Origin of the sequence: Nocardia sp. NPDC024068 (genome assembly GCF_040638875.1) — a bacterium.
Classification (GTDB): domain Bacteria; phylum Actinomycetota; class Actinomycetes; order Mycobacteriales; family Mycobacteriaceae; genus Nocardia.
In genome coordinates, this window is sequence record NZ_JBEZYU010000042.1 from 1 (window position 1) to 49567 (window position 49567).

A 49567-nucleotide genomic window follows, 5' to 3' on the forward strand; every position below is an offset into this window, starting at 1 on the left:
ATGTGAATGGAGTTGAGTAGTTTGCTATTCCGATCTGTCTCGAGGGCTGACAGCAGACGCCAAGAGGGCCGAACCCCGCGCGGCGAAGCCGCGCCAAAAAACACAGCGCCAAAAAACACAGCCCCCGTCAGGTTGCCTGGCTGACCGAGGACATATGGAAATCGGGCACCCGCAGCGGCGGCATCGCCGTCCGGGTGAACCAGTCCTTCCACTCCCGGGGCAGCGTCTGCTCCGTCGCCCCGGCTTCGGTGACCCTGCGCAGGAGATCCAGCGGACTCTCGTTGAACCGGAAGTTGTTCACCGCCCCGGTGACCTCACCGTTCTCCACCAGATACACCCCGTCGCGGGTGAGGCCGGTGAGCAGCAGGGTCGCCGGGTCCACCTCGCGGATGTACCAGAGGGTGGTGAGCAGCAGACCGCGTTCGGTACGCGCGATCATCTCGTCCAGGGTTGCCCCCGAACCGCCGGTGAGCAGCAGGTTCCCCACCGGGACGGTGGGGGAGGCGTCGTAGTCGGCGGCGGTGGCGCGCGGATACACCAGATCGGCGATCGCGCCGTCGCGCAACCAGTCCACCCGCCGCGCCGCCATCCCGTTGTCGAATACCGACAGCGCTTCCGAGGACGCCGGGGTCGCCACGAACGGCAGGCATTGCAGCCCCGGGGCATCCGGGTCCGACGACAGGGTCAGCGGGATATCGGTGAGCCGCTCGCCGATCCGGGTGCCGCCCGCCGTGGCGAAGGCACTGTGCCCCTCGTGCGCGCCCCGCCCCTCCATGGACCAGTACATGTAGATGAGCAGATCCGCGACCGTCGAGGGCGGCAGCAGGGTCTCGTACCGTCCCGCGGGCAGTTCCACCCGGCGCGCCGACCAATCCAGCCGCCGCGACAGTTCCGACAGCAGCGCCGGGATATCCACATCGGCGAAGTCGGTGGTGCCCGCCCCGACCCAGGCGCTGGCCAGCTCGGCGCCGGCACCGCGTTTGCCGTTGATCTCGACCGACCCGGTGGGCTGGGTGTAGCGGCGGCGCACGCCGGTGGAGGTGCCGAGCCAGGTGGTCTGTACCTGGTGGTGGGCGAATCCGTAGAGCCGGTCGGTGCCGTCGAATCCGGTCGCCAGCTCGGCCGCGAGACCGGAGAACACGTCGATACCGGTGGCGGCGGGTGCGTCCGCCCAATCCGGGGCCGGCGTCGCGGTATCCGCGTCCAGCAGCGGCATGGCGTCGCGAGCGGGTTCGGCGGCGGTCGCCGCCGCCTCGCTCGCACGGACCACACCCTCGATATCGGCGGGATCCACGCTGGTCGAGGCCACACTGCCGACCCGCGCCGCCCGCGGGCCCTCGCGGTACACCGAGATCACCGACCAACGCCGGGATACCGACTGCCCGTTCGTGGTCATGGAGTTACCGGCCCAGCGCAGGGACGCGTCGTAGTCGTCGGTGACGATCACGATCGCCTCGTCGGCCCGGGACAGCGCGAGCACCCGTTCGATCACTTCGCCCGCGGGCAGTACACCCGCATCGATCCGGGTCATCGTCCGGCCTCCATCCGGGTGTTGAGCACGTTCACGCCCCGTACCAGCACGGATGGGCAGCCGTGGCTGACCGCCGCGATCTGCCCGGGCTGAGCCTTGCCGCAGTTGAACGCGCCACCGAGCTGCCAGGTCGACGGCCCGCCGACGGCCTCCATCGAACCCCAGAAATCGGTGGTCGTGGCCTGGTAGGCGACATCGCGGAGCTGGCCGTCCAGTTCGCCGTCGCGGATGCGGAAGAACCGCTGGCCGGTGAACTGGAAGTTGTAGCGCTGCATATCGATCGACCAGCTCTTGTCACCCACGATGTAGATGCCGTTCCGGACTCGCGAGATCAGTTCCGCGGTACCGGTGTCGTTCTCGGGATCGGGTTGCAGGGAGACGTTTGCCATCCGCTGGATGGGAACGTGATGCGGGGAATCGGCATACGAGCAGCCGTTGGAGCGGTCCAGGCCCAGCCGCGGCGCGAACACCCGGTCGAGCTGGTAGCCCACGAGAACGCCGTCGCGCACCAGATCCCAGCGTTGCCCGGCCACCCCGTCGTCGTCGTAGCCGACGGTCGCCAGGCCGTGTTCCTGCACCCGGTCGGCGGTGACATGCATGATCGGGGTGCCGTAGCGCAGGGTGCCGAGCTTGTCGGGGGTCGCGAAAGAAGTACCGGCATAGGCCGATTCGTAACCGATGGCCCGGTCGTATTCGGTGGCGTGGCCGATGGATTCGTGGATGGTGAGCCACAGGTTGGTGGGGTCGATCACCAGATCGGTGGGCCCGGCGACCACACTCGGCGCCTTCACCTTCTCCGCCAGCCACTCCGGGATCCGGGCCAGTTCGGTATCCCAGTCCCAGGTCCCGTCCGTCCCGGTCACGTACTCCCAGCCGCGCCCGACCGGTGGGGCCAGGGTGCGCATGGTCTCGAACGCGCCCGAGGCGCTGTCCACGGTGATCGCCTCGAACTGCGGCTGCAGGCGTACCCGCTGCTGGATGATCGACGACCCGGCGGTATCGGCGTAGTAGGTCTGCTCCTTCACCTGCAGCAGTGACGCCGACACATGATCCACACCGTCGGCCGCGGACAACCGGCCCGAATAGTCCTGCAGCAGTGCCACCTTCTCGGCGGCGGGCACGGTGAACGGGTCGATCAGATACGACGACACCCAGCGGGCGTCGTCGTAGCGGGGTTCGGGGGCGAGTTCCACCCGCTCGCGGTTGAGTGCGCGCAGACCGGTCGCCACCGCGACCGCCGACCGCGCGACCTCGGCCGCGGTGCCCGGATCCAGCACGGCGTGCGAAGCGAAACCCCAGGTGCCGTCCACGATCACCCGGACCGCGAAACCGAGTTCCACCTCATCGGTGAGGGCCTCGACGCGGCCGTCGCGTAACCGGACGGACTGCGTGCACAACCGGTGTACCCGCAGGTCGGCGTGCTCGGCCCCGGCCGCGCGCGCCGCCGACAGTGCCGCGTCGGTCAGTGCCGCCAGCGGTAGGTCCGCGAATTCCGGATCGATATCGTGGCCGGGGGGTTGCCCGCCCCGCCCGGTGGAGGTCGCCGTAGTCACTCTGCCCAACCTAGTGCCACGCAACCTCTCCGGGCGCGGCACTCAGCCGAACTGCTGCCAGCCGAGGCGGATCACCATCGCCACCACGACCACCAGCAGCACCACCCGGACGAACTCCGCGCCGCGGGCCAGCGCCATCCGCGAACCGACCACCGAGCCCGCGATATTGGACAGCGCCATGGCCGCGCCCAGCGCCCACAGCACATGCCCGGTGGCGCCGAAGAAGATCAGTGCCCCGATATTGGATCCACAGTTGATGACCTTCGCCATGGCGGCGGCGCGGACGAACTCCGTTCCGAGCAGCGTCGCGAAGGTGATGATGAGGAATGTGCCGGTGCCCGGCCCCAGGAGTCCGTCGTAGGCGCCGATGAGCCCCGCGGCCAGGCCGATCACCAGGATCGTCTTACGCCGCGACGGCGGATGGGTGGCCAGGGTGATACCGATCGTCGGCCGGGCGGTCACGAAGATCGCCACCCCGATCAGCACCCCCAGCACGATAGGAATGAAAAGGTCGCGGTCGATGAGCGATACCGCCGCCGCCCCGGCCGCCGAGGTGGCCGCCGCCAGCGTCGCGGCGGGCACCAGCAGCCGCCACTGCATCGGAACCTTGCGGGCGAAGGTGGCGGCCGCGGTGGCGGTACCGGCGACCGCGGCCAATTTGTTGGTGCCCAGCGCGGTCTGCGGAGCCAGGCCGGGGGCCACGAGCAGCAGGGTCGGCAACACGATCAGTCCGCCGCCGCCCACCACCGCGTCCACCCATCCGGCCGCGGTGGCGGCCGAGAGCAGCAATATCCAATCGGTCACATCCACGGTGCTCAGCAAACCAGACGGTCCGCGCACGCCCACGCCCCGCGGTCCGGCCGGGTGGGCGGCCGCAGCACGCCTCCTAGGCTGGGCGGGTGCGCCGGTTCAGCCTGTGGCTTCGAGACAAACCCGTCGTGGCGGATTCCGTCCTGGCCGGATTGCTGCTGCTGCTCGACCTGGCGGTATCCCAGGACGCCACCAACACGGCCGCGTTCCTGGTCTTCTCGGTACTGATCCCGCTGCCCATCGCGTTGCGGCGGGTCTATCCGCGGGCGATGGCGGTCACCTTCATGGTGCTGTCGTTCTGCGCCGGCACCATCGGCTACATCGTCGGCGACCCCACCGTGCACGGCGCACTGCTCGGGCACGGGATCATGCTGTACACCCTGGTCGCCTACCTCGGCCGCCGCGAAGGTCTCTGGTACGGGCTCGCGCTGATCGCCGACACCGTGTACGGCATGGCCCTGGTGAGCGGGTTCAAAGGCGCGGATCTCGCGTTCGTGAGCGTGTTCTTCGCGCTCTGCTGGGCACTGGCCGAATTCTCCGGCGCCCGCCGCGCCTACGACGCGGAGGTCGCGGCCCGGCTCGCGGTCGCCGACTCCGACCGGGAACGCCGTGCCCACGACGCGGTCTCGGCCGAACGCACCCGCATCGCCCGGGAACTGCACGATGTGGTCGCGCACGCGGTGAGCGTGATGATCGTCCAGGCCGACGGCGCCCGCTACGCCCTGCGGGCCGATCCGGATACGACCGAACAGGCGCTGGTCACCATCGCCGGCACCGGGCGCGAGGCGTTGCGTGAACTACGCCGCACCGTCGCCCTCTTGCGTACCGAACACGCCCCCGACCAGGTGCCCCAGCACGGCACCGCGGGCCTGGCCCGGGTGACGCAGCTCATGCGGGACGCGGGTCTGGCGGTCGAATTGGAACTGGCCGGAGAACTGGACGAGGTGGCGCCCGAGGTGAGTCTGGGGTTGCACCGGATCGTGCAGGAGGCCCTGACCAATACGCTGCGGCACGCCGGCGCCCATCCGAAGGCCTGGGTCCGGGTGCGGCGGCGCACCGACCATATCGAGGTCGAGGTCACCGATTCCGGCGGGGTGCCGGTGCGGCCCGAAGACCGGATACAGGGCAGCGGACTGGGTTTGGCCGGAATGCGTGAACGGATGGCGGTGCTCGGCGGCAGCCTGGAGGCCGGCCGCACGGCCGACGGGGCGTGGCGGGTGCACGCCCGGATACCACTGGCGCCACCGGATCAGGAATAGCGCCTCGCCGCCACTACATTGGAGCGCGTGCCGATCACCGTGCTCGTAGTCGACGACCAGGAACTCATGCGTGTGGGGTTGAAGATGGTGCTCGGCGCGCATCCCGATATCGAGGTGGTCGGCGAGGCCGACAACGGTGCCACCGCCGTCGCCCGGGCCGCGGAACTCACTCCCGATGTGGTGCTCATGGACGTCCGGATGCCGGTGGTGGACGGGGTCACCGCCACCGGACGCATCCTCGAGGCCGACCACGGCACCCGGGTGCTGGTGATGACCACCTTCGACCTCGACGAACACGCGCTGGGCGCGCTGCGCGCCGGGGCGAGCGGGTTCCTGCTCAAGGACACCCCGCCCGAAGATCTGATCTCCGCCATCCGCAGTGTCGCGGCCGGTGACGCGGTGGTGTCCCCGAAGGTCACCAAACGCCTGCTCGACCGGCTGATCGCCGAGGAACCGGCGCCGTCGCGCGATCCGGCTGTGCTGGAAGTGCTCACCGTCCGGGAGCGTGAGGTGCTGGGGCAGATCGCCGCCGGCCGATCCAACGCGGAGATCGCGGCGGAGCTGTTCCTTTCCGAGGCGACGGTGAAAACGCATGTCGGGCGGGTGCTGACCAAGCTCGGGTTGCGTGACCGGGTGCAGGCGGTGGTGCTCGCCTACGAGACCGGGCTGGTCCGTCCGGGCGGTTGACGCCCGAATTGCGGCATTCCGGGAGCAAAACCGGCCGTTCGTTCGTTGCACGGGTAGTCCGACCCGAAAGGTTCGCCCATGCCCGTCCTCGGTTTCCTCGTCTACCTCGTCGTCGAGATCGCCGCGTTCGCCGCCGCCGTCGCCTGGCTCGGCGCGGTGCCGGCGATCCTGCTGCTCATCGCCAGTTCGGCCGCCGGCATGCTGTTGCTGGGCTCCCAGTGGCGGCGGGTTGCCGAACAGTTCCGCGGGGTGAGCCGTGGCGAGGTCACGCCGGGCTCCGCGGTGGCCGACGGCGCGCTGGTGGTGCTCGGTAGTGCCCTCATGTTCGTACCGGGCCTGGTCACCTCGGTGGTGGGTTTGCTGATGTTGCTCCCGCCCACCCGCGCGCTGATCCGCCCGGTGGTATCGGCGCTGGCGGCCCGGCGGGTGGCCACCCTCACCGCCGCCGCCCGGCATCGCGGGGTGACCGTGGTGGACGCCGATATCGTCGACGGGGTCGTGGTGGACGAGTGGTACACCGATGAACCCCGCAAGGCCCCGATGATCCTGGAGCCGGGACCGTACCCGGGTCCCGGCGCACGCGGCTGAGGTGGTTCAGCGGGCCGGATCGTCGGCCATCCCGTACTCGCCGCCCCGCAGGCGGGTGAGCACCCCCGCGGTCCAGCCGGTGAGGTTGTCGAAAACTCCACTCCACAGTTCGAGCAGATCGGTGGCGTGCGGGGGCTCGTAGCGTCCCGGATAGTCGCCGACCATGCCGAGCAGGTCGTCGCGGATCTGCCGGCTACGCGCGCGCTGCTCCTCCAGTTTCGCGATCACCTCCGCGCGTGGTAACGCGTCCATGAACGCTATCCCGGCGCCCAGCTCCTCCATATCCACACTGGTCAACGCCGTATCCATGCGCTCCCGGAATTCCACCTCACCCGCCGGGGTCAGTTCGAACAGGGTGCGGCCCGGCCCGCGGTTGCCGCCCTCCGAACCCAGCGTGCGCAGTTTTCCCTCCAGGGTGAGCTGTTTGATGGCGTGATAGATCGACCCCGGCTGCACGTTGGTCCAGGTATCGGCCCGCCACGACAGCAGTTCGCGGCGGACGGCGTAGCCGTGCGTCGGCTGCTGCCGTCGTGTCACCCCGAGTACCAGTAGCCGTACCGCCGACATCCGCGCTCCTTATCTCGCCTCCCGGAACAGTACGGTACTCAAGTTTGACTTCCGGAGCCGGCGCTCATTAAGGTCGGGTACTCAAACTTGATTATCGAAAGGCATCTCATGGGAGATACCGCGGTCCCGGTGCTGCCGGTGCGCGATCTGGCCGTCACGCTCGATTTCTACGAGGTGCTCGGCTATACGGTCACCTATCGGCAGACGAAGCCCTATATCTACGGTGCGGTGCGCGCGTACGACTGCGACCTCCACTTCACCGCTGCGCCCGACGGCGGTGTCGCGGAAGGGACGACGGGCTGCCTGGTCATGGTGGACGATGTGGCCGCCCGGCATCGGGCGTTCACCGCCGCGCTGCGGGAGCGGTACGGAACCATTCCCGCGCGCGGGAACGGGCGTGTCACCCGTTTCCGTCCGGGCCAGACCCGTTTCAGCCTGATCGACCCGGACGGGAACTGGATCATCTACATAGCGAAGGAGGAACCGGAGGCGCTCGAGTACGGCGGCTCCGCGGATCTCACCGGCCTGGCGCGGGTCCTCGACAACGCCCGGATCCTGCGTGATTTCAAAACCGACCACAAGGCCGCGGAACGGGCGATCGAGGCCGGGCTGCGCCGCCACGGCGCCGACGCGAGCCGGACGGATCTGGCCCGCGCCTACGCCGCGCTCGCCGAACTGGCGGTGGCACTGGAAAAACCGGACAAGGTGGCCGAGCGTCAGGCAGACCTGCGGGCACTCGAACTGAACGCGGAGGAACGTGCCGCACTCGCCGGGGAACTGTCCGCCGCCGACGACCTGACCGAATGGCTGGACAAGCCCCGGAACTGAGCTGTCCCGGGCGGAGGCCCGCTACTCGGGCGCGGGGGTGAGTTCGATACCGACCGTGCCGGACTTCCCCCGCCGCAGGGTGCTGCCCCAGACGATCAGCGGACCCGACAGCCGGTACTTGCGGCGGATCAGGCGGCGGACATGTTCGCTACCGGAATCGTCGAGGACGCGGCCGGTCCCGTGTACCACCTCGCCCCGGGGATTGCCGCGGAAATCACACGGCTGCATCGTCACCTCGGGATTGCGTCGCAGCCGCTTCACCTTCCAGCTGTCGGTGACCGTCCAGACGTACACCTTGCCTTCCTCGGCCACCACCCACAGCGGCGTGGCGACCGGAGTGCCGTCCTTGCGGAACGTGGTGAGCAGGACGTAGTCGGCGGTACCGACCGCACCGGGAGCATTGGTCATGCAGGCAGGGTAATTCGCCACCGGGCCAGAGGCGATCCGGCGATCGGCGGCGGGACGGGCCCCACCCGCCGCACGGTCACCGCGGCGGTGCGGCAGACTGGATCCCCGTGAGTACGCAGCTGCTGGTCGGAGGTCGGATCTACAGTGCGGCGGCCCCCGACGCCACCGCCATGGCGGTCACCGACGGCGTGGTGGTCTGGCTCGGCGCCGATCATGTGGGGCGGGCGTTGCACCCCGACGCCGAGGTCCGTGATCTCGACGGCGCGTTCGTCACCCCGGCGTTCGTGGAACCGCATCTGCACACCACCGCCTACGGCCTGCAGCGGATGGGCCTTGACCTCTCCGCGGCCCGCTCGCTGCCGCACTGCCTGGAGTTGCTCGCACAGTTCGCGGCGCGCCACCCCGACGGCGCGATCCTGGCCGACGGCTGGGATGAGACCCGCTGGCCGGAGCGCCGGCCGCCGACGGCCGAGGACATCGATACCGCGGCCGGTGCCGGGCGAGTGGTGTATCTGGCCCGGGTGGACGCGCATTCGGCGGTGGCCTCCACCGCGTTGCTCGACGCGGTGCCGGAGTTGCGGGCCGCTGACGGATACCGGGCGGGTGAACCGGTTCGCGCGCAGGCGCACCATCTGGTGCGGGCCGCGGCCCGTGGCCACCTCACCCGCGCACAGCGCGACGCGGCCCGCCGTACGGCCCTGGATACCGCGGCCGCCCACGGTGTGGCGGTCGTCCACGAATGCGCGGGACCGGAGATCGAGGGGGAGACCGACCTGCGGGAACTGCTCGTGTTCGAACACGGCGTGCAGGTCCGCGCCTACTGGGGGCAGGCGGTCCGCAGCGCCGGGGAAGCCGGAGACCTGGTGGCCGAACTCGGGGCGCACGCGCTCGGCGGAGATCTGTTCGTCGACGGGTCCCTCGGCTCCCACACCGCCTGGTTGCGGGAGCCCTACGCCGACCATTCCGGCACCGGGGTGTCCTATCTCGACACCGACGCGATCGCCGCCCATGTCCGGGCCTGCACCGAGGCCGGAATCCAGGCCGGATTCCACGCGATCGGCGACGCGGCGCTGGATGCGGTGGTCGCCGGCTTCGGCCGGGTCGCCACCGAACTCGGCGGCCCGGCGATCGCGGCGCGCGGGCACCGGGTGGAACACGCGGAGCTGCTCGACTCCGGTCAGATCGAGGCCCTGGCGACCTGGGGCGTGATCGCCAGCGTGCAACCCGCCTTCGACCGAGCATGGGGCGGAACGGACGGTATGTACGCCGAGCGCCTCGGCGTGGACCGCGCACGCGCCTCGAATCCGTTCGCGGCGATGGCCTCGGCCGGGGTATCGCTGGCGATCGGCTCGGACGCACCGGTCACCGCGCTGGATCCCTGGGCGGCCGTCCGGGCGGCGGTGCACCACCGCACCGCCGGGCACGGGCTCTCCCCGCGCGCGGCCTTCGCCGCCGCCACCCGTGGCGCGTGGCGGGCCGGGGGCGTGCGCGACGGTGTCGCCGGGACCCTCGCGCCCGGCGCGCCCGCCTCCTACGCGGTATGGGACGCCGCCGAACTGGTGGTCGGCGCGCCCGCCGATTCGGTCCAGCGCTGGTCGACCGACCCGCGCTCGCGGGTCCCCGGACTGCCGCCGCTGACCCCGGGCGCCGAACTGCCGCGCTGTCTGCACACTGTGCACCGGGGCGTCACCCTGTACAGCGCGTGAACCCGGCCCCCGCACAGTCCCGACCAGGATGCGACGACAGGATCTCCCAGTGAATCAGGCCGATACGCCGACCCGGCCGGATACCTCCCGGCCCGGCTGGACCGAGCGGTTCGGCCGCCATCCCGCCGTGCGCCTGCTCGGCCGCCATCCGGCGGTCATCCGCTCGGTGGCCGCGCTGGTGTCCGGACTGCTGCTGTTCGGGAGTTTCCCGCCCCGGCCGTGGTGGTTCCTCGCCCCGGCCGGGATCGCGCTGCTCACCCTGGTGCTGCGGGACTGTGCCCGGTGGCGGTCCGGTTTCGGGTACGGCTTCCTCGCCGGCCTCGGGTTCTTCCTTCCGCTGCTGCCGTGGACCGGTATCTATGTGGGCCCGGTGCCGTGGATCGCTCTCTCTACGGCGTGCGCCCTATATATAGGGCTGTTCGGCATTCTGGTCCGGATCGTGGGGCGTCTGCCGGGCTGGCCGCTGTGGGTCGCGCTGGCCTGGTCCGCCGCCGAATGGGGCCGATCCAGTTTTCCGTTCGGGGGGTTTCCGTGGGGCCGGCTGGCGTTCGGTCAGGCGGACGGGTGGTTTCTGCCGCTGGCGTCGGTGGGCGGGGCGCCGCTGGTGAGTTTCGCGGTGGCGCTGAGCGGTACCTGCGGGGCGGCGGTCGTGCTCGGCCTGGTCGAGTTCGCCCGGCGTCCCGGCGGAACCGCCCCGAAACCCGCCGCCCCGGAATCCCCGGTAGCGGTGCGCCGCCATCCGGTGGTCCCGGTCGCCGTCGCCGCGCTCGTCTGTGTGCTGTTGCCCCTGGCGGGTTTCGCGGTACGTGCCACTCTCCCCGGTCCGCTGGACGGCGACAGCACCATCACGGTGGCGGCCATCCAGGGCAGCGTGCCGCGATTGGGGCTGGATTTCAATGCCCAGCGCCGGGCCGTACTCGACAATCACGTACGCCGGACCGAACAGTTGGCCGACGAGGTGGCCTCCGGTCGGTTTCCCGCGCCGGATGTCGTCGTCTGGCCCGAGAACTCCTCCGATATCGACCCGTTGCGCAATCCGGACGCCGCCGCGCTCATCACCCGCGCGGCGCAGCGGATCTCGGCACCGATTCTGGTGGGCGCGGTGCTGGTCAACGGCGATCGCACCACCACTAATTCGGTAATGGTCTGGACCGGTGCAGAAGGTCCCGGTGACCGCCATGACAAAAAAATAGTACAACCTTTCGGTGAATATCTCCCGATGCGGGGATTCTTTCGCCTCTTTTCCGACTATGCGGACAGAGCGGGCTACTTCGTTCCGGGTCACGGTGATGGAACAATTCGGGCCTCGGGTACGGAAATCGGGGTGGCAACCTGTTACGAAGTAGCTTTCGATCGCGCTTTCCGGGATTCTCTTCGTTCCGGGGCGCAATTACTCACGGTGCCCACGAACAATGCGACTTTCGGTGACAGTGAAATGACCTATCAGCAGCTCGCGATGTCGCGAGTGCGGGCGGTGGAGCACGGGAGATCGCTGGTCGTGGCAGCGACGTCCGGGGTCAGCGCGATCATCGCGGCGGACGGGACGGTGCGGCAGCAGAGCGAGCTGTTCGTGCCGGAAGCGCTCGTGGCGCAGGTCCCGCTGCGGACCTCCACGACGGTTGCCACGGCGGCCGGGCCCTGGCCCGAGCTGGCTGCGGTGCTGGTGACGGCCGGTGCGGTGGTGTTCGCGCTGTTCCGCCGGCGTAACGCCCGCCGCTCCGACGGCGATGTCGAGGTATCCGTCCAGCACTGATCGCCGGACGGTGTGGCGCTCGCGCCGGGGCTCTCCGGGCCGGTGCCGAGTACCGTCGCGGGCCGATGTTCCGCACCGCGAACCGGCCGGTTTATTTTTTGGTCGCGGAGGGTAAACACTTACGCTCTTTGTGCGTAGGATCTAGTCAGCGCCCGGGCTGCCGGGCATGAAGTGAAGCGTTATTCCGCTACATGGCAGGACACCGCGCCGGAATTCGGACACTGTGGTCCGGAAGCTGCACCGGCTCCAGGTAACCATTCGGTTTCGACTGCAATCCATTCAAGGTGACGCTCCGAATAACCAGTCGTGAATCACACCCACGACCGGTATCGGCCGCTCGTGGGCTGTTCGGGGAGTGTCTAGCTGTAGAACGGAGTGATTGATGAGATCGTCGGCCACCGGGGTCGATAACAGTTCGTCCGCAGAGATTTCGGCCGATCCCTTTCCACTCACACCGGCACAGACAGCGATGTGGTACGCCCAGCGGATCCAGCCGGACATTCCGCTGGTCATTGCGGAATACGTTGAGTTCCACGGTGAACTGGATCCCGGTTTGCTGCTCTACGCGATCGAACGCTTCGGGGTGGAAACCCAGGTGGGGTTGCAGCGGATCGTGCAGGTCGGCGGGGTGCCGCATCAGGTGATCGACCCGGCGGCCCGGCCCGGTTGGGCACGGCTGGATCTGCGGTCCGAACCCGACCCGCACGCCGCGGCGCTGCGCTGGATGAAGGACGACGTCCGGACCCCGACCGATTTCGACCACGACCCTCTCGTCTTCAACGCCGTTCTGCGCACCGGCGACCGCGACTACATCTGGTACTCGCGGGCGCACCATATCGTCATCGACGGCTACGCCGCGATGAACGCGCTGGAACGCACGGCGGAGATCTACACCGCCTACAGCGAATCCCGGGAGCCGTCCGTCTCGCGCGCGACTCCGCTGGCCGAGCTCTACAGCGGCGAGATCGAATACCGGAACTCGCAGCGTTTCGCCACCGACGGGCAGTACTGGCGCGAACTGCTCGAGGGCGCCGGTGACGTGGTGAGCCTGTCCACGGTCGCCAACCCGGCTGCCCCCGATTCCGATCCCGGGCGCCGGCTGGTGACCGATAGGCTCGCCCCCGCCACCGAAACCGCGGTGGCGGCCGCCGCGACCGCGCGCGACGCCTCGAACCCGGTGCTGTTCGCCGCCGCCATGGCCTGCTACGTGCGGGCGATGACCGGTGAGAACGATGTGGTGCTGAGCCTGCCGGTTTCCGCGCGGACCACGGTATCGCTGCGCCGGTCCGCGGGCGTGGTATCGAATGTGGTGCCCCTGCGGATCCGGTTCGATTCCGCCACAACGGTTTCCGATGTGGTACGCGCGGTGGAGCGGCAGGTCACCGGCGCCTTGCGGCATCAGCGCTACCGGCACGACGATATCCGCCGGGACTGTGGCTACAACCGCGATACCCGCGGATTCTTCGGCCCCATGATCAACATCATGCTGTTCAGCCGGCCGCTGCGGTTCGCCGATCTCGGCGTCACCGCCCACGTCCTGGCCACCGGGCCGGTCGAGGATCTGTCGGTCAACCTCTACAACGCCGACGGTGGCCCGATGCACCTCGATTTCGAGGCCAATCCGCTGCTGTACAGCGAAGACGAGGTCGCCGCGCACCACCGGCGGTACATCGGTTTCCTGGATCGCTTCCTGAATGCGGCCTCCGACACCCTGATCGGCGCGATCCCGGTGCTCACCGACGGTGAACGCCGCCAGGTTCTCGAGGCCTGGAACGACACGGCGGCCGAGGTGGAACCCGGCACGCTGGCAAGTATTTTCGCCGATCGGGCACAGCGCTGCCCGGATGCGGTGGCGGTGGAGTTCGAGGACGAGGCACTGACCTATCGGGAACTCGACGAACGGGCCAACCGGCTGGCGCGGCTGCTCATCACCGAGGGCGCCGGGCCGGAACAGGTGGTGGCGCTGTGCCTGCGCCGCAGCCTCGACCTGGTGACCGCCATGTACGCGGTGGTGAAAACCGGCGCCGCGTATCTGCCGCTGGATCCGGAGCATCCGGTGCGGCGGCTGGAGGGGATCGTGGACCGCGCCCGGCCGGTCGCCCTGCTGGTGGCCGACCGTGATCGTCTCGAACCGCCGGCGAATATCGATTGTCTGGCGGTGGATACCGCCGATCTCGCCCACCTCGATCCGGCTCCGGTCACCGATGCCGACCGGATCACCCCACTGCGCCCCGACCATCTGGCGTATCTGCTGTTCACCTCCGGGTCCACCGGCACGCCGAAGGGAGTCGGCGTCACGCACCGGGCGATCGTGAACCGGTTGCGCTGGATGCAACACGAGTACCGGCTCGATTCCACCGATACCGTGCTGCAGAAGACGCCTGCCACCTTCGACGTCTCGGTCTGGGAGTTCTTCTGGCCGTTGCAGACCGGCGCCCGGCTGGTGGTGGCGCGGCCGGACGGTCACCGTGACCCCGCCTACCTCGCTGCTCTGATCCGCGAAAAGGAGGTAACCACAGCGCATTTCGTTCCCTCGATGCTCTCGGTGTTCGTCACCGAGACCGAGGTGGGCGGATGCGTATCACTTCGCCGGGTCTTCTGCAGTGGTGAGGCGCTGCCGCCCGCGACGGTGCGCGAATTCCATACCGCGCTGCCGGGCCCGCGCCTGCACAACCTCTACGGGCCGACCGAGGCCGCCGTCGACGTCACCTATTGGCCCTGCCCGGCCGATCCGGACAGCGTGCCGATCGGCTCGCCGGTGTGGAACACCCGGACCTATGTGCTCGACTCCGAATTGCGCCCCGTACCTCCGGGCGCGGTCGGCGAACTGTATCTGGCCGGGGTGCAGCTGGCCCGCGGCTATCTCGGGCAGGCCACTCTCACCGCGGACCGGTTCGTGGCCGACCCGTTCAGTCCGGGGGAGCGGATGTACCGGACCGGCGATCTGGCCCGCTGGCGGCTCGCCGCCCCGGATGCCCCGCAGGGTGTTCTGGATTACCTGGGCCGTACCGATTTCCAGGTGAAGATCCGCGGGCTGCGGATCGAACTCGGCGAGATCGAATCGGCGCTGCTGGCCGATCCGCGGATCGCCCGCGCGGTATGCGTCGCCCACCACACCCCGGCCGGCGACCGGCTCGCCGCGTACGTGGTGCCCCGGGGCGACGGGGAGCCGGACACCGATTCGCTGCGGTCCGACCTGGCCGGATCACTGCCCGCGTACATGATCCCGGATACGGTGACCGCCCTCGCGGAGCTGCCGCTCAACAGCAACGGCAAAATCGACCGCGCGGCGCTCCCGGTGCCCGTCGTATCCGGCACCCGGACCCGCACCGCGCCCCGCACCGAAGTCGAAGAGGCGCTGGTGGCGATCTTCGCCGATCTCCTCGGCGTCGAGGAGGTCGGTATCGAGGACGGCTTCTTCGAACTCGGCGGCAATTCGCTGGTCGCGGCGCGGGCGGTGGCCCGGATCAATACCGCGCTCGGCACCGCGCTGACCATCCGCGACCTGTTCGAGGCCGGCACCATCGCCGAACTGACCGAACGGTTCACCGTGAGTGAGCCGGACCTGGCGTCCCCGCAGCTGGTCCCGGCGACCCGGCCGGACCGTATTCCGCTGTCCCCGGCCCAGCAGCGGCTGTGGATCCTGAACCGATTCGCCGAACACGCCGCGGCCTACAACATGCCGGTGGCCGTGCAACTCGACGGCAATCTCGATATCGACGCGCTGCGCGCGGGCCTGCGTGATGTGCTGGGGCGCCACGAGAGCCTGCGCACCACCTTCCCGGATCTCGGTGCGGGCCCGCAGCAGCTGATACATCCGCTGCCGGAGGTGCCGGTGGACCTGGAGGCCGTTCAGGTCGGCGCTGCCGATATCACCCGGCGAACGGCCGAATTCGTTTCGCAACCGTTCGACCTGCGCACCGAACTCCCGTTCCGGGTCGCGCTCTACGCCACCGATACCGACTGCCATGTGCTGGTGCTGGTTCTGCACCATATCTGCGGCGACGGCTGGTCGGTCGCGCCACTGGCCCGCGACCTCACCGATGCGGTCGCCGCGCGGGCCGCGGGCCGGGCGCCGGAATGGACCCCGCTGCCCGTGCAGTACGCCGACTTCACGCTCTGGCAGCGTGAACTGCTCGGAGAGGAATCCGATCCGGCCAGCGCGCTGAGCCGTCAGGTCACCCATTGGCGGGCCGAACTGGCCGGCCTGCCCGATCAGCTCGACCTCCCCCTGGACCGCCCGCGTCCCGCACGCCGCTCCACCGAGGGCGGGCGGGTCGCGTTCACCATCCCGGCCGGAACCCGGAGAGCCGCGGCGGAACTGGCCGCCTCCCGCGGGGCGAGCATGTTCATGGTGGTGCACGCGGCCCTGGCCACACTGCTGTCCCGGATCTGCGGCAGCACAGATATCGTGATCGGCACCCCCATCGCGGGCCGCACCGATCCCGCGCTGGACGAACTCGTCGGGATGTTCGTCAATACCCTGGTCCTGCGGACCGAGGTCGATCCCGCGGCCGATTTCGACCGGATGCTCGATATCGTCCGGGAAACCGATCTCAACGCGTTCGCCAACGCCGATGTGCCGTTCGAGCGGCTGGTGGACGTCGTGAACCCGGAACGTTCCGGTGCCCGGCATCCGCTGTTCCAGGTGATGCTGTCCTACGACAACGCCGGGGAACTCGACCTGGACCTGCCCGGCGTGCGCACCGAGATCCTGCCCCTGGACGCCGATATCGCCAAGTTCGATCTGCAGCTCGAAGTGCACGACGACAACTCCGGTGGCGAACTGCACGTCGAAATGGGTTATGCCACCGATGTTTTCGATGAACGCACGATTGCGGCAATTGCCCGCCGGTTCGTCAGCGTACTCGGCGCGGCGGTCGCCGCGCCCGGCCGGCCGATCGGCGATATCGACGTACTGGACCGGCGCGAATACGGGAATCTCGTCCCGCTGGCCGGTGGTCCCGCCGAGCCGCCGGTATCGCTGTCGGAACTGCTGCACCGGTCCGCGGTCCGCGACCCCGACGGTGTCGCGGTGCGCTGGCGCGGCCGCGATACCAGCTACCGGGAACTCGACGAACGGGCCAACCGCCTGGCCCGGTTGCTGATCGCGCGGGGCGCCGGACCCGAGACGGTGGTCGCGGTGGCGCTGCCGCGTGGGCTCGACGCCATCACCGCGATCTGGGCGGTCGCCCGAACCGGCGCCGCGTACGTGCCGGTCGACCCGGGCTATCCGCGTGACCGGATTGCGCATATGCTCATCGATTCCGGTGCGCGCCTGGGGATCACCGGGCCGGATCAGCTGGCGGCGCTGCCCGAACAGGCCGTCGAGACCTGGCTGGTGCCCGGCTCGCTGGAGTTCGAATCGGCGTGCGCCGCCGAATCCGCCGCCACGGTCACCGACGCCGATCGTGTCCGGCCGCTGCGCACCACGCACCCGGCCTACCTGATCTACACCTCCGGGTCCACCGGAACGCCGAAAGCCGTGGTCGTGACCCATGCCGGGCTGGCATCGTTCGCCGCCGAACAGTGCTACCTGTTCGGCGTCACCCCGGCCTCGCGGACCCTGCACTTCTCCTCACCGAGCTTCGACGCCTCGGTGCTCGAGCTGCTGCTCGGATTCGCCTGCGGGGCGACCGTGGTGATCGCGCCCCCCGATATCTACGGCGGCACCGAACTCGCCCAGCTGCTGCGGGTCGAGCGCGTGACCCACGCGTTCGTCACCCCGGCCGCGCTCGCCACCGTCGATCCGGCCGGCCTGGACCGGTTGCAGACGGTCATGGTCGGCGGCGAGGCCTGCGGGCCCGAACTCGTGGCCACCTGGGCGGACCGGTACCGCATGCACAATATGTACGGGCCGTCCGAGGCTACGGTGGCGGCCACCATGTCCGGGCCGATGCGTGCCGGACGTCCGGTACCGCTCGGCCATCCGGTCCGGGGGATGCGGCTGTTCGTCCTCGACTCCCGGCTGCGCCCGGTACCGCCCGGCACCCCCGGCGAGCTCTACCTCTCGGGACCGGGCCTGGCGCGCGGTTACCACGGCCGGCACGGCCTCACCGCCGCCCGCTTCGCGGCCAACCCCTACGGCCGCCGCGGTGAACGGATGTACCGGACCGGCGATCTGGTGGTGGCCGATCGGTCCGGACGCCTCCGGTTCCTCGGACGCGCCGATGATCAGGTGAAACTGCGCGGATTCCGGATCGAGCTGTCCGAGATCGACCACGTCCTGTGCACCCACCCCGGAGTGCGTTCGGCGCTGACCGTGGTGCACACCGACGCCCAGGGGCATCAGCGCCTGGCCGCGTACCTCGTCGCGGATACCGAACTCGACCCCGCCGCCGTCCGGGCGACCGTCCGCGGACGGCTGCCGGGCTATATGGTCCCCGACGCCGTCACCCGGCTGCCGGAATTCCCGACGGCCCCGTCGGGCAAACTCGACCGTAAAGCATTGCCCGAGCCGGATTTTCTCGCCACGACCGTCGCATCACGCCCGCCCGCGACCGACGCCGAACGCCGGGTCGCCGAGATCTTCGGCCAGGTATTGGGGCGTGAGGTTCCCGGCGCCGAAGACGGGTTCTTCGATCTGGGCGGTAATTCGCTGCTGGCGACCCGGCTCGTCGGCGAACTGTACGAACAGTTCGGTGTCGATCTGCCGGTACGCACCGTTTTCGAGGCGCCGACCGTCGCCACGCTCACCGAACACCTCGTCCGGACACCGGTGACCGTCCGGGTGCCGCTGACCGCCTACGATCCGCGACCGGCCCGGCTGCCGCTGTCGCTGCCGCAGCAGCGGTTGTGGTTCCTGAACCGGTTCGCTCCCGAATCCAGTGCCTACAACATCGCGTTCGCTCTCGATATCGAGGGCGCGCTGGACGTACCCGCCCTCCGGGCGGCGCTGGGCGACCTCGTCGAACGGCACGAAGTGCTGCGGACCGTCTACCCCGACGACGGGTCCGGCGCGCAGCAGCGGATTCTGCCCGCGCCCTGGGCGCTGCCCGCGCTGGAACCGCGCGACGCCACGCCCGATGCGGCGGAGGCACTGCTGAACGAATGCGCCACCACCGGTTTCGATCTCACCTCCGGCGGCCCGTTGCGCGCCATACTGCTGCGGACCGGGGAGAACCGGTACCGGCTCGGCGTGGTGGTGCACCATATCGCCGCCGACGGCTGGTCACTGGCACCACTCACCCGGGACCTCGCGGTCGCCTACCAGGCGCGATCCGCCGGGGCCGAGCCGGAATGGGCTCCGCTCGAGGTCCAGTACGCCGATTTCGGGCTGTGGCAGCGGGAACATCTCGGCGCCGATACCGACCCCGACAGCCTCGCGGCGCGCCAGCTGGGCTACTGGCGGGACCGGCTGGCCGGGCTGCCCGACGAACTGCCGCTGCCCTACGACCGGCCGCGTCCCGCCGAACCCCGGCAGACCGCCGCCACCGTGCGCCGCACCATCCCGGAACCTGTGCGGCAGGCGTTGACGGCGCTGGCCCACACCCACGGGGTGAGCGCCTTCATGCTGATGCGGTCCGCGCTGGCGGTATTGCTGCGCGCGGTGACCGGCGGCCGCGATATCGCCATCGGCACCCCGGTGGCCGGGCGCACCGACCGCCGCCTCGCGGATCTGGTGGGGATGTTCGTCAACACCCTGGTACTGCGCTCCGATATCGATCCCGCCCGGCCGTTCGCCGAGCTACTGCTGGCCGACCGCGATTCCGAACTGGGTGCGCTGGCCAACGCCGATATCCCCTTCGAACAGGTCGTGGGCGCGCTCGGCAACGACCCCCGTGCCACCGGTCGTCACCCACTGTTCCAGGTGGCGCTCACCGTGGCCGATACCGCGGTCCCGCCGCTCGAACTGCCGGGGCTGACCGTCGCGGCGGCACCGCTCGATATCGCCCGCGCGAAGTTCGATCTGGAACTGCGGGCCGGTGAACTGGACGGCGGCGAACTCGAATTCGTCTACGCCGATGAATTGTTCGACGCCGCCACCGTCGCGACCCTGGCCGACCGGTTCCTGCGGGTGCTCACCACGATCGCTGCCGACCCCGCGGTCCCGGTGGGCGATATCGACACCCGGACCGATACCGAGCGGGCGACGCTCAGCCCGGCACGCGGACCCGCTCCCGGTATTCCGCGCACCCTCGCCGCGCTCTTCGGCTCGACCGTGCTCGCCCACGGGCACCGGCCCGCGCTCTACACCGACGACACCGTCCTCACCTACGCCGAACTGGACCGCCGGGCCAACCGTCTGGCACGCGCCCTGATCCGGCGCGGGCTGGGTACGGGGGACAAGGTCGCGCTGGGACTCACCAGATCCGCCGATTCGGTGGCCACCATGCTCGGAATCGCCAAAGCCGGTGCGGCGTTCGTGCCGGTGGATCCGAACTACCCGCCGGAGCGGGTGAAACATATGCTCGCCGACTCCGGTTGCGCCTTCGGTATCACCCGGACCGGTCATGCCGACAATCTGCGTGCCGCCGGCGGCGAAGACATCGAGTGGCTCTTGCTCGACGCGCCGGCCGGGCACCGCGAGATCGCCGGATCGGCACCGGACCCGGTCACCGACCGCGAACGGGTGCGCCCGCTGCGGATCGGCAATCCCGCCTATCTGATCTACACCTCCGGCTCCACCGGCACCCCCAAGGGCGTCACCGCCACCCAGGGCGCGCTCGCCGATCTCGCCGACGAGTTCCGCGATCGGCTCGCGGTGCACCCCGCCGCGCGGACCCTGCACTTCTCCTCGCCGAGTTTCGACGCGGCGATCCTGGACCTGCTGCTGGCGATCGGCGCGGGCGCCGCGATGGTGATCGTCCCGCCCGAGGTGTACGGCGGCGACGAACTGGCCGAACTCATGACCCGGGCCGAGGTCACCCACACCTTCATCACCCCGGCGGCGCTGGCCACCATCGACGGCTCCCGGTGGCCGCTGCCGCGGTTGAAGGGGTTGATGGTCGGCGGGGAGCATCTCGGCCCGGAACTGGTCGCCCGCTGGGCACCCGGCCGGCGAATGTTCAACGCCTACGGGCCCACCGAAACCACCGTGGTGGTCTCGGTGACACCGGTCGCGGTCGACCGCCCCGCCGGATTGGGGGGTCTGATCCGCGGCACCCGCGCCCTGGTCCTCGACGAACGACTGCGGCCGGTGCCGACCGGTGTGCCCGGTGAGCTCTACCTGGGCGGGCCCGGCCTGGCCAGGGGCTACCACGAGAGGTTCGGGCTCACCGCGTCCCGGTTCGTCGCCGACCCCTACGGGCCCACCGGCGCCCGCATGTACCGCACCGGTGACGTCGTCCGCTGGACCGCCGACGGCGATCTGCGCTATCTCGGCCGCAGCGACAGCCAGGTGAAGGTCCGCGGATTCCGGATCGAACTCGGTGAGATCACCGCCGCGCTCGCCGCGCATCCGGCGATCCACTTCGCCCACACCGAGGTGCGCGGTGTCGGCGGTACCGACCGGCTCGTGGCCTATGTCCGGCCGGCCGACCCCGGTAACCGGCCCGAGCCGGAGGAGCTGCGCGACCATCTGGCGCAGCGGCTGCCCCGGCATATGGTCCCGTCGGCGTTCACGTTGCTCGACGAGATTCCGCTCACCCCGGTCGGCAAACTCGATATCGCCGCGCTGCCCGAACCCCGGGCGCTACCGGCGGCCCGGGCCGGACGCGCACCGGAAACCGCCACCGAGCGCCTGGTCGCCGCGGTGATGGGGGAACTGGCCGGCAGCGCGGTCGCCGATGTGAACGAGAGTTTCTTCGATATCGGCGGAAACTCGCTGCTGGCCACCCAGCTGGTGGGCCGGCTGGCCGCGGCCACCGGTGCCCGGATCGCCGTACGCACGGTGTTCGCCGCGCCGACGGTCGCGGAACTCGCGGCACTACTGGACGACGAAGCCGATGGCACCGCCGGTCCCGCGCTGGTGCGGCGGGAACGGCCGGAGCGGATTCCGCTTTCCCCGGCCCAGCAGCGACTGTGGTTCCTGGAACGCTTCGGTGGTTCGGGAGACCCGGACGCCGCGCAGGGTGCGTACAACGTCCCCATGGTGCTGCGGTTGCGGGGCCCGCTCGACCATGCCGCGCTCACCACCGCGCTGCACCGTGTGCAGGAACGGCACGAAACCCTGCGCACGGTGTTCCCGGAGGTCGACGGTGAACCGGTCCAGCGGGTGATCCCGGCGGCCGAGGCCGCGATCACCCTGCACAGTCCGGCGGCCGCCGCCGACGACCTCCACGGCGCCATCGCGCGTTTCGTCGCCCCCGGCTTCGATCTGGCCACCGGGGTACCGCTGCGCGCGGCACTGTTCGCCGTCGCACCCGATGAATATGTTCTCGTGCTGGTCGTCCACCACATCGCGATGGACGGCTGGTCGCTGGCACCGCTGGCCGCCGAGGTGGCCGGCGCCTATCGCGCGGTCCGGCTCGGTGCGGAACCGCCGGCCGACGATGACGGGCTGCAGTACATCGACTACACCCTGTGGCAGCGCGAAATGCTCGGCGACGAGGACGATCCCGCGTCGTCGATCCGCGGCCAGCTCGACTACTGGCGCGACACCCTCGGCGGGTTGCCCGAGTTGCTCGCGGTACCCGCCGACCGGCCCCGCCCGCCGGTACCGTCCTATCGCGGGGGCACAGTGCAGGAACGGCTCGACGCCGATCTGCACCGTGATCTGAAGGATCTCGCCGGCCGGCACAATGTCAGTCTCTTCATGGTGTTGCACGCCGCCCTGGCCGTGCTGCTGCACCGGGTCACCGGATCCGGTGATATCGCGGTCGGTACCGCGGTCGCGGGTCGCGGCAGGCCGGAACTGGACCGGATGATCGGGATGTTCGTCAACACCCTGGTGCTGCGGACCCCGGTCGGGTCCGGCGATCGGTTCACCGATCTGCTCGATACCGTGCGCAGTACCGATCTCGACGCGTTCGGGCATGCCGAGCTGCCGTTCGAGCGGTTGGTGGAGGTACTGAACCCGGCGCGTTCCCGGGCCCACCACCCGCTGTTCCAGATCATGCTCTCGGTGCACGATGAACCGGTGCGGGCGCTGGATCTGCCGGGCCTGAGCATCGAGGCGCTGGATATCGACCCGGGTATCGCGAAATTCGATCTGCAGTTCACGCTCACCGAATGCCATACCGGCGATCGGAAGCCGGGCGGTATCACCCTGTCGGTGAACTACGCCGCCGATCTGTTCGACGAACCGAGCGCGGCGCGGCTGGGACGCCGGCTGATCCGGCTGCTGGGCGCGATCGTCGCCGATCCTTCGGTACCGGTCGGGGATCTGGAGCTGCTCGAACCGTCCGAATGGTCGGCGCTGGCCCCGTTGCGTCGTTCCGACCCCGATAATCCGGTGACCCTTCCGGAGGTCTTCGGCGCCGCGGCGGCCGTGGACCGGCAGGCGGTCGCACTGGCCGCGGCCGGTGTCGAGGTCACCTATGACGCGCTCGACCGCTGGAGCAATCGGCTGGCCCGGGTCCTGATGGCGCACGGGGTCGGCCCGGAAACCCTGGTGGCACTGGGTATTCCGCGGACGATCGAATCGGTGGCGACGGTGCTGGCGGTGACCAAGACCGGCGCGGCCTTCGTACCGGTGGATCCCGGCTACCCGGCGGCGCGGATCACCCATATGCTCGCCGATTCCGGTGCGGCCCTGGGACTCACTCTCGCCGAATACCGCGATCGGCTCCCGGACGACTGCCGCTGGCTGGCACTCGACGATCCGGACGTCCGCGAACAGGTCCTGTGCGCGTCGAGCGCCCGGGTCGCCGATACGGAACGGACCGCGCCGCTGCGGATGGACAACCCCGCCTATGTGGTCTACACCTCCGGGTCCACCGGAACCCCGAAGGGCGTCGTGGTCACCCACCGGGGTCTGTCCAATTTCGCCGCGGAGACCGCGCATCGGTTCGATGTCCGGCCGGGCAGCCGGATCCTGCACTTCGCGACACCGAGTTTCGATGCCGCGATGCTGGATCTGCTGTTCGCGCTGGGCGGTGCGGGCACGCTGGTCCTGACCCCGCCCGGAGTCGTCGGCGGAGCCGAGCTGGCGCGGGTGCTGACCGCCGAGCGGATCACCCACGCGTTCATCACCACGGCGGCCCTGGCCACGGTGGATCCGGAGGGCATCACCGATTTCCAGCATGTGCTGGTGGGTGGTGAAGCACTGCCGGCGGAGGTGGTGGCCCGCTGGGCACCGGGGCGTGACCTGCACAATGTCTACGGCCCCACCGAGACCACCATCGTCACGGTCATGTCCTCGCCGCTGTCCCCGGGCGGCCCGATCCCGATCGGCGAACCGATCCGGGGTGTCGCCGCCATGGTGCTCGATTCCCGGCTGCGGCCCGCGCCGCTCGGGGTCACCGGCGAGTTGTTCCTCGCCGGTGGCGCGCTGGCCCGCGGATATCACGACCGGCCGGGGCTCACGGCGCAGCGGTTCGTCGCCAATCCGTTCGGCAAGCCGGGTGAGCGGATGTACCGGACCGGTGACCTGGTGCGGATCGGCGCCGGTCCCGGCGGCGGGCCGGGCGATATCGAATACGTCGGCCGCACCGATCACCAGGTGAAGATTCGTGGTTTCCGGATCGAGCTGGGTGAGATCGATGCCGCGCTCGGCCGTTATCCGGCGGTGGAGTTCTCGCTCACCGTCGGACACCGGACCGCCGCGGGCGCCACCGCGCTGGTGTCCTATGTGAAGGCCGGACCCGGGACCACGGCGGCCGAGTTGACCGAACACCTGTCCGGACTGGTGCCCAATTACATGGTCCCGCAGTCGATCATGCTCATCGACCGGCTGCCGCTGACTCCCGTCGGCAAACTCGATCGCTCCGCGCTGCCCGCGCCGGTCTTCGGCGGGACACAGGGGTACCGGGCGCCGGTTGGTCCGGTGGAGACCGCGTTGTGCGAGATCTTCGCGGACGTACTCGAGGTGGAGCGGGTCGGCGCCGGTGACGGATTCTTCGAGCTGGGCGGTAATTCACTGCTCGCGACGAAGGTCGTCGCACGAGCCCGCGAAGCGGGGCTCGAGCTGCCGATGCAGTTGCTGTTCGGTGAATCCACACCCGCGGCGCTCGCCGCGCGGCTGGGCGACGGAACCGCCGCCGATGCGATGGATCTCGCGTTGGCCCCGCTGCTGCCGCTGCGCCCGGCCACCGGTTCGGACCGGCCACCGCTGTTCTGCGTACATCCGGCGATCGGGTTGTCCTGGTGCTATGCGGGACTACTCGCCGAACTACCCGCCGACCGGCCGGTCTACGGGCTGCAGGCGCCGCAGGCGACCGGAGATCCCGGATACGGGTCGATCGCCGAGGCCGCCGAACACTATGTGGCCCGGATCCGCGACGTGCAGCCGCACGGGCCCTACCATCTGCTCGGCTGGTCGCTCGGCGGTCTGATCGCGCACGAGATCGCCGTCCGGTTGCAGGCCGCCGGTGAACAGGTCGCGCTGCTGAGCATGCTGGACAGCTACCGGCTCTCCGATGATCTCGCCGCCGACGCCGTCCCGGGTATCGGTGCGATCCTCGGCGAATTCGGCGGCCAACTCGCCGTCGACGGTCCGGAACCGACCCTGGCCGAGGCCGCCGATCTGCTGCGCTCCCGTCCCGGTCCGTTCCAGGCGCTGACCCTGGAACATCTGGAACGCCTGTACGCCGGCTACGCCGACGGTACGGTCCAGGCGAACGGGTTCCGGCCAGGGGTGTTCGACGGCGATCTGCTGTTCTTCGCGGCCGGAACCGATCCGGTCAATCTGGCCGAACCGGATCGCCGGCCCGGCGCCTGGCAGGAGTTCGTCACCGGCGAGGTGCGCGCCCACGAACTGGCGTGCACGCACGCGGAGATGACGACCGCCGAATCGCTGGCCCTGATCGGCCCGGTACTCACCGAACACCTGCGCGCCGCGGACAACTCCGCGAAGACGCGGTCACAGCCCGGTATCGAAACGAAGGAGAACGCTCAGTGAACCCCGCGGTGCAGATCACCGGTCTGGTGAAGATCTACGGCCGGACCCGGGTACTGGACGAGGTCGATCTCGAAGTGCCCGCCGGTACCGTGATGGGCCTGCTCGGCCCCAACGGCGCGGGTAAGACGACCGCTGTTCGTATCGTCACCACGCTGCTGAAGCCGAACGCCGGGTCGGTGCAGGTCGCCGGTGTCGACGTCCTGCACGATCCGGCCGGCGCGCGCCGCCTCATCGGAGTTTCCGGCCAATACGCCGCGGTGGACGCGAACCTCACCGGTTACGAGAATCTGCGGATGGTTTCGCGGCTCTACGGGATGTCGCGGGAGACTTCGGCGGCGCGGGCCCGGGAGCTCCTGCGCGATTTCGGGCTCGTCGAGGCGGCCGACCGCCGGGCCGGAACCTATTCCGGCGGTATGACCCGCCGCCTCGACCTGGCCGGGGCATTGGTGGCGCGCCCGCCGGTGGTGGTGCTCGACGAACCGACCACCGGCCTGGATCCGCGGGCCCGCAAGGACATGTGGCGGGTGATCGCCGAACTCGTCCGGGACGGCACCACGGTATTGCTCACCACCCAGTACCTGGAGGAGGCGGACCGGCTGGCCGACAAGATCGCGGTGCTCGACAAGGGCCGGGTCATCGCCCGCGGCACCACCGACGAGCTGAAATCCTCGATCGGCGGCGACCGCCTCACCGTCGTTCTGACGCCGGGCCATGATCCGGCGGTCGCGTTGCGGGTGCTCGGCGAGATCGGTATCGGTGAGCCCGCGCACGAGGCGAGTGCCGACGAGGTGTCGGTGGTGGTCGGCGACGGCTCCCGCACCATGGTCGAGGCGCTGCGCAGGCTCGACGACGCCGATGTGCAGGTTGTCGACGCGCGAGTGCACCGCCCCAGCCTCGACGACGTCTTCCTGTCCATCACCGGAGCTCCGGCGCAGCCGGACACCGAGCCGGAAATCCACGAGGCACCCGAGGAGATCATGTCGTGAGCACCGCAGAAGCCGCGGTCGAACAAGTGGACGCCACAGCCGGAACCGGGGGCGCGACGGAATTGCACACCACACCTGCAACGCATCGACTCCGGAAATCGAGCGGGCCCCGGATGCGGGTCTTCCGGGACAGCGCGATCGTGGCGCACCGCAACCTGCTCACCATCATGCGGGTGCCGACCCTGCTGGTGACCGCCACGGTGCAGCCGCTGATGTTCGTGTTCCTGTTCGCCTACGTTTTCGGCGCATCGCTCGGCGGCGGTGAATACCGGGAATTCCTGATCGCCGGAATCATGGCGCAGACCGTCGCCTTCAGCGCGGCGTTCACGACTGTCGGCCTGGCGGGCGATCTGGAGAAGGGCATCATCGACCGGATGCGCGCGCTGCCCATGTCGCGGCTGGCGGTGCTGATGGGCCGAACCCTGTCCGATCTCGTGGTGAGCATGGTGAGTCTGACGGTCATGACTGCCTGCGGTTATGTCGTCGGCTGGAGTATCGAGGGCAGTTTCCTCGACGCCGTACTGGCCTACGGGGTGCTGCTGCTGTTCGCGTTCGCGATGTCGTGGGTCGGGGCGCTCACCGGTCTGCTCGCACCGAATGTCGAGGTCGCCCAGAGCGCCGGACTGATCTGGCTGTTCCCGCTGTCGTTCATCTCCTCGGCGTTCATCTCCGCCGAAACTCTGCCGGGCCCGCTGGCCACCATCGCCGAATGGAATCCCATCACCGCGGTCGCGGCGACCGGCCGGAAACTGTTCGACAACAGCGCCCCGCCGACGTTCATTCCGGCCAGCGGCTGGCCGGCCGACCACTGTGTCGAATACGCGATCGGCTGTTCACTGGCGATCCTGGCGATCGCCATCCCGCTGGCGCTGCTCCAGTACCGACGGGTCGCCAGCCGCTGACCCGGCACGGAAAAGACCGTGCCCGCCGGACGATCCCGGCGGGCACGGTCTTTTCACGGGTTCCGACCCGGAATGGGCCGAACCTACTGCGCTGTGATCGGAAACCGCTGTGATCGGAAACCGATCGGAAACTCAGCCCCGGCGACGGGTCTTGAGCAGTTCCAGGCGTTCTTTGAGCAGTTCCTCGAGTTCTTCTTTGCTACGCCGCTCGAGCAGCATGTCCCAGTGCGTGCGCGGCGGCTTCACCTTCTTCGCCTCCTGCGTGGTGCCCTCGAGCAGCACACCCTCCTGGCCGTTGCGGCACAGCCAGGTCGGCGGGATCTCGGCCTCGTCGGCGAACGGGACGTCGAACTCTTCACCATTGTCGGTCCGGTACCGGGCGATCCGGCGGGGTGCCAGATCATGGTCGCGGTCGGTTTCGTAGCTCACCGCTCCGAGCCGGCTGCCCCGGAGTACGCGATCTGCCATCTGTACAGGTCCTCTCTGTGTTGTGGCGCGTTGCCGCGCGCGGGTTCGCGGTCCTGGATCGTTCGGTCGCGCTGCCGCCGGAGCGGAAAAACACCTGGCGGGTGTATCCGCTGCGGGGGCACCGGAACCCGATCCGGGCCCGAACCGGTGGGTTGACCCCTGTGGTTCTCCGACGCGGACCTCGTGAGTCCGCGCTTCGCCGGCCGTTGCGTTCCGCCGACCGTTCGGGTCACGTGTGCCGACCGTTACCTGTGGTACGAATCGTCGATTCGTGCCGGTCCCGGCCGTGCGCCCTGTTCATGTCAACGTTCGTGAGGGTCGATCCGTTCCCTTGTTCGGGAGAGCCTGTTAATTGTACGGGGTTCGGCGGAGTAGGCCGCGCGGTGTGCGGTGTGTGCCGATGGGACAGTGCCTATTAGGGTGTCGGGTCATGTCGCGCCGGTTGCAGTCGTGTCTGTGGTGTGGTCGGGAAATTGTGGATACGGAAGCGGGTCGGCGGCGCCGGTATTGTCGGCAGTCCTGCCGGCAGCGCGCCTACGAACACCGCAACAATGTGAAGGGCACTGGGATCCCGGCTGATTCGGTGGTGCTCAGTGCCGCCGAGGCCACCGCCCTGGCCGACCGCTGGTTCGCCGCCCGATGCGCGGCCGAGGATGTCGCCATCGCGATCGAGGAAGGCGCCGATACCGTGGAATTGGCACGCCTCAGCGCGGCCCTGGTGGAACTGGCGCGAGACGCGGAACGTCTGCGCTGACCGGATCGGTACCGGGCCGGTGTTCCGGCACGGTACGGATGCTCGCCGCCGCCAGGCCCGCGACCACCACGGCCAGGACGGACACCGCCAGCAGAGTGGCCCAATCGGGACGTACCAGCGGCTGACCACGCATCGCCTGCCAGAAGGTGATCGCCAGGAGTCCGGCCCAGCCGAGGGTGACCACACCGACCAGCCTGCTCCGGGTACGGACCGGGCGCAGTCGCGAAAACCTCGCCGCACCCCAGGCGAGCGCGACCGCGGCGAGGAGCAGCACCTGGATCCCGTGCAGGCCGACGAAATGGGCGATTCGCAGGTCACCGCCGATCGTGCTCCAGTGGGTGATCGGCATCCCGGCCGCCGCGTCCGGTGCGCCGAGTGCCTGCCGGGTTTCGGCGTCGACCACGGTGTGACCGGCGGCCAACTCCACGAGGCGACCGTCCGCGGTCCGGGTGAGCTGGGTTCCGGTGAACCCCATGAGGTATCCGAGTGCCATCGCGGCCACCGCGAGCGCCAGCCCGCCCCGGATCGCCCAGACGGTCGGCCGATCCGCTCCGGGCCGGATCGAAACGATCACCGCGATCACCAGATTCGCGACGAACAGACCGGGCACGCCGGAGGCGAACACCAGCTGGCCGATTTCGTTCACCGCGTCGGTCTCGGTATTGAAATGGCTGAACGTACCCCGGGCGGCCTGCACCACCACGAAACCCACATCCACCACCCCCGTCACCGCGAAGACGAGTCCGAACCACCAGGTGATCCGGCTGCCCCGATGCGGTAGTGACAGCAGCCAGGCCAGGGTGAGCGCGTACAGGAAGAACGCCAGCCCGAATTTCACGGGTTTGAGCCATACCGACTCGCCGAGCAGTTGGCGGTCGTCGAAAACCATCGCGACGAGACCGGAAAACACCAGACCGGCCATTGCCGCGGAACAGAGCAGCAAAGGCCGGTGCAGGCGTCCGATCACCCGACGCGGATCGGAGAACAGGGGGCGGCCGGTGGAGTCCGGCACGCCGGGCGGGGAGAGTGCGGGCATGGACCGACGGTAGGAACGGGAGACCGGGGGAGACGCCCCGCTACGGGACGGATACCACCCGCTACCCCGGTATCGCCGGGGCCGCCGGTATGGGTCGTGGGTAGGGTCAGCCGGGGAAGTTGTTCACATCGAGACCGCGCGCGGCGAGCCACGGCTGCGGGTCGACGGGGCCGATACCCGGCTGGTGGACCTCGTAGTGCAGGTGCGGGCCGGTGGACTGGCCGCGGCTGCCGACAGTGGCGATCACGTCACCGGCACGGACCTGCTGGCCGACCTGGGTCAGAATGTCCTGCATATGGCCGTACACGCCGACGGAGCCGTCGTCCTGCTGGACCCGGACCCACAGGCCGAAGCCGGTGGCGGGCCCGGCCTCGATGACCGTACCGTCGGTGACGGAGTGGATCGGGGCGCCCATATCGCCGGCGAAGTCGATGCCGTTGTGGGCGGTACCCCAGCGGGCACCGTAACCCGAGGTCAGCACGCCGTTGACCGGGCGAACGGTGGTCTGGCGGGGCGGTTCGGGGAACGGCCAGGCGACGGGCTGGGCGGCCTGGTGCGGATCCCAGGCGGCCGGGTCGTGGGAGGTGGCGGGCTGCTCGGACGGCGCGGGCGCGCCACCCTGCTCCGCCGATACCGAGGCGGCAACCGGAGTGATCTGTTCGTTATCGGAGTCGGCACCGGCGGCGAAGAGGCCGAAACCGGCGGCGACAGCGGTCGTGGTGGCGACAACCTGCGTCGTTACGCGACGACGGCCGATCGACGGCACCGTGAACTTGCGGGAAAGTAACGGAAGGGTCACGGGCATGAGATACAAGCTAGGGGACCGACACGCCCGGTCAGCAATCGTGTGGCAACCGTCACTCGTGCGCATAACCCCTGGTCGCTTATAACCGTCCGGTAACGGAATGTCCGATATCGCCCGTCGAGCTGCGCAAATGAGACATCGAAACGATGTTTGACCCGAGTGTGCCGGAAAGTGACACTTGTTGAGTGGTCGCTAACAGAGCTGCGCCGCTGATCGCCCTGGCAGACCCCACCAGGCGGGCGATTTTCGAAGCGTTGCCCTCGGGGCCGCGCTCGGTGGGGGAGCTGGCCCACCAGGTGGGGATAAGCAGTTCGGCGGTCTCCCAGCATCTGCGGGTACTACGAGAAGCACGGTTGGTGATGGTGCGACCGGTCGGCAACCGCCGCCTCTATTCGCTGGACCCCCGCGGGCTCGGTGATGCCCGCGATTATCTGGAGCAGTTCTGGCCCAGCGCCCTCGCCGCCTACAACGCGGCACTGAGTCAGGCCCGCGGAACGGAGCTGCGGCCGGAGCCCCGGAGGCCGGGGGTCAGCCCACCCGGCGATACGAGACGCCGGTAACGCTGGTGGCCTCGCCGCGCCGCTTGTGCAGCTGGCGGTCCAGGGCCGCGATGACCTCGGTCCCACCGATCTGCAGCAGGCCGGAATCGGGGGTGGTCGCTTCCCGGTCGCCGGTACGACCGGCCCACAGGACCTCGTGGCGGTTGCGCAGATGTCCCGGCGGGCCGCTCTCCTCCGGCGGGGTGGGCCCGAACAGCTGCACCGTGCGGGTCCCGAACGCGGTGGCCAGATGAGCGACCCCGGTATCACCGCACAGCACCACCGAGGCCTCGGCGACCGTGGCCGACAGTTCGATGAGGTTCTGTTGACCGGCCAGCACCCGGTGCCTCGACAGGCCCGCGCGGGCGGCGATGCCCAGCGCCTCGTCGCGATCGCATTCGTCGCCGGTGAGCACCACCTCGTGCCCGAGCACCAGTAGATGGCGGATCACGGCCGCGAACCGGTCGGCGGGCCAGCGCCGTGCGGCCGCGCCGGCGCCGATATGCACCACCACGCAGTCGCGATGGCTGGTGGTGGCCACCGGGGGGACCAGGCCGAGATTACGGCGGTCGGCGCCGATCCCGTCGAATTCGAGCAGATGACACCAGCGGTCGATCGGATGGCGATCGGCGAGCCAGTCGGGTCCGGGGATCTCCGGGAACGCCGGGTTCCGATAGGTGAGGATCCGCTCGGCGCCGGTTTTGGTGAGCTCGACGATGGCGGTGGCCTCCGCGCCGTGCAGATTGACGGCGAGCTTCGGCGGGGGACCGTCCCAGCGCAAGCCCTGCGGGTCGGCGATCGGCAGGATCTCGTCCACCGAGGCGATCACATCGACGATAGGGCGCAACCGGTGCGGAGTGGCGAGGACGAGATGGTCGTTGCGGCGCGCCCGTCGCAGCGCGCGCAGTGCCGGGACCGCAGTGAGCAGATCACCGAGACCGCGTGCCTGAAGCACGAGAACTACCGACACCCGACTCTCCTAGCCACCTGTTGCTCGTCGACCGCCCCCTCCCGAGCGGCCCCCGGGGGCCGGCCACGACGAGAGCACTCCCGCTTGAATAACTACCCCCGGTGATCAGGGGCAAACGTGGGCCGGTCGCGGTCTGGGTCACATGCCGGGGGTTCGCTTCATCGCCGGGATCGAGCGATGTCTTTCGCCGGGGATCTCCGGTCGCACCGCGCCGGCCGGGCTGTTTCCGGTGGTGGTGCCGTGTCGCCGGGAGGCCGTTCGATTGGATTGCCGCCCTATCGGATCGGGCTGCATGGTCTACCGGAAAGTCCTTCGGTAATGTCTGCGATGTCCGCGGGGAAGACCGGTGCGAAACCGGCGCTGTCCCGCAACTGTGAGGCCCGTACGCGGGCCGGAGCCAGATACCCGCGGATGAAGTATTGGAACGGTCATGATCACGTGGGTATTGGTCGATGCGCCGAACGCGCCGCTGTGCGGTGTGTTTCGCATGTCTGTCGCGTGCACGGCCCGACGCGACAGGAGTCCGATATGCCGACCCCACTGCTGTTGAGCCGGAGATCTTTCCTGGCCGGTAGCGCGGTCGCCGCCGCGGCGCTGGCCGCCGGATGCGGGAACGAGGCGAGCGCTCGCACCGATGTGTTCACCGCGGCGTTCCAGGGTTCCGGCGCCGGAGAAGGGATCGACCCCGGGGTGAACACCCTGTTCATCGACGAGGCGCGGATGAAGTCGGTCTACGACGGCCTCTTCGAATGCGACGAGACGATGGCCCCGATCCCGCGGCTGGCGGAATCGGGGGAGCCGAACGCGGACGGAACCCGGTGGCGGATCGCACTCCGTGACGCGCGATGGCACGACGGCAGGAAATTCACCTCCCGCGATGTGCTGTACACCCTGGGCCGGGTGCTCGGGCCCGCGCAGAAGCGTCCGTTCATCGCCGCGTCCTCGCTCGCCCAGGTCGATCTTCCGGGCTGCCGGGCCATCGACGACCGGACTGTCGAGATCGTGCTGAAAGAGCCGTCGTTCGAGTTCCTCATCGCGCTGTCGGTGTACGGAACCAAGATCGTGCAGGACGGCGCGGCCGATTTCACTCGTCCGGTGGGTACCGGCCCGTTCGTCTTCCGTTCCTTCGAGCCCGGCCGGCGGTTCGTCGCGACCGCCAACGAGCACTACTGGGACGGGAAGCCCGGGATCGGGGAACTGCGGATCGTGAGCGCCGAAGCCGATGCCCGGGTGAACGCGGTGCGCAGCGGGGAGATCGACTATGCCGACAACCTCACCCCGTCCGCTCATCGGACCCTGGCGGGCGGTAGCGATCTGGACCTGGTGTCGACGCCGAACAGCGGTATCTACTTCTTCGCCATGAAAACCGATCGGCCGCCGTTCGACAAGCCGGACGTGCGCCGGGCGGTGATGCGGATGTTCGACCGCCGGGAGCTGGTGAAGGTGGCCCTCGAGGGTCAGGGCGAGGTGTCCAACGATGTGTTCGGAAAGGGGAATCAGTACTACGCCGATCTCCCGCAGCACGAATACGACCCCGACGAGGCCGGCCGGCTGTTGCGCAGGGCGGGCGTCCGGGACCTGACCTTCGACCTGTTCACCGCGCCGGTGGTCTACGGATTCGTCGAGGCGGCCCGGCTGTTCGCCGACCAGGCGGCCGCCTGCGGGGCGCGGGTGAACGTGGTGCTCGGTTCCAAGGACAGCTACTACACCGATGCGCTGAAGACCGGGCATCTGACGATGGGCCAGTCCGGTCCATTGCCGATTCCCAACCATTTCGCGTCGCGATTGCTGACCACCTCGCCGCAGAACCGGACCAAGTGGTCCGACCCGGAGTTCGACCGGCTGTACACGGCCGCCCAGGCGACACCGGAAGTGGAGGACCGGGCGGCCATCTATCGCACGATGCACGAAATACTCTACGACCGAGGAGGTTTCGTGTTCTTCGGCACCACACCGTGGAACAGTGCGGCCCGCTCCGGCTACCAGGGGCTTCCCGCCGGGGTCCCGAATTCGCATGGCTGGGCACGGTTCGACAGGGTCACCGCGCGATGACGCCGCCCGTCCCGGACGCGCGCGACGCGGGTTTCGCCGAGGCCGGTGTGGTGTGGCAGTACGGCGACGACAGGGTCGTCGTCGGGATCCGGTAACCGGTCGGTGCCGCGGAACCCGCGTTCGCTTCGCCGGCTGGTGGCGCGGCGCCTCGTCATCGGTGTAGGCCAGCTGTTCGTACTGCTGGTCCTGGTCTTCGTGCTCTCGTTACTGCTCCCCGGGGACGCCGCCGATATCCAGAACAACACCCTTCTCGGCGAGGAGCAGCGCGCCACCGCGCGCGAACTGATCGGCCTCGACGTCTCGCCGGTGACCCGCTTCCTCGACTGGATCGGCGGGGCGGTGACCGGCGATTTCGGTACCTCCTACGCCAGTGGTGCGAGCGTCGGCTCGGTGATCGCGGGTCCGTTCCTCACCACCGGGCTGCTGACCCTGCTGACCCTCGTGTTGCTGGTGCCGGTGGCGGTGGGCGCCGGTTTCGCCGCGGGCCTGCGCCCGGGCTCGGGGCGCGACCGGTGGATCACGACGATCAGCATCGGCTTCGACTCGATTCCCGATTTCGTGCTCGCCGTCCTGCTGGTGGCCTTCCTGTCGGTGCGGCTGGACCTGCTGCCCGCGACCTTCCTCGGCGCCGATCTGTCCACGCTGCTCGAACGGCCCGAATATCTGGTGCTCCCGCTGACCGTCACGGTGGCGCGGATCGCCGCACCACTGGTGCGCCTGATCCGGGCAGGAGTGATCGATGTGATGGAGCAGCCGTATATCGTGCAGGCACGGCGGCTCGAGGTCGGGCGTATCTCACTGCTGACCCGGCATATCGCGCCCAATGCGCTGGCGCCCGCGACGCAGGAACTCGGGCGCACCACCGGCGGTCTGCTCTCCGGTGTGCTGATCGTCGAGGCCGTCTTCGCGATGCCCGGTATCGCTTCCGAACTCATCGGCGCCATCGGAAACCGCGACGATCCGGTGATCCTCGCGATCGTCTCCCTCACCGCCCTGTTCGCCCTCCTCATCAATATCGCGATCGATATCGCGGGCTACCGGATGAATCCGCGGTCGGCGAGAGGGCTCGGCGGATGAGACGCCGGCGGATGATCTACCTGCCGTTGATCGCGATCCCGCTGATATTCGCGGCCGCCGGCCCGCTACTGGCCCGTTCCGCCCCGGCCGAGCGGCTGGTCCCGTTCGGCCCGTCACCGTGGTCGCCGTTCGGCGCGGACCGGCTCGGGCGGGATGTGCTGGCCGCGGCGCTCACCGGGGGGCAATCCTTTCTGCTGGTGAGTCTGCTGACCGTGCTGGGCGCGTACCTGGCCGGTTTCGCGATCGGGGTCGCTGCCGCCGCGGCGCCGCGGGTCTGGCTCGACGATCTGCTGATGCGCCCGGTGGATGTCCTGCTGTGCATTCCGTCGCTGCTGATCATCATGGTCGCGGCCCTGCGCACCGAGGGGTCCGGTCTCGCCATCGCGGGCGCGATCGGTCTCGCGCTGGTGGCGCCGATCGCGCGATTCGTCCGGATGGCGGCGTCCGGTGTCGTGCACGGACCGGTCATGGATGCCCTGCGGATGCAGGGGGAGACCCGCGCCTACCGCTACGGCCGTTATGCCGTCCGGGAGTTGGCGCGACCTCTCGCGGCGGATTTCGGAATCCGTTTCACCGCCGCCGTGTACTTCCTGGCGTCGGCGAACTTCCTCGGCCTCGGGTTCGATACCACCGCACCCGACTGGGCGGTATCGGTCGCCGCGAACAAGGACGCGTTGCTCATCGCCCCGTGGTCGGTGGCACTGCCCGCGATGCTGATCGTGCTGCTCGTGGTCGGTACCAATCTGCTGGCCGATGATCTGCTCTCCGATCCGCGCACGGTCGCGGCAGACCACACGCGAGGAGGATCCACCCGTGACTGATGGCCCGCTGATCTCGGTGCGGAAGCTGAGCGCCCGGGCCGGTGATTCGGTGATCCTGCGCGATATCGACCTCGATATCGCGGCCGGGGAGGTCGTGGCCCTGTTCGGGCCGTCGGGCGCCGGTAAGACGACCATCGCGGCCGCACTGGCCGCGATGGAGCGGCCGGGGATCGAACTATCCGGCGAGATCCGGCGCGCCGACGGGGTGCGGATCGGCTACCTGCCGCAGTATGCGGCGTCGACGTTGAATCCGGCGCGCCGGATCGGCACGGCGCTCGGGGAACTGGTCGCGCTGCGACACCGGCGCGACGGAGGTGCGCGATTGCGACGGGCGGAGCGTCGCGCCCGCATCGCCCAGGTGCTCACGGCGGCCGCTTTCGATATCGACGACCGTGACCTCGACCGGACACTGCGCCGGTATCCGTTCGAATTCTCCGGCGGCGAGCGCGCCCGCCTCGCCCTGGCCCAGGTTCTGGCGTGGCGACCCGATGTCCTGGTGGTCGACGAACCGACCGTCGGATTGGACGGTCCGGCCCGGACCGCCCTGCTGGCCGGGCTGAACGGGGTGCGACGCGCGGGTGGCGCCGTCGTCCTGGTCACCCACGATGCGTTCGCGGTGCGGGAGTCGGCCGATCGCACCCTGTTCGTGCGGGGCGGCCGGCTGGACGATGTGGTCCGGCTCGACCCCGGCCCCGACCTGGCGCCACGCCCGGCGACCACGCCCGCCGCCGCCCCGATCCTGCGCGTCCGGGAGTTGACGGTCCGGCAGGGGGGTATGGCGATCCTGCGGGATATCGATCTGGATCTGCACGCCGGGGAATGGCTGGGCCTGATGGGGGTCTCGGGTGCGGGCAAAACGACCCTGGCCCGCTGCCTCGCCGGACTCGTCCGGCCCGCCGCCGGCCGGATCACCGCCGACGGTGAATCCCTCCCGGTACTGCGGCGGCGCTCCCGGAGCGGGATCGCCGCGATCCAATACGTCTGGCAGGAGTCCGCGGGGTCGTTCGACCCCCGGCGTGCGGTGCTCGACCAGGTGGCCGCCACCGGGGTCCGGCTTCGCGGTATGGACCGGGCCGCGGCACCGGCGGCCGCGCTCGCCGTGCTGGCCGATCTGGATATCGACGCCGACCAGGCCCGCCGGCTGCCCACCGGATTGTCCGGCGGACAGCTACAGCGGGCGGCTCTGGCGCGGGCGCTGCTGGCGCGCCCCCGGGTGCTGCTGTGTGATGAGGTGACCACCGCCCTCGACCGGCCCACCGCCCAGCGGATCCTGGACCATCTCGACCACTACCGCGATACGCATCGGGCGGCGGTGGTGTACATCGGTCACGACCCGGGCGAGCAGTTCGCCCGCGCCGATCGGATCGCGGTTCTCGACGAAGGCCGGCTGATCCGCGTCGGGTCACCGGCCGAGTTGTCCGACTCCCCCGGCACGGGAATCCTGGCCCGTCTCCTCATGGCCGGCACTGCCGGGACCCGCGGATGAAGACCGGCGTCTCCGTCGCTCCCATGCCGTGGCGATCAGGACCGTGAGACCCACGTACACCCAGCCCAGCAGCACATCGATGACATAGTGCTCGCCGCCGTAGACCAGGGTGAAAGCCATCGCGACCGGAAAGAGGGCCAGCGGCACCCGCCAATACCGGTGCCGGGCCACCGGCCACAGCGCGAGCGTGACCAGCAGCGCGAAACCGGCATGCAGCGAGGGCATGGCGGCGACAGGGTTGCTCTGCGCGGCCAGCCAGTCGCCACTCACGTCGTAGGGGACCAGGCCCACGCCGAATCCGGTGACGCGCCGGATATCGGCATGGATGACATCGACCCGGGCGGCGTACCACGGGGGAGCGGAGGGCAGCAGCACATAGGTCAGCAGGCCCAGATAGGACAGCACCAGCACCCGCCGCATGTACTTGGACCAGCGGTCCCGCGATTGGACGTAGAAGATCGCCGCGATCAGCCACGGCACGATGAAATGGCTCATGTAGACGAGTCCGGTGAGCACGCTCCACCACGGTTTGCCGCCGTCGTGGAGCAGATGGTCCTGCAACCAGACGGTCGGTACGGTCCCGCCGAACAACCAGCTCTCCACCGATACCAGTTCCTCCACCCGTACCGGCATGCCGAGCGTATTGGCGATACCGCGGGTGTGGTCGTAGATCACCAGCGCGGCGATGAGCGGCACCCAGTCGACGAGGATGCGCACCTGCTCGCGCCAGGGCCGGTCCGGCTGGTAGGCCGCGATCCCGGCCACGATCCACACCGCCTGGTAGATACGGTCGGTGGGGGGTCCGAAAAGCACGGTGACCACCACGAGCGCCAGCAGATAGGCCGACCACACACCACTGCGCAGCAGCCGGCGGGACCGTGTGCGGGTAGGCGCCGTGGTCGTGGGGGCTCCCATATATCCAGTTTTCCATCAGTCGACCACCGGATGAACGAAAAGCGACGCCACGCCGACTATTGGGCGATGTCGGAGGGCTCCGCCGGGGTTAGCGGCGAGCCGATATGCCGCGCAGGGTGTAGACGGTGGCCCCGGCCGCCACCACGGCGAGTCCGCCGACAACCGAAGCCCGCGGCAGGGTGGCGGCCAGCAGGAGACAACCCGCGAGACCTGCCGCCGGCAGGAACCGGGGCGGCCGGTCCTCGGCCACGGTGAGGGTGTAGGCGGACGCGTTCGCGATCGCGTAGTACAGCAGCACACCGAACGACGAGAAGCCGATCGCGGCGCGGATATCCGCGGTCACCACCAGCGCGGCCACGAGCAGGCCGATGAGCAGTTCCGCTCGATGCGGCACCCCGAACCGGGGATGCACCGCGGCCAGCGCGTGCGGTAGCCGCCGGTCGCGGGCCATCGCCAGGGTGGTGCGCGAAACGCCCAGCATCAGGGCCAGCAGCGATCCGAGCGCTGCCAGCGCGGCACCGGCGCGCACCACCGGCTCCCACTGCGGCGCGCCCGCGGCCCGCACCACCTCCGACAGCGGAGCCGCTGTCGCGGCCGTGCCCTCGGGCCCGAGTACGGCGAGGGTGGCGAGCGTGACAACGGTGTAGACGACCAGCGTAATCCCCAGCGCCAGCGGAACCGCGCGCCGGATCGTCCGGGCCGGATCCCGTACTTCTTCGCCCAGGGTCGCGATGCGCGCGTACCCGGCGAACGCGAAGAACAGCAGTCCGGCGGCCTGCAGAACACCGCCGGGGGTGATATCCGGACCCGGCTCCGGAGGAGCGGTCACGTGCCGGCCCGAGGTCACGGATACGGCGACGACAACGGCCAGGACGGCGAGCACGATCACGACGATGACCCGGGTGGCCCCCAGCGATTTCCGTACCCCGAGATAGTTCACACCGACCACCGCGGCCACGGCGGCGACACCGAAGGCGCGGGCGTACTCCGGCCATACGTAGAGGCCGGCGGTCAGCGCCATCGCCGCGCACGACGCGGTCTTGCCGACCACGAAAGACCAGCCGGCCAGGAACCCCCAGAAATCACCGAGGCGTTCGCGGCCGTAGACATAGGTGCCCCCCGATTCCGGATAGCGGGCCGCCAGCCGCGCCGAGGAGATCGCGTTGCAGTACGCGACGGCCGCGGCCGTTGCCAGCGCGATCATCACGCCGGAGCCGGCCGCGCGTGCCGCCGGGGCGAGCGCGGCGAAGATCCCGGCGCCGAGCATCGCGCCCAGGCCGATCACCACGGCGTCGGTGGTGCCCAGTCGCCGGGGCAACCGGTCGTGTGTGTGGTCGGCCGCAGTCACCGTCTGCCTTGATCGAGGTGGGTGTTGGTGTCCAGAACAGCAGCATCGCGCATTTCGCCGCGCCCCGCGACACGGGCCCGGTCGTGGGGCGCGGCCCGGTAGCCGCGGCCCCTGATTACGCTCGGTCACCATGAGCCTGGGTGAGGTGGCCGCCGACCTGTATGGTCTGGCGCCCGGCGAATTCGTCGCCGCGCGCACCGAACGGGCGCGTGCCGCCACCGCGGCCGGGGACCGTGAACTGGCGTCCGCGATCGGTGCGCTGCGGAAACCCACCGTGGCGGCGTGGACGGTGAACGCCCTGGTGCGCGCCGCGCCCGGCGAAGTGGAGGCACTGCTGGGGCTCGGCGAGAAATTGCGGACCGCGCAGCGAGAACTGTCCGGAGAGCAGTTGCGCCTGCTCACCCGGCAACGCCGCCAGGTCGTCGACGCCCTGACCGCACGCGCGCAGGAGGTGGCCGCCGAATCCGGGTATCCCGCCTCCGCCGCGGTGCTGCGCCAGGTGGGCGAGACGCTGACCGCCGCTCTCGCCGATCCGGCCGTCGCGGAGCGGGTACGGACCGCGACACTGGCGACGGCGGCCGCCTACTCGGGTTTCGGTCCGGTGGAACCGGATCTCGCCCTGGTGCGCGAGGAACCCGAATCGATTGCGGCGGCACCGCGACGGAAGTCGCGCGCGAAGCGCGCGCAGGAACCGGGAGAAGAAGATCCGGTTGCGGCCCGGGAGGCCGAGGAGCGCCGGCAGGACGAGCGGCTGCGGGCCGCCGAGAAACAGGCGCGCGCGGACCTCGACGCCGCCGAACAGGACGCTCGCCGGGCCGCCGACGAACTGCGCGGAACCGAATCCCGGGTCGGTGAACTCCGGGACGAACTGGCCGCCGCCGAGGACCGGCATCGCTTCGCCCGGCAGGCCGACAAGGCCGCGCGTGAGGCCGTCCGCGCGGCCACGACCGATTGGGAGCGGGCTCGGCGCCGACTGCACTGATTGCCGTTCGGCGTTTCTTGTCGGTGACGAAACCTGTTATGGGAGAAGATCTTCGCCGGTCTATAAGGGGTTCAATGCGTCGACGGTGATCTCATTCTTTCGATTCCGGGCCGGCTCCACGGTCGGCCGATACACGGCGGTCCCGCGCGATCACGGAGGCGGTCGCTACTGCGCCCGGGCAACGAAGCCGAGACCTGGTGGCTGCAGCAACCCGCCCGAGCGGATCGTTGCACGCGGGCATCATCGCGGGCCGCGGCGCCGGGCGGCCTCCGACAGTGGCAGGCCCATGACGACCGCGTCCCAGAGTTCGCCGTTGCGACGAGGGTAGTGCGCGCGTAATACGCCCTCGACCTCGAATCCGGCGCGGGCGTAGAGCGCGAGTGCCCGCGCATTGTGCGGCCACACCTGCAAGGCGATCTTGTGCGCGCCGTGTTCGCGGGACCAGTCGATCACCCGGGTCAGCAGGTCGCCACCCAGACCTCGGCCGCGTTGATCCGAGGTGAGCATCATGCCGAACTCGGTGACTCCGCGTCCGGTGAAGCGCACGGTGGCGGAGCCGCACACCATGCCGTCGATCTCGGCGACGAACACGCCGAATTTCTCGTCCGCGAGCGCGTCACGGAGCCGGGCGGCGGCCTCGGCTGTGTCCAGTGGGCCCTCCGCGCCGATCCAGCGGCCCTCCGCGGCCACCTTCGCGCGGATCTCGACGATCCGCGCGATATCGCCCGGACCGGCGGGGCGGACCGGGGAGCGGGGGCCGGAATCGGCGGTTGAGCGGTGTCGTGCGGTCACCGGGTCATCATCGCCGAGAACTCGCGGGGCGGACGAATGATTTCCACGTGGCGGGGTATGCCCGAGAGCCCGGAACCTACCGGGGAACGGTCCGCCGGGCTCGCGATTCATGCTACTTTTCGTTACACATATCCCGCCGGCAGTGTGGAGGTTCCGTGCCCGAGGGTACGTACGAAATGGTCGACTGGACGGCCGCACCGGGCAGTGAGGGCGGCGGCGCCGCCTGGGATCAGGTCGCGATCATGTCCGGTTCCGCCGGGCTGATCGCGCTGGTGCTGCTGTGGATCGGATATCTGCACCGCACCCGGCGGATCACCTGGCTGCAGCGCGTCGCCGACCGGCTCGGCCGGTTGCTCAACCGGCCCGGCTGGGTGGCGCTGCCGCTGGCGATGTTCCTCGCCACCATCCTGACCGCGCTGCTCGGCTTCATCTGGGACGTCAGCCTGCACATCGGCAACGGCCGCGATGAGGGTCCGCTGGCCAATCCGGCGCACTATTTCATCCTCGCGGGGCTTTTCTTCCTGTTCACAGCGGGAATGTCGGCGATCGTGCTGCCGCTCGACGAGAAGCCCGGCGCGGCGGCCGTGCGGATCACCCGCACCTGGTACGCCCCGGTCGGCGGCATCCTGCTGGCCGGGGCCGGGCTCTACGCGCTCATCGGGTTCCCGCTCGACGATGTCTGGCACCGGATCTTCGGCCAGGACGTCACCCTCTGGGGACCGACCCATCTGATGCTGATCGGAGGCGCGGGCCTGTCCCTGGTCGGAGTGCTGCTGCTGGAATTCGAGGGCAGCCACAACCGGCCGGATCCGGACCGCCCGGAGACGCGGCGGATGTGGCTGCTGCGCGCGTTCGCCTTCGGCGGCCTGCTCATCGGCCTGTCGGTGTTCCAGGTCGAATTCGATTTCGGAGTGGAGCAGTTCCGGCTGGTTCTGCAGCCGATGCTGATCGTGGCCGCCGCGTCGATCACGCTGGTCGCCGCCCGGCTGACCCTGGGCGCGGGTGGCACGCTGGTCGTGGTGGTGTTCGCCGCGGTCGTGCGCACGGTGGTCGCGGTTCTGGTCGGCGGCCCCCTCATCGATGCACCTCGTAATGTCTTCCCGCTCTATCTCGGGATCGCGGTGGTGGTGGAACTGCTGGCGCTGCTGCCCACCGACCGGCGGATCCTGTGGGGTGCCGGCTGCGGGCTGGTGGCCGCGACGGCCGGACTGTGGCTCGAATCGCTGTGGATCGGTGCGATGTTCGTCGACCCCTGGCCCGCGGCGATGTGGCCGGAACTGCTGGCGATGGCGATCCCGACCGGTATCGCCGGTGGTGTGATCGGTGCGATGCTGGCCACGGTGCTGCGCGGCGAACCGCTGCCCCGCCCGCCGGTGCGCCGGACCCTGGTCGCCGCGGCGGTGGTGGTCGTGGCCGCGGCGACCGCCAACGGCCTGATGATCGACGTTCCCGAGGATGCCCGGGCCGCCGTGGCGTTGACCGACGCCGGCGACCAGGGCGGCCGGATGGTGCACGCCGATATCCGGCTCACCCCCGGCGACCTGGTCGGCGAGGACCCCGAATGGATCCAGATCCTGGCCTGGCAGGGCGGCGTCGGCAGCGACAGCCCCGGCCGCGGTCTGGTGGTGGACCAGCTGCGGCGGGTCGAACCGGGGCATTACGTCACCACCAAACCCGTTCCCGTACACGGCTCCTGGAAGACCGTGCTGCGGATCCAGGACGGCCGGACGCAGACCGCGCTCCCGATCTTCATGGCCGCCGACCCCGGTATCGCCGCCGAGGAGGTCCCGGCGCTGGACAGCTTCACCCGCCCGTTCGTCGCGGAGATCACCGTGCTGCAGCGGGAACGGTCCTTCGACCATCCGGCCTGGCTGTTCGCCGCGGCGTCGCTGGTGGTGCTGGCCTGCAGCCTGATCCTGATCGCGGCATTGTCCTGGGGCGCGGCCCGGATCAACGACCGGTACCCGCATCGCGCGCCCGCGGCGGAAAGGGAACAGGCTCCGGTGCCATGACCGATCGATACGACGGCGTGGACATCCTCGCCGACCACTCGGTCCTGCTGGCGGTCCCCGCCTTTCTCCCGGCGTTCCTCATCGCCGGTGTCGTGATCGTCATCGCGGTGCGTGATCGCAGACGCGGTGACGATCCCGAGCCGAACGTGGACCCGGATGCCGAATCCGGTACCGACAAGGAGAATTGATCGATGTCCTCCCTGCCCCGGTCGCCCCTGGCCCGCCTCTGCCTTCCGATCCTCGCCGCCGGCCTGCTGGCCACCGGCTGTGCCGCGGCGGACGAGAAGTCCGCCGAGCGGCCGGCGTCCGCGGAAACCTCGCAGACCATGGAATCATTGCGTATCGAGGTGCGCCTCGCCGGCGGCACCGTGACACCGGTCGGCGAACGGCTGGAGGCCCGGGTGGGCCAGCCCATCGAGGTGCTCGTCGACAGTGATACCGCCGACGAACTGCATGTGCACGCCCACCCCGACCACACCTTCGCCGTCAGCCCCGGCGACGATCAGCGTTTCCGTTTCACCGTCGACATCCCGGGCCGGGTGGATATCGAGTTGCATCACGCCGAGCGCACGGTGGCGACCGTGCTCGTGCGCGAATGACACTGCTCGCCCACGGTCTGGGCGGCGCGAGTGATCTGCCGATCCCGTTGACCTATGCGCTGATCGGCGCCGCGTGGGCGCTGGCCTTCTCGTTCGCGGTGATCGCGTTCGCGTGGCGGGAACCGCGGCTGGACCCGCGGTCGGCGGGTATCGCGCTGCCACCCGCGGTTCGTACGGCGGCCGACTCCCCGGCCGTCCGTGCCGCGCTCGGGGTCGTAGGGGTGGCAGGTTTCGCGTTCGTCCTGGCGGTCGGCCTGTTCGGTCCGACGGACCCGGCACGCAACCCGGTGCCGGGCGTGGTCTACGTGTTCCTCTGGGTCGGTGTCATGGTCGCCTCCCTGGTCGTCGGGCCGGTGTGGAAAGCGCTGTCACCGGCCCGGGCACTGCACCGGCTGCTGTGCCGGGTCCGCGGACGCGCACCCGCGACCGGCCGCCGGCCCTATCCGCGGTCCTGGGGCCGGTGGCCGGCCGCGCTCGGACTGTTCACCTTCGTCTGGCTGGAACTGGCCTCACCCGAACCGGGTTCGGTCTTCGCGGTGACGGCCTGGTTGATCGGGTACCTGATCGTCACCCTCATCGGACTGCTCGTCTACGGCACCGCCTGGGCCGAGCACGCCGACCCCCTCGAGGTCTACAGCAGCCTGCTGGGCCGGCTGAGTCCGCTGGGACGGGACACGGGCGGCGCGCTCGTACTACGTTCGCCGCTGGCGAATCTCGCCGGGACGCCGGTGGGCCGGGGATCAGTGGCGGTCGCCGCGACTCTGCTGGGTTCCACCGCGTTCGACAGTTTTTCGATGTTCCCCTGGTGGCGGGAGGTGCTCGCCGAAACCGGGAGCGGCCCGGGGCGCACGCTGGTGAGCACCGCCGGCCTGCTGACCTTCGTCCTCGTGGTCGGGGTGAGCTTCCATCTCGCCGCCTCGGCCACCGGCGGGCTGCCGTTCGCCGAGCGAAAGCTGTTGCCCACCAGACTGGCCTACACGCTCACGCCCATTGTCGCCGGCTATGTGGTCGCCCACTATCTCACCTTCCTGGTGGAGAAGGGGCAGGCGACCGTGATCCTGTTCGCGGACCCGTTCGGCGCCGGATGGAATCTGTTCGGTCTCGCCGGCCGGGATGTCGCCTACGTCCTGTCCGCGCACCCGGGGCTGCTGGGTACCGTCAAAGTGCTGGCGGTGGTCCTCGGCCATATTCTCGCGGTCGCCGCCGCCCACGACCGGTGCCTGCGGCTGTTGCCGCCCGCGCACCGTCTCACCGGGCAACTGGCGCTCATGCTGCTGATGGTGGGGTTCACCTTCACCGGTCTGTATCTGCTGTTCGACGCCTGATCCGGACGGATCAGCCGGCGCCGCCGATCGCGAGCCGGTCATCGGGCACCAGATGAGTGATCGACAGGTCGCGGTGGGCGATCCCGGGGCCGTGCTCATGGATCGGGCGTAGCGCCTCGACGACATTCACGCAGGTCAGATGATCGGCGGGATGGAGCCCGTCGGTGAACCGGAACCGGACGTTGGCGGTACCCCGCGCGGTCCCGGTGGTCGTCACGAGTTGATAGCGCAGCGGCGCCCGGTCGGCGCCGGGCGCCGCCCAGATGGACCGGTAGCTCAGGGTGGGGCCGAGATCTCTTTCCACGACGACTTTTTCGACGGCTCCGTCGGCATCGGTGACCACCTCCACCGAGGACCGGTGGGTGGCGGCGGTGCCGGCCGCGCCGGCGAACACCGCGTCATCGAGGACTCGCAGACCGGCCGCGTAATAGCCGTCGACCGCGGCCGCCGCGGCGGCCGCGAGCGCGGTCTCGGTGGTGCCGATCCCGATATCGCGCACCGTATCCCACGGATAGACCCCCGAGACGCCGAAGTCGAGTTCCTCCACCAATTCGACGCGGCGGATATCGCGGGTCACCTCCGCCAGGGAACGCAGCATCCGGGCCGGAATGGTCGACTGGAACGCCCCGGTGGCGTGGAAGGTCGATGCACCGGCATGGCAGGCGTCGACGAGTTCGGCGGGCGGTACGTGGCCGTCCAGAGGTGCGGTGGACACCACATCGAAGCCGTCGCGCAGCAGTTGCGGGAGGACGATATCCGGTGCGGCGCCGGTGATCTCCGCGAAAGCGGGTACGTAGACCACGCATTCGGTTCCGACCGGCGGAGCCTGCGACGCCGGGGTGCACGCTGTCACCTCGAGATCGGCTCGCGCGGCGATGCGTTCGGCGATCCGGTCGGCGAGGAGGCCCGACCCCAGCACCGCGACAGCGAGAGCGGGTGAACTCATTCGGACTCCAGACGATAGTGCGGACTCGGATCCGGCATCACCACGCCGGGCGGCGCGGCGCACAACTCGGGAACCACGCTCAGCACGGCGGCGACCGAGATATCCGTGACGGCCGACCACTCGTTGTCGTCGGTGGTGTCGTCCGATTCGTTACGCAGCTCGATACCGCCGGGGCTGCCGTCGAGGGTGATCACATGGCCGCCGGACGCGCTGCGTGGATGATCCGGGCCCAGAAATCGCGCCGACGCCACATCGCCCAGCACGGCGTCGAAAGAGAAATGCTGCATCAGGGACCGAACACCTTGACGCCGACAACCTCGAACCGTGGTGATTCGAGAGCCGTGCGCAGGGCTCGTCCGCCGATGTCGCCTGGTCCCCAGATGATGAGCCGATATGGACGTGACACCCTCGTCTCCTTGCCGTTCGCGCACTTTGTAACACACCGGCGGGAGACAATGACCGGGAACAGCCGGGTCTTGTCGAACCTCCGAGAAATGCCGTGGCACCCACCCTGACCGAACTCGGTGAACTCGCGGTCCGCGCACTGCGGGCCGCCCGCCGGGCCGCCGCTGGCGACCCACCGTCCGGGTCACAGCGGACCCCAGGTGGTCGCGGTGCCGTCCCGGAACGCGGCGAACGAGGCGCCGAGTTCGCCGGTCGCGCTGCACATCACCTGGGTCCGGTTCTCGATATCGAGGGCATGGCGCAGGCTGGGGGCATCCACGGTCTGCCACATCGTTTCCTTCGTCATCCACACCGCGAGCGGGGAGTGCGCGGCGATCTCCTCGGCCTTGGCCACGGCCCGGTCGAGCAGGGCGCCGCTGTCGGTCACCTCGAGGATCAGCCCGATCCGCTCGGCCTCCGCGGCATCGAAGACCCGGCCGGTGAGCAGGAGCTCGGCCGAGCGTGCGGCGCCGACCAGCCGGGGCAGGTGATAGCTGGTGCCCATATCGCAGGCCGAGATCCCGTGCCGGATGAACACCGCCCCGAAGGTCGCCTCGGGTGCCGCGAAGCGGATATCACAGGCCAGAGCCAGTGCGAACCCGCCGCCGACCGCGGCGCCGTTCACCGCGGCGATCACCGGCTGGCGCAACCGGTGGATCTTCTCGAATGCCGAGGCCATCAGCTCCTGGGCCGCGTAGATCCGGGCCACCGGTGAGCGCACCGAATCCAGGAGCGCCGCGGCGGGGGTGGCGCCGGTGGCCGTGAAGTCCTGCGGCTCGGCCTTGAGATCGGCGCCCGCGCAGAATCCGGCGCCCGCCCCGGTGACGACCACCGCGCGGATCTCCGGTTTCCCGTTGATCTCGTCCAGAACCGTATGCAGTTCCGCGACGGTCTGGTTGTCGAGCGCGTTGCGCCGGTGCGGCCGGTCGATCGTCAGCACGGTCACACCCGAGGACAGGTGTTCTACGGTCAATTCGGTCACTGCCGTCTCCTTCCGGGGTAGTGGCTCAGCGGGCTACGGTGCCGCCGTCGACCAGGAATGTCTGACCGGTGATGAAACTGCCCGCGTCCGAACAGAGCAGCAGCGCGGTGCCCACCATCTCGTCGGGTTCGGCGATCCGGCCCAGCAGTGCGGCCCCGGCCATGGCCTCGATGAATTCCGGCGGATTCTTGCGCACCATATCGGTGTTCACCGCGCCCGGCGCCATGGCGTTCACCCGGATACCGTCCGCGGCGAATTCGGCGGCCATGGACCGGGTGAACGACAACAGCGCGGACTTACCCGCCGCGTACATCGACAGTGCGGGCGCGAACTGCATGGCCGCCACCGAACCGAAGTTGAGCACCGCCGCGTGTTCACTTGTTCGCAGGTAGGGCAGCGCGGCCTGGACCAGGAACAACGGACCTTCGACGTTCACCCCGAACGATTTGCGCACCGCCTCCGGATCCATACGTCCCAGTGGCTGCGCCAGCGCGTTCGCGGCGTTGTTGACCAGAATGTCGATCCCGCCGAAGGTATCGGCGGCGGTCTGTACCAGCGCCGACAGCGCCGCGACATCCCCGAGGTGCGTGGGCACACCGATCGCCTCGGCGCCCAGTTCACGCAGGCGGGCGGCGGCCTGCTCGCACGCCTCCGGTTTACGGCTCGCCACCACCACATTCGCGCCCGCGCAGGCGAACCCCTCGGCGATCGCGAGCCCGATACCGCGGGTCCCGCCGGTGATCACCGCCGTTCGCCCGCTCAGATCGAACAACGCCTGGAAGGTGTCCCTGTTCACTGGCCAACCTCTCGATCCGCGGGCAGCGTCGCCCGCTCGGAAACCGCGCGGCCCGTGCCACGGGCCGCAGCCAGTTGTACCAATTCCGGCGGCGCCGCGGAGCACCGGTGGAGCGTGGACGGTACCGGTGTCGCGGGGCGGGTTCCGCACCCGGTTTGACATCCGCGTGTTTGACATCCCGATTCCCGGGAATGCCGGACGCACACTGTTTCTCGACACATGGGAATTGCCATGATCATCGTTCTAGGGCTTGTCCTCGCCGTCGCGGCACTCGCCGCCGGAGTGGCCGGAGTCGCGGCCAACACCAGCGATACCAACAAGCTGACCAGTGATTTCTCGGTATTCGACTACCAGTTCTCCGGTACCACCGGCGAGCTGTTCCTGATCGGCGTCGTTATCGGCGTGGTCGGCGGGCTGGGCGCGGGGATGGTGGCGGCAGGCGCCCTGCGGTCCACCCGTACCGGACTGGCGACGCGCCGGGAGCTGCGGCAGTCCCGTCGTGAGGCGGCCGCGGCACAAAAGGATCTCGCCAAAGCGCAGGTTCCACCGAAGAAATCCCCGGCGGCAACCCCTGCCACGGCACCGACCTGGTCGATCAACCGCTTCCTGCCCAAACCGGGCAAACGCGGGGCCGCGGCGAAATAGCCGCGAACCCGCGAACCCGCGCCCTCCTACCGAATCCCGCTCCATCCAAGTAAGGACCTGATCATGATTGTTCTCGGACTCGTTCTGCTCATCGTCGGCTTTCTGCTCAATATCGGGCTGCTCACCACCGTCGGCATCATCCTGCTGCTCATCGGCGCGGTGCTCGCGATCGCCGGTTCGGTCGGCCGCCCCATCGGCAGCCGTCGCCACTATTACTGACCCGGTCGAGGCGCCGGGGGTGGCCCTTGGGGCC

The 49567-nt window shown here is 69.6% G+C and carries 38 protein-coding genes and 1 riboswitch; of the genes, 22 read left to right on the forward strand and 16 right to left on the reverse strand.

Going from position 1 to position 49567, the window contains the following annotated elements; all coding sequences use genetic code 11:
* Window positions 1–127: 127 nt before the first annotated feature.
* The 3 genes from AB0F41_RS23935 to AB0F41_RS23945 are packed head-to-tail and all read right to left on the reverse strand — an operon-like array spanning window position 128 to window position 3894.
* Window positions 128–1531, reverse strand: coding sequence for a metallopeptidase TldD-related protein (locus AB0F41_RS23935; protein WP_357427361.1), 1404 nt, complete (start codon window positions 1529–1531; stop codon window positions 128–130).
* A complete protein-coding gene (locus AB0F41_RS23940) occupies window positions 1528–3084 on the reverse strand; it encodes a TldD/PmbA family protein (RefSeq protein WP_357427363.1) in 1557 nt (518 codons plus the stop codon). Before AB0F41_RS23940 ends, AB0F41_RS23935 begins: the two co-directional genes overlap by 4 nt.
* Before the next feature lie 42 nt (window positions 3085–3126).
* Window positions 3127–3894, reverse strand: coding sequence for a TSUP family transporter (locus AB0F41_RS23945; protein WP_357427365.1), 768 nt, complete (start codon window positions 3892–3894; stop codon window positions 3127–3129).
* 89 nt (window positions 3895–3983) lie between these two features.
* Here AB0F41_RS23945 and AB0F41_RS23950 point away from each other — a divergent pair, with 89 nt between their 5' ends.
* From AB0F41_RS23950 to AB0F41_RS23960, 3 genes are all read left to right on the forward strand, one after another.
* A complete protein-coding gene (locus AB0F41_RS23950) occupies window positions 3984–5153 on the forward strand; it encodes a histidine kinase (RefSeq protein ID WP_357427367.1) in 1170 nt (389 codons plus the stop codon).
* A gap of 27 nt (window positions 5154–5180) precedes the next feature.
* Window positions 5181–5840 (forward strand): response regulator transcription factor, encoded by a 660-nt coding sequence (locus tag AB0F41_RS23955; RefSeq protein WP_357427369.1) that lies wholly within the window; start codon window positions 5181–5183, stop codon window positions 5838–5840.
* A 78-nt stretch (window positions 5841–5918) separates the two neighbouring features.
* A complete protein-coding gene (locus tag AB0F41_RS23960) occupies window positions 5919–6428 on the forward strand; it encodes an FxsA family protein (RefSeq protein ID WP_357427371.1) in 510 nt (169 codons plus the stop codon).
* Window positions 6429–6434: 6 nt separating this feature from the next.
* Here the strand turns inward: AB0F41_RS23960 and AB0F41_RS23965 are convergent, their stop codons facing one another.
* Complete coding sequence (locus AB0F41_RS23965) at window positions 6435–6995, reverse strand: PadR family transcriptional regulator (RefSeq protein WP_357427373.1); 561 nt, start codon at window positions 6993–6995, stop codon at window positions 6435–6437.
* Between the two features lie 108 nt (window positions 6996–7103).
* Between AB0F41_RS23965 and AB0F41_RS23970 the strand changes: the two genes are divergently transcribed.
* A complete protein-coding gene (locus AB0F41_RS23970; protein WP_357427375.1) occupies window positions 7104–7823 on the forward strand; it encodes a glyoxalase in 720 nt (239 codons plus the stop codon).
* Window positions 7824–7844: 21 nt separating this feature from the next.
* Here AB0F41_RS23970 and AB0F41_RS23975 read toward each other — a convergent pair whose 3' ends face one another.
* Complete coding sequence (locus AB0F41_RS23975) at window positions 7845–8231, reverse strand: PPOX class F420-dependent oxidoreductase (protein ID WP_357427377.1); 387 nt, start codon at window positions 8229–8231, stop codon at window positions 7845–7847.
* A gap of 107 nt (window positions 8232–8338) precedes the next feature.
* Here AB0F41_RS23975 and AB0F41_RS23980 point away from each other — a divergent pair, with 107 nt between their 5' ends.
* The 5 genes from AB0F41_RS23980 to AB0F41_RS24000 all read left to right on the forward strand — a co-directional run bounded on the left by AB0F41_RS23980 (window position 8339) and on the right by AB0F41_RS24000 (window position 27520).
* Window positions 8339–9937 carry an amidohydrolase family protein gene (locus AB0F41_RS23980; protein WP_357427379.1) on the forward strand — a complete coding sequence of 533 codons (1599 nt, stop codon included), beginning with the start codon at window positions 8339–8341 and terminating at the stop codon, window positions 9935–9937.
* Window positions 9938–10064: 127 nt separating this feature from the next.
* A complete protein-coding gene (gene lnt / locus AB0F41_RS23985; protein ID WP_357427429.1) occupies window positions 10065–11690 on the forward strand; it encodes an apolipoprotein N-acyltransferase in 1626 nt (541 codons plus the stop codon).
* Between the two features lie 382 nt (window positions 11691–12072).
* Window positions 12073–25632, forward strand: coding sequence for an amino acid adenylation domain-containing protein (locus tag AB0F41_RS23990; RefSeq protein ID WP_357427381.1), 13560 nt, complete (start codon window positions 12073–12075; stop codon window positions 25630–25632).
* Window positions 25629–26618, forward strand: a complete 990-nt coding sequence (locus tag AB0F41_RS23995; RefSeq protein WP_357427383.1) for an ATP-binding cassette domain-containing protein — start codon at window positions 25629–25631, stop codon at window positions 26616–26618. Before AB0F41_RS23990 ends, AB0F41_RS23995 begins: the two co-directional genes overlap by 4 nt.
* Window positions 26619–26731: 113 nt before the next feature.
* Window positions 26732–27520, forward strand: coding sequence for an ABC transporter permease (locus tag AB0F41_RS24000; RefSeq protein WP_357427431.1), 789 nt, complete (start codon window positions 26732–26734; stop codon window positions 27518–27520).
* 132 nt (window positions 27521–27652) lie between these two features.
* Here the strand turns inward: AB0F41_RS24000 and AB0F41_RS24005 are convergent, their stop codons facing one another.
* Complete coding sequence (locus tag AB0F41_RS24005) at window positions 27653–27988, reverse strand: RNA polymerase-binding protein RbpA (RefSeq protein WP_357427385.1); 336 nt, start codon at window positions 27986–27988, stop codon at window positions 27653–27655.
* 430 nt (window positions 27989–28418) lie between these two features.
* On the opposite strand from AB0F41_RS24005, the gene AB0F41_RS24010 reads away from it, so the two are divergent.
* On the forward strand, window positions 28419–28742 hold the full coding sequence (locus tag AB0F41_RS24010; RefSeq protein WP_357427387.1) for a hypothetical protein: 324 nt from the start codon (window positions 28419–28421) through the stop codon (window positions 28740–28742).
* Here AB0F41_RS24010 and AB0F41_RS24015 read toward each other — a convergent pair.
* Both AB0F41_RS24015 and AB0F41_RS24020 read right to left on the reverse strand, forming a co-directional pair.
* Window positions 28693–29778 (reverse strand): hypothetical protein, encoded by a 1086-nt coding sequence (locus AB0F41_RS24015; protein ID WP_357427389.1) that lies wholly within the window; start codon window positions 29776–29778, stop codon window positions 28693–28695. The two genes, AB0F41_RS24010 and AB0F41_RS24015, sit on opposite strands and share 50 nt — an antisense overlap.
* A gap of 106 nt (window positions 29779–29884) precedes the next feature.
* A complete protein-coding gene (locus tag AB0F41_RS24020; RefSeq protein WP_357427391.1) occupies window positions 29885–30583 on the reverse strand; it encodes a M23 family metallopeptidase in 699 nt (232 codons plus the stop codon).
* Between the two features lie 185 nt (window positions 30584–30768).
* On the opposite strand from AB0F41_RS24020, the gene AB0F41_RS24025 reads away from it, so the two are divergent.
* Complete coding sequence (locus AB0F41_RS24025; RefSeq protein ID WP_357427393.1) at window positions 30769–31143, forward strand: metalloregulator ArsR/SmtB family transcription factor; 375 nt, start codon at window positions 30769–30771, stop codon at window positions 31141–31143.
* On the opposite strand, the gene AB0F41_RS24030 is transcribed toward AB0F41_RS24025, so the two are convergent.
* Window positions 31112–32092, reverse strand: a complete 981-nt coding sequence (locus AB0F41_RS24030; RefSeq protein WP_357427395.1) for a glycosyltransferase family 9 protein — start codon at window positions 32090–32092, stop codon at window positions 31112–31114. The genes AB0F41_RS24025 and AB0F41_RS24030 overlap by 32 nt on opposite strands.
* A gap of 305 nt (window positions 32093–32397) precedes the next feature.
* Window positions 32398–32520, forward strand: a riboswitch (cobalamin riboswitch).
* Between the two features lie 100 nt (window positions 32521–32620).
* Here AB0F41_RS24030 and AB0F41_RS24035 point away from each other — a divergent pair.
* From AB0F41_RS24035 to AB0F41_RS24050, 4 genes are all read left to right on the forward strand, one after another.
* Window positions 32621–34144 carry an ABC transporter substrate-binding protein gene (locus tag AB0F41_RS24035; RefSeq protein ID WP_357427397.1) on the forward strand — a complete coding sequence of 508 codons (1524 nt, stop codon included), beginning with the start codon at window positions 32621–32623 and terminating at the stop codon, window positions 34142–34144.
* Between the two features lie 102 nt (window positions 34145–34246).
* On the forward strand, window positions 34247–35221 hold the full coding sequence (locus AB0F41_RS24040) for an ABC transporter permease (RefSeq protein WP_357427399.1): 975 nt from the start codon (window positions 34247–34249) through the stop codon (window positions 35219–35221).
* Complete coding sequence (locus AB0F41_RS24045) at window positions 35218–36042, forward strand: ABC transporter permease subunit (RefSeq protein ID WP_357427401.1); 825 nt, start codon at window positions 35218–35220, stop codon at window positions 36040–36042. The genes AB0F41_RS24040 and AB0F41_RS24045 overlap by 4 nt, the downstream gene beginning before the upstream one ends.
* Window positions 36035–37528, forward strand: coding sequence for an ATP-binding cassette domain-containing protein (locus AB0F41_RS24050; RefSeq protein WP_357427403.1), 1494 nt, complete (start codon window positions 36035–36037; stop codon window positions 37526–37528). The genes AB0F41_RS24045 and AB0F41_RS24050 overlap by 8 nt, the downstream gene beginning before the upstream one ends.
* Here AB0F41_RS24050 and AB0F41_RS24055 read toward each other — a convergent pair.
* Both AB0F41_RS24055 and AB0F41_RS24060 read right to left on the reverse strand, forming a co-directional pair.
* Window positions 37445–38443: a phosphatase PAP2 family protein gene (locus AB0F41_RS24055; protein ID WP_357427405.1), complete on the reverse strand. Its 999-nt coding sequence runs from the start codon at window positions 38441–38443 to the stop codon at window positions 37445–37447. The genes AB0F41_RS24050 and AB0F41_RS24055 overlap by 84 nt on opposite strands.
* A gap of 88 nt (window positions 38444–38531) precedes the next feature.
* Complete coding sequence (locus AB0F41_RS24060) at window positions 38532–39791, reverse strand: APC family permease (RefSeq protein ID WP_357427407.1); 1260 nt, start codon at window positions 39789–39791, stop codon at window positions 38532–38534.
* Between the two features lie 130 nt (window positions 39792–39921).
* Between AB0F41_RS24060 and AB0F41_RS24065 the strand changes: the two genes are divergently transcribed.
* Entirely contained in the window at window positions 39922–40773 is an 852-nt protein-coding gene (locus AB0F41_RS24065; protein WP_357427409.1) for a hypothetical protein, read from the forward strand.
* Between the two features lie 240 nt (window positions 40774–41013).
* Here AB0F41_RS24065 and AB0F41_RS24070 read toward each other — a convergent pair whose 3' ends face one another.
* Entirely contained in the window at window positions 41014–41565 is a 552-nt protein-coding gene (locus AB0F41_RS24070) for a GNAT family N-acetyltransferase (protein WP_357427411.1), read from the reverse strand.
* A 176-nt stretch (window positions 41566–41741) separates the two neighbouring features.
* On the opposite strand from AB0F41_RS24070, the gene AB0F41_RS24075 reads away from it, so the two are divergent.
* Genes AB0F41_RS24075 through AB0F41_RS24090 form a run of 4 tightly spaced genes read left to right on the forward strand, consistent with a single transcriptional unit; the run spans window position 41742 to window position 45501 of the window.
* The gene (locus AB0F41_RS24075; protein ID WP_357427433.1) at window positions 41742–43577 is read left to right on the forward strand and encodes a hypothetical protein; all 1836 of its coding nucleotides are present in this window, start codon (window positions 41742–41744) and stop codon (window positions 43575–43577) included.
* Window positions 43574–43765, forward strand: coding sequence for a hypothetical protein (locus tag AB0F41_RS24080; protein WP_357427413.1), 192 nt, complete (start codon window positions 43574–43576; stop codon window positions 43763–43765). Before AB0F41_RS24075 ends, AB0F41_RS24080 begins: the two co-directional genes overlap by 4 nt.
* A gap of 3 nt (window positions 43766–43768) precedes the next feature.
* On the forward strand, window positions 43769–44176 hold the full coding sequence (locus AB0F41_RS24085; protein WP_357427415.1) for a hypothetical protein: 408 nt from the start codon (window positions 43769–43771) through the stop codon (window positions 44174–44176).
* Window positions 44173–45501 carry a hypothetical protein gene (locus AB0F41_RS24090; RefSeq protein WP_357427417.1) on the forward strand — a complete coding sequence of 443 codons (1329 nt, stop codon included), beginning with the start codon at window positions 44173–44175 and terminating at the stop codon, window positions 45499–45501. Before AB0F41_RS24085 ends, AB0F41_RS24090 begins: the two co-directional genes overlap by 4 nt.
* A gap of 10 nt (window positions 45502–45511) precedes the next feature.
* On the opposite strand, the gene AB0F41_RS24095 is transcribed toward AB0F41_RS24090, so the two are convergent.
* The 4 genes from AB0F41_RS24095 to AB0F41_RS24110 form a co-directional block, all read right to left on the reverse strand.
* On the reverse strand, window positions 45512–46447 hold the full coding sequence (locus AB0F41_RS24095; protein ID WP_357427419.1) for a hypothetical protein: 936 nt from the start codon (window positions 46445–46447) through the stop codon (window positions 45512–45514).
* Window positions 46444–46734, reverse strand: a complete 291-nt coding sequence (locus AB0F41_RS24100; RefSeq protein ID WP_357427421.1) for a hypothetical protein — start codon at window positions 46732–46734, stop codon at window positions 46444–46446. The genes AB0F41_RS24095 and AB0F41_RS24100 overlap by 4 nt, the downstream gene beginning before the upstream one ends.
* Window positions 46735–47036: 302 nt before the next feature.
* A complete protein-coding gene (locus AB0F41_RS24105; RefSeq protein ID WP_357427435.1) occupies window positions 47037–47864 on the reverse strand; it encodes an enoyl-CoA hydratase/isomerase family protein in 828 nt (275 codons plus the stop codon).
* Between the two features lie 34 nt (window positions 47865–47898).
* Window positions 47899–48669: an SDR family oxidoreductase gene (locus AB0F41_RS24110; RefSeq protein WP_357427423.1), complete on the reverse strand. Its 771-nt coding sequence runs from the start codon at window positions 48667–48669 to the stop codon at window positions 47899–47901.
* Between the two features lie 231 nt (window positions 48670–48900).
* Here AB0F41_RS24110 and AB0F41_RS24115 point away from each other — a divergent pair, with 231 nt between their 5' ends.
* On the forward strand, window positions 48901–49314 hold the full coding sequence (locus AB0F41_RS24115) for a hypothetical protein (RefSeq protein WP_357427425.1): 414 nt from the start codon (window positions 48901–48903) through the stop codon (window positions 49312–49314).
* Window positions 49315–49377: 63 nt separating this feature from the next.
* The gene (locus AB0F41_RS24120; protein ID WP_357427427.1) at window positions 49378–49533 is read left to right on the forward strand and encodes a hypothetical protein; all 156 of its coding nucleotides are present in this window, start codon (window positions 49378–49380) and stop codon (window positions 49531–49533) included.
* The last annotated feature ends 34 nt before the right edge of the window (window positions 49534–49567 follow it).

What these genes read in the sequence shown, in the direction of transcription:
- AB0F41_RS23935 (WP_357427361.1), bottom strand. Translation starts at nt 1,531, where the DNA reads ATGACCCGGATCGATGCGGGTGTACTGCCCGCGGGCGAAGTGATCGAA.
- AB0F41_RS23960 (WP_357427371.1), top strand. Translation starts at nt 5,919, where the DNA reads ATGCCCGTCCTCGGTTTCCTCGTCTACCTCGTCGTCGAGATCGCCGCG.
- AB0F41_RS23965 (WP_357427373.1), bottom strand. Translation starts at nt 6,995, where the DNA reads ATGTCGGCGGTACGGCTACTGGTACTCGGGGTGACACGACGGCAGCAG.
- AB0F41_RS23970 (WP_357427375.1), top strand. Translation starts at nt 7,104, where the DNA reads ATGGGAGATACCGCGGTCCCGGTGCTGCCGGTGCGCGATCTGGCCGTC.
- AB0F41_RS23975 (WP_357427377.1), bottom strand. Translation starts at nt 8,231, where the DNA reads ATGACCAATGCTCCCGGTGCGGTCGGTACCGCCGACTACGTCCTGCTC.
- AB0F41_RS23990 (WP_357427381.1), top strand. Translation starts at nt 12,073, where the DNA reads ATGAGATCGTCGGCCACCGGGGTCGATAACAGTTCGTCCGCAGAGATT.
- AB0F41_RS24000 (WP_357427431.1), top strand. Translation starts at nt 26,732, where the DNA reads ATGCGGGTCTTCCGGGACAGCGCGATCGTGGCGCACCGCAACCTGCTC.
- AB0F41_RS24005 (WP_357427385.1), bottom strand. Translation starts at nt 27,988, where the DNA reads ATGGCAGATCGCGTACTCCGGGGCAGCCGGCTCGGAGCGGTGAGCTAC.
- AB0F41_RS24010 (WP_357427387.1), top strand. Translation starts at nt 28,419, where the DNA reads ATGTCGCGCCGGTTGCAGTCGTGTCTGTGGTGTGGTCGGGAAATTGTG.
- AB0F41_RS24015 (WP_357427389.1), bottom strand. Translation starts at nt 29,778, where the DNA reads ATGCCCGCACTCTCCCCGCCCGGCGTGCCGGACTCCACCGGCCGCCCC.
- AB0F41_RS24020 (WP_357427391.1), bottom strand. Translation starts at nt 30,583, where the DNA reads ATGCCCGTGACCCTTCCGTTACTTTCCCGCAAGTTCACGGTGCCGTCG.
- AB0F41_RS24035 (WP_357427397.1), top strand. Translation starts at nt 32,621, where the DNA reads ATGCCGACCCCACTGCTGTTGAGCCGGAGATCTTTCCTGGCCGGTAGC.
- AB0F41_RS24045 (WP_357427401.1), top strand. Translation starts at nt 35,218, where the DNA reads ATGAGACGCCGGCGGATGATCTACCTGCCGTTGATCGCGATCCCGCTG.
- AB0F41_RS24055 (WP_357427405.1), bottom strand. Translation starts at nt 38,443, where the DNA reads ATGGGAGCCCCCACGACCACGGCGCCTACCCGCACACGGTCCCGCCGG.
- AB0F41_RS24065 (WP_357427409.1), top strand. Translation starts at nt 39,922, where the DNA reads ATGAGCCTGGGTGAGGTGGCCGCCGACCTGTATGGTCTGGCGCCCGGC.
- AB0F41_RS24075 (WP_357427433.1), top strand. Translation starts at nt 41,742, where the DNA reads ATGGTCGACTGGACGGCCGCACCGGGCAGTGAGGGCGGCGGCGCCGCC.
- AB0F41_RS24080 (WP_357427413.1), top strand. Translation starts at nt 43,574, where the DNA reads ATGACCGATCGATACGACGGCGTGGACATCCTCGCCGACCACTCGGTC.
- AB0F41_RS24085 (WP_357427415.1), top strand. Translation starts at nt 43,769, where the DNA reads ATGTCCTCCCTGCCCCGGTCGCCCCTGGCCCGCCTCTGCCTTCCGATC.
- AB0F41_RS24090 (WP_357427417.1), top strand. Translation starts at nt 44,173, where the DNA reads ATGACACTGCTCGCCCACGGTCTGGGCGGCGCGAGTGATCTGCCGATC.
- AB0F41_RS24095 (WP_357427419.1), bottom strand. Translation starts at nt 46,447, where the DNA reads ATGAGTTCACCCGCTCTCGCTGTCGCGGTGCTGGGGTCGGGCCTCCTC.
- AB0F41_RS24100 (WP_357427421.1), bottom strand. Translation starts at nt 46,734, where the DNA reads ATGCAGCATTTCTCTTTCGACGCCGTGCTGGGCGATGTGGCGTCGGCG.
- AB0F41_RS24115 (WP_357427425.1), top strand. Translation starts at nt 48,901, where the DNA reads ATGATCATCGTTCTAGGGCTTGTCCTCGCCGTCGCGGCACTCGCCGCC.
- AB0F41_RS24120 (WP_357427427.1), top strand. Translation starts at nt 49,378, where the DNA reads ATGATTGTTCTCGGACTCGTTCTGCTCATCGTCGGCTTTCTGCTCAAT.